Below are 55,294 nucleotides of genomic sequence, written 5' to 3'. Positions count from 1 at the left end.
AGATCGGGGTGCATCTCCAGATAACGCCGCAAACCGCTGCGTACCACCGGATGATCGTCCACGAGCAGAATGCGAACCGGCTTCATTCTCCCTCCGGCAACGGCAGTTCGACGACGACATGGGTTCCTCCCCCCGGACGGCCGCGGATGCGGAAACGGCCGCCCAGCACTTCCACCCGTTCCTGCATTCCCAAAATCCCCAACCCACCGCCCTGTGGCTGCCGAAATCCACAACCATCGTCACAAAGCAGCAGGTGAACCTGTTCCCGCTTCCAGCCCGAGGCGGCAAAGTATGCCTGACAGACGGGATGGGAACAGCGCTGGCGCCGGCACAGACACACCCGTACCGAATGCGCCCCTGCATGACGGATGACATTGGTGAGTCCCTCCTGCACCACCCGGTAGAGGGTGATGGCGTACTCGTCCGGCAGATTCTGGAGATCGCCGGCAATCTCCAGCGTTAAATTCACATCAGGATGGCGGTTCTGATACTCCGTCACCAGCTCCCGCAAAGTAGCTTCCAACCCCAATTGATCCAGCGGCTCGGGACGAAGGCGCTGCATGATTCGCCGCACCGTTTGTTGCAAATGGACCAGTTCTTCCGTAATGACTTCGATCTGACGTTCCAACCGCTGTTGCCCCCGCCCCAACTGCCGCAGGCAGCCCAGATCCGTCTGCAATGCGGACAGGTACTGTCCCATTTCGTCGTGAAGCTCACGGGCCAGATAACGGCGTTCCTGCTCCTGAACGGCGAACATCTGCCGCATAAGAGAACGGTTCTGCGCCAATAGACTATTATGGGAACGCAGCAACACCTCGAGAATCCTGGCTCGGGTGACCACGCCGAGAAAGCCGCCCAAATCGTCCAACACCGGAAAATACCAGTGTTCTGTCATATCCATGCAATCCAGGATTGCCTCCAGGGGTGTATCGGCGGCCACGACGCAGGGAAAGCGTCGGGACATCAGGTCGGCGAAGATACGATGAGGCCGCTCGGCGACCTGCTTGGCGCTGACCACTCCCAAGAAATGTTGCGGCTGATCAGAGCTGAACACCGCGTAGAGACCGGTGCACGGATCGCCATCGGCACAGGGGCGCGCTTCCGCACTGACCTGACGGATGCGGGGCAGCAGGGCGTCACGGGCGTACAACGGTATCATGAGGCTCGAGCGTTTGCAGCCGCCACTCGAAATCCAGCGTCAGCTGCAGGATCTCGTCGCCGCACATGCGCGGACGCACATACTGCAAGACCAGGCGCTCTAACCAGTCTGGAGCGAGCTGGGCCAGAAGCGTCTCGCGAACCAACAGGTCGCTGACCATCTCATCGTCCAGTTCAAGATGCACCAGGGAAACCGGCGCCAACAAATGGAGCGCCTTGCGCAAGGCGTGACAACCCACCGCCGCACGCCGTCCCAGCACCAGTACGTCGGGAACGGCGGGAAGGCGAAATTCCTTCACCCGGACGCTGCAACTGAGATCGGCCGGAATATCGACGAAGTCTCGGATGCTGTTCATGGCTGCCTTAAATGATCGAGAAGAGCCTCCAGTTCCCCGTCCAGCGGGGCTTCGAGACGTATCATAACGTCCCGGCGTGGATGACGGAACGCCACCTGCCAGGCGTGCAGAAACAAGCGCTTGAGGCCCAGGCGGCGCCAGCGGCGGTTGGCCGCCTTGTCACCGTAGCGCTCGTCCCCGGCGAGGGGGTGTCCCAGCCAGGCGGCGTGGACCCGGATCTGATGGGTGCGGCCGGTCAGCAGTTCGGCCTCCACCAGGGTGGCCTGGGGAAAAGCCTCAAGGCGGCGGAACAGCGTCTGCGACGGCTTGCCGTCTTCGGCCGCCTTCACCAGTCGCTCTCCGCCCTGCAGCACGAATTTGCGCAGCGGCACGTCCACCCGCTGGAATCGACCGCGCCACTCACCTTCCAGGAGGGCCAGATAGCGCTTTTCCACCCGGCCGGAACGCAATTGCGCGTGCAACGCCCGCAGCACGGAACGGCGTTTGGCGATCAGCAGACAGCCGGAGGTGTCGCGGTCGAGGCGGTGCACCAGTTCCAGGAAGCGGGCCTGGGGGCGGACCGCCCGCAGCGCCTCGATCACCCCGCCCGCTAATCCGCTGCCGCCGTGGACCGCCATCCCCGCCGGCTTGTCGAGCACCAGCAGGTCTTCGTCTTCGTACACGATCCGCGTTTCCAGTCGCCGCGGCCGGTTCCCCGGCGGCGCCGGGGGACCGGCCGCGGCGACCTGGACCGGCGGCAGCCGGACCATGTCCCCGGCCTGCAGGCGGTAAGGGGCCTTGACCCGCCCCCTGTTGACCCGCACCTCGCCGGTACGCAGCATCCGGTAGATGCGGCTCTTGGGCACTCCCTTGAGACGGGCGAAGAGGAAATTGTCGATGCGCTGACCGGCTTCGTCGGCGTCGATCTCGATCTGGCGCGGCGGTATTTTCCGCGCCGAATCAGAAACTTGTCCTTTCATGGATTTCATGGCATGGCCTGTTTATAATGCTCTGTCCGATGTTTGCTCCCCTCCTTTGCCTGACAGGCATCCAGCCGGGGACACGCCGGCCGGGAAACCGCCTACCTGCGCCTTCCCCGAACCAAGCGCCGGCCACGGAGTCTTAGAAGAAACAAAATCATCCACAAAAGACCCATTGTAAATCAATTGGTTTAAATCACAGGACGCGAATGCAGCAGCCCATTCACCGGGATCGTCCCCTGCCGCAGCAGGAACGCAGCTCCCGCTTCCCGGAGAGCGCCACCCTCAAGACCGACGTCACGTTCCGGTCCGGTCCCGCCGCGCGCGCATTCGCCCCATGCCAAAAGGACTATCGCAATGAAAAGAATGCTCATCAACGCCACGCAGCCGGAAGAGCTGCGGGTCGCCCTGGTGGAAGGGCAGAAACTTTACGACTTTGACATCGAGGTTCCCTCCCGCGAACAGAAAAAATCCAACATCTACAAGGGCATCATCACCCGCATCGAACCCAGCCTGGAAGCCGCCTTCGTCAACTACGGCGCCGAGCGCCACGGCTTTCTGCCGTTCAAGGAGATCGCCCCGACCTATTTCTCCCAGCCCCTCGGACCCCAGCAGAGCCGCTCCGACATCAAGGACCTGATCCGGGAGGGCCACGAGGTCGTGGTCCAGATCGAGAAGGAAGAGCGCGGCACCAAAGGTGCGGCCCTGACCACCTACATCGCCCTGGCCGGCAGCTATCTGGTGCTGATGCCCAACAATCCCCGCGCCGGCGGCATCTCCCGCCGCATCGAGGGCGAGGCCCGGGGCGATCTGAAGGAAATCCTCGCTTCCCTGGACATTCCGGAGGGCATGGGACTGATCGTCCGCACCGCCGCCGGCGGCAAAAGCGCTGAGGAACTGCAGTGGGACCTCAACTACCTGCTGCAGTTGTGGGAGGCCATCGAACGCTCCGCCACCCAGCGCAAGGCCCCGTTTCTGATCTTCCAGGAAAGCAACGTCATCATCCGCGCCCTGCGCGACCACCTGCGCGCCGACATCGACGAGATCCTCATCGACAACCCGGCCACCTACCGCATGGTGCGCAACTTCCTCCAGCAGGTGATGCCGCATTTCATCAACAAGGCCAAGCTGTACGAGGATTCCGTTCCCCTGTTCAGCCGTTTCCAGATCGAAAGCCAGATAGAGCTGGCCTACCGGCGCGAGGTGCCATTACCGTCCGGCGGGGCCATCGTCATCGACCACACCGAGGCCCTGACCACCATCGACATCAACTCGGCCCGGGCCACCAAGGGCGGCGACATTGAGGAAACCGCCTTCAACACCAATCTGGAGGCAGCCGAGGAAATTGCCCGCCAACTGCGGTTGCGCGACCTGGGGGGGTTGTTCGTCATCGACTTCATCGACATGACCTCCATGCGCCACCAGCGGGCGGTGGAAGCCAAACTGCGCGAGGCGGTCAAGAGCGACCGGGCCCGGATCCAGATCGGCCGCATCTCCCGCTTCGGCCTGCTGGAAATGTCCCGCCAGCGCCTGCGTCCCTCCCTGGGTGAATCCAGCCTGGTGCCCTGTCCCCGCTGCCAGGGCCAGGGCACCATCCGCAGCACCGAATCCCTGGCGCTGTCGGTTCTGCGCATCATCGAGGAGGAGGCGCTCAAGCCTCAGACCGGCAAGATCGTGGTGCAACTGCCCGTCGAGCCGGCCACCTACCTGCTCAACGAGAAACGCGAAGTGCTCGGGCAGATCGAAAAACGCCACCAGGTCGGCATCGTCATCGTCCCGGCGCGCCACCTGGAGACCCCCGCCTACGAGATCCAGCGCATCAAGGCCAGCGAGGGAGAAGAGGAAACCGTCAGTTACGAACGCATCGCGGAGGAAGAACGGAAACTGCCGGAATACGCCACCGCCGAGGGCCGCAGGGCAGAGGAACCGGCGGTCAAGGATTTCCTCCCCTCGACGCCGGCACCGATCCGCAGCAAGACCTCCTCCGCCGAGCTCATCAAACGCTTCTGGCAAAAGCTGGTCGGCGGCGCCCGCAGCGCAGAACCGCAGGAGCGCCCCTCTGAACCTGCCGAACCCCAGACTGCCGAAACCGCAGAAACCCAGCGGCCGCGCCGCCCGCGGCGGCGCCGCGGCACCGCAAACCGCAGCGCCACACCGGCAACCCCGACGCCGGTGGAAACCACGGCAGCGGAAAATCCGCCTGCGGAAGAAGAACCCACCCCGGCGCCGTCACGCCGCCGCAGCAACCGCCGCGGCGGCGGCCGGCGGCGTCGGGGACGCCGCGCCAGCGGTACCCCCCAAACCGCCAAACCCCAACAGCTGGAGGGCGGTGACACAGCGGCGGAAACAACCGAACAACCGGAACAGGGCACGGCATCCCAGCCAGTATCGGCCGATCACCTTCTGCCTGCGCCGGCCCCGGATTCCGGGAAGGCGGAAAAGCCGGAGAAACCGGTTACCAAAACGGAAGAACGGAACGACAGCGACGAGGCGAACTGACGTGCCTTCAGGCATAGAGACTGACGAGCCGGTTTCCTGATGCGGGTGACGCCGGCTCGTCCGCCGTCTGGCGCAGCAGATCAACGGCATCTCCCGCAGCTTCCCCCGAAGGGGCTTGGCGCTGATGACGGGAGGAATCCTGCTGCCTCTGCGACTGTCCCTGGCCCTGCCAGGCATCGGCGTTCACTTCCACCTGCCCCAAGGTCAGCTGCTGGGCGGCGAACACCTCCCGCAGGCGCGGCAGGGCCGCCTCGATGGCCTCGCGGACGACGCCATGTTGGGCGTTGAACTGAATGTGGGTCTGGTCATCCTGGATCCGAATCCTGACCTCCACCGGCCCCAGATGCTGGGGATGAACCCGAAGCTCAGCGACCTGCAGGGAACGGTCCGCCATCCATACCAGCCGCTCGCCCAGTTCGTCCCCCCAGCCTGTATGGCCCACCGGCCGTTCGACGGTGACGCTGGCCGCAGCGGCAGGTGGCCTGACGTGCGGCGGCAGGGGGCGAAACGGTGCCGTCTCCGGCATCGGACGAAGCGGCGCAGCGTCCACCTCCACCCCGTCCGGAAGCGGTGAAGCCTCGTGACTTCCGGCGTCCGCATCATTACCCGGCAAGGAAAAAGATGCCCTTTCTTCATTACCGGCCGGCAGGGGAGTGTCGTTTACCTTGGCTGCCGAAGGGACGACCTCGGTTTTCGGCTCGGCGGATGCTGCTGCGTTCCCCGATGCAGCGGCGCTTGCCACTAGGCCCGCCGTTTCCGTGTCTGCGGGGACTGGCGCATCCGCTTCATCACCCGGATGCAGCGGCGCGAACAACGGACCTGAAATCCCTTCCCCCAGCAAACCACCGACCTCCCGGTCTCGGGTCTCGTCCCCGCCTTCAGCCACCGCCTCCGCATCCCCCCCGAGTGGCGGAGCGATAGCGGGCGGACCCGAAACCGCTTCCACAACTTGCGCCAAAGATGCCAGATAGGCCCTGATTTCGTCGATCCGGGAAAGGAAATCCGCCTGCCCCGGGTTTTGGAGCGCATCGGAAGCGCCAATGCCGTCTCCCTCCCCCTGGGACTCCAGATAACCCTTCAGCGCATCGAGCCGGGAAAGAAAATCCGCCTGCCCCGAGCTCTGGAGCGCATCGGAAGCGCCAATGCCGTCTCCCTCCCCCTGGGACTCCAGATAACCCTTCAGCGCATCGAGCCGGGAAAGGAAATCATCCTGCGGCAATTTCCCGCCCAATTCCTGCCACCACGATTGCAGGGATTGCAGGTCCGGGCTGTCCAGCCCCGTGCGACCTTCCTGCACCGAAGCGATAACGCCTTCGAGACGGTCCAGCAGCAATTGCCGGAACCCGTCCGCCGGCGTCTCCGCTCCCCCGGCTGCAAGGTCACCCGTCTCCGGCTTCAGGCCGGAAACCAGGGAAGCCAGCAGACCGTTTGCGTCAAGCTGTAGCATAGGAGCCCCTCATCGAAAATACTGTCACTCAAAATCAAGCAACATACGCGCCATCATCATTTCGGCTTTGGTTTGCGAAACCGGCTGGCGCTCCGGTCATCCAATTCGTTCTGCAACCGCCGCTCCAGCGCGTGGATTTCCTGGCGTTCGAGTTTGTGCTGAAACTTCTCGACGCCCCGGTGGCGGCAATGCACCTGGCGCCAGTTGCGTTCCAGTTCGGCATGCTGTTGCCGCAGGCGGACCAGTTTTTCCTCCTGTTCCTGGATTGCGCGCCCGAGATTGGCCAGGAAGGCGCGGTACTCGTGCAACAGCGCTCCCCGCACGGCCCCACCCTGGCGGGGCAGCTCGCCGCTGTACTGGCGCCGGAACTGCTGCAACGCCTCCAGCTGGGCCTGGGCCTGACGCAGTTCCTCAGCCGCCCGGTTCATGGCCTTGGCCACTTCATCTTCCTGGCGGCGGATGAACTCCTTGACCGGTTGCAGGCGCTGGCTACGGCTCATGCTTCACCCATGAGGGCTTCCAGGCTCTGGACGCTGGTTTGGAGGTCCACCGCCTCGTTCATCCCCTGCTGGAGAAATTCGGCGATCTTCGGCTGCAGGGCGATGGCCTGGTCGATGCGGGGATCGGAACCGGCCTGGTAGGCACCCAGGGTAATCAAATCGCGATTGCGCTGATACAGGGAATAGATCTGCTTGAGGCGGCGGGCCAGTGCCAGCTGGCGCTCCGGCACGATGTCGGCCATCACTCGGCTGATGGAGCTTTCAATGTCGATGGCGGGATAATGGCCGGCCTCGGCCAGCTCCCGCGACAGGACGATATGGCCGTCGAGGACCCCCCGGGCGGCGTCGGCGACAGGATCGTTGGTGTCGTCGCCCTCGGCGAGTACGGTATAAAAGGCGGTAATGGAGCCGGTTCCCTGCTCGCCGCAACCGGCCCGTTCCACCAGCCGCGGCAGTTTGGCGAACACCGATGGCGGATACCCCTTGGTGGCCGGTGGTTCGTCGATGGCCAGGGCGATTTCCCGCTGGGCCTGAGCGTAGCGGGTCAACGAATCCATCAGCAGCAGCACGTTCATGCCCCGGTCGCGGAAATGCTCGGCGATGGTGGTCGCCAGCATCGCCCCGTGAAGCCGCGTCAGCGGCGGCTGGTCCGCCGGCGCCGCCACCACCACCGCCCGCGCCAGGCCGTCGGGTCCCAGGATCTTGTGGACGAAATCGTTGACCTCCCGGCCCCGTTCGCCGATCAGGCCGACCACCACCACGTCGGCGTTGGTGTAGCGGGTCATCATTCCCAAAAGCACGCTCTTGCCCACCCCGGTGCCGGCGAACAGCCCCATGCGCTGGCCGCAGCCGATGGTGAGCAGGGCGTTGATGGCCCGCACGCCGACATCGAGCGGCTCGACCACCGGCTGGCGCAGCAACGGATTGAGAGGACGCCCCTGCAGTGGCCGGGTAGTCTCGCAGGTGATCGGCCCCTTGCCGTCGATGGGCCGGCCGGCCCCGTCCAGAACCCGCCCCAGCAATCCCTCACCGACCCGGGCGGCGCTGACCCCGCCGGTGGGAATGACCCGGCAGCCGGGTTCCAGCCCGTAAACGTCCCCCACCGGCATCAGGTACAGATGTTCCTGGGCGAAGCCCACCACCTCGGCCTCGATCCGCTCGCGGCCGCTGGTTTCCACCCAGCATTTGCCCCCCACCGGCGCCTGGCAGCCGACTGCCTCCAGGGTCAGCCCCACCATGCGTGCCAGACGGCCTTCCACCTGCAACGGCGGCGGCTGCCCCAGACGCTGGCGATAGCGATTCAGGCCCTGCTGCCAAATACCGTTGCGATCGACGGTGAGGCGGCTCATTCCTGCTTCTCCTCGGCCTGATCCTCGGCCCGCTCCCCGCCCAGGGCGGTGGCGATGGCCGCCGCCAGGCGGGTTTCCACGGTGGCGTCGATGCGGGAAACATCCGTCTCCACCCGGCACCCGCCACGGGTAATCAGCGGGTCCTCGACGATCTCCCACGGTACTCGCACCTGGTCAAGACGCAGCGCCTGGCGCACCCGTTCGGCATCGTCGGGATGCATCGCCAGGGTGACGGTGCGCTGTGACAACGGCAACAGGGACAGCGCCTCGCGCACCACGGCGACGATCTGGCCCGGATCGGTCTTCAACTCGCGGCGCACCAGCTGTTTGGCTACCGCCATCGCCAGGGCGACCAGTTCCCGTTCCACCTCCTCGTCCAGTTGCGCCAGCGGCTGGCTCAGACAATCCATCACAGCTTTCAGGTGGCCGGCTTCCTCTGCCAGGATCTTTTCCATCTCGGCGCGGGCGGCCTCCCGGCCTTCGCGCTCTCCCTTCTCCCGCCCTTCCCGGTAACCTTGCTGAAACCCCTTGTCGTAGCCTTCCTTGTAGCCTTCCTGGCTGCCCTTGTCGAAACCTTCGCGGTAGCCGGCCTCGCGCCCGGCCGCGGCGGCCTCCTCGAACGCCTGGCGCTGCATCGATTCCAGTTCCTCGGCGGTCGGCAAGGGCGCCGCCGGATCGGCGCTTTCCTCGGGTTCGGCGGCCAAATCCTTGGCCAGCGCCTCGGCGAAATCGCCTTCGTTGTCCACCTCCGGCAGCCGCCAGGGGGATGCCCGCTTCAACTCTTCCGGAGAGAAGCCCTCGGTATTAGATGAGTTCATCACCGCCTCCGCCTAAAGCAATTTCACCCGCGTCGGCCAGGCGCCGGGCGATCTGCAGGATTTCCTTCTGGGCCGCCTCCACTTCGCTGAGCTTGGCCGGCGGCGCCGCTTCCAGATCGTCACGCAGCATTTCCGCCGCCCGCCGCGACATATTGGAGAAGATCTTTTCCTTGAGCGCCTCGTCGGCGCCGCGCAGGGCCAACAGCAGGGTGTCGGTGGAAACCTCACGCAACAGGGTCTGCATGCTGCGGTCGTCGAGTTTGTCGAGATCGTCGAAGACAAACATCTTGTCCTGAATCAGCTGGGCCAGATCCGGGGCCTTTTCTTCCATCTGATCGATGATCTGGGCCTCGACCGCGCTCTCGGTCATATTGAGGATTTCAGCGGCCCGCTCGATCCCGCCGATGTTGGAAGACTTCATGCTCTTGCCCGACAGTTGCCTTTCCATGATCGCATCCAGCTCTCTGAGCGCATCCGGCTGCACTGTCTCCAGCGAGGCGATGCGCATGACGATGTCGGGACGCATCATTTCCGGCAGAAACCCGAGCACCGCCGCCGCCAGGGGCGCATCGAGCAGCGACAGAATGATGGCGATAATCTGCGGATGCTCCAGACGGACCAGCTCAGCGATGGCGCGGGGTTCCATCCATTTGATCTGTTCGATACCGCGGCTGTTGCGACTGAGGAGAATCCGGTCGATGACGGCTGAAGCCCGGTCCTCGCCCAGCGCCTCGGTCATCACCTGGCGGATATAGGCATCGGAATTGAGACCCAGGGCGGTCTGGTCGCGGATCTGCTCCAGGAACTGCTCGACCACCACCTCGACCATCTCACTGCGGATGTTCTCCAGACTCGCCATGGACATCCCCAGCAATTGCACTTCCTTGGGCTCCAGGTGTTTGAATACCGCCGCAGCGTGCTTTTGTCCCACAGCCAGCAGCAGCAGACCGGCGCGATCGGTACCGCTAAGTTCGTCAATTTCCGCCATCTTCCGCGATCCAGTTTTTGATGACCTGCACCACCCGTTCCGGGTCCTCGTCAATCAGGCGGCGCACGAATTTGAGGCGTTTCTCATAGCTCTGGGGACCCTCCAACAGCAGCAGGGCCTCGCTTTCCGCTTCCAGGGACAGCGGCTCGTCATCCTGGCCGGAAGCGGTCTCCCCGTCACCTTCCGCTGCCTCCCCTTCCATGCCTTCCCCGGCTTTTTCCTCCTCCGGCTCGGGCGGCAACAGGGCCCGCAGCAGGGGACGCAGCACCGCGAACACCAGAATCAGGATCACCAGCAAGGCCAGCAGATACTTGCCCAACTGCCAGACCCAGGGCTGCTGCCACAAGGGCACCGGCGGCGGTGCGATTTCGGACTTGCCGTGGAAGGCGATATTGGTCACCGTCACCCGGTCGCCCCGGCTGGCGTCGTAACCCACCGCCTGTTTCACCAGTGCGGTGAGGCTGTTGAGCTCTTCCTGGGTGTAGGGCCGGTAGACCACACTGCCGTCCGGCTGGGTGACGGGGATGTTGTCCACCGCCACCGCCACCGTCAGGCGGCGGATTTCCCCCATCGCCTGCTGCACATGGCTGACGGTGCGGTCCAGCTCGTAGTTGCGCACCAGCTTGTCCTGAACCTCCACCGGCTGCTTTTCCTCCCCGTTCCCCGAGCCTTTGGCAACTTCCGGCGAGGTGCCGGCGGCCGGAGGCTGGTTGGTGAGCGCACCCGGCACCCCCTGAGCCGCATCGTAGCGCTCGCGCTTCTGTTCCCGCTGCTCGCTGCGCAGGGCCGGCAGATCGGGGTTGTAGAGTTCTTCGGTGCGTTCCACAGCGGTAAAGTCGATGTCAGCGGACACCTGGGCCCGCATCGCATCCCGGCCCACCAGGGGGATCAGCAGAGTTTCGAGGCGCTCGAGCAGGTGATCCTCGACCTTTTTCTTGTATTCGAACTGTTTCTCCGGCAGGGACAGGTCGTCCTTCTTCTTCTCCGGCGAGTTGAGCAGATGGCCGTACTGGTCCACCACCGTCACCCGCTGCGGATCCAGCCGCGGCACGCTGGAGGAAACCAGATGGACGATGGCCTTGATCTGCTCCGGCCCCACCTCGTGGTGGGGAGCCAGCTCCAGCAACACCGAGGCGCTCGGCGGCTTGCGCTGGCGCACGAACACCGATTCCTTGGGCAGGGCCAGGTGCACCCGCGCCGCCCGCACCCCATCCAGGGTCATGATGGAACGGGCGATCTCGTTCTCCAGCGCGTGCTGAAACCGGGCCCGTTCCAGCGCCCGGCTGACGCCGAATCCCGGATCCTTCTCCAGGATTTCGAAACCGCCCTCGTCCCGGTGCGGCAATCCCTGGGCCGCCAAACGCAGCCGCAGCTCGTGGACCTCTTCGGCCGGAACCATGATGGTGCCACGGCGGCGGTCGATGCGGTAATCGGCCTGGAGACGCTCGATGGCCTCGAGAACCTCACCGGCCTGGGCCTCGTCCAGATCCAGATAGAGGGGCTTGTACTCCGGCCGCTGGGTCCAGAGCAGTACCGCCACCCCGAGGGCGAATACCAACGCCAGCACGCTCAAGAGGCCGATGCGCCTTCCCCACGACAATTCCCGCCAGGTGCGGATGACCGGATTGGCTTCCTTAAGGCCCGTCTCCGTTTCCGCCGGTGCCAGATCCCGCCCGCCGGCGGGCGTCAACTCCCGATCCCGGGCCGGTTCCGGTACCCCGCCATCGCCTGTCTGTGCCAGTTCCATGGATTCTCGCCTTCAGCTCGTCCAGAGGATCACATCTGCATGTTCATGATGTCTTTGTAGGCCTCCACCAGCTTGTTGCGCACTTCCACCATCGCCTGGAAGGAAACGCTCGCCTTCTGCAACGACACCATCACCTCGGCCAGAGGCACATCGGTCTCCCCGGTTTCGAAGGCCCTGGCCAGTTCGCTGGCCTGCTGCTGGGTTTCGTTGACGGTGTCGATGGAATTCTTCAGCAAGGCGGCAAAATCGGTGGTCGTGGCCTCGTCTTCCTGCCGCTGGGTGGCCTGCCCCTGCTGCACCCGCAGCTGCGCCAGCACTTCGTTGACGTTCATCTGAGTCATTGCTCACTACCTCGTCGCTGCACTTGAATCGTTCTCCGTCTGCCGGGCGGCAATCGACGGATCACCCGCATGGGTTTATAGCAATATTCACGCCAGTTTTCAGCAAGGCAGTGCGATTCCCGCTTCACGCATCTTGGCCAGCTTGTACCGCAGCGTCCGGGGGCTGATCCCCAGGCGCCTGGCGGCGGAAGCCCGGCTGCCGTTTTCCTGCTTCAGGGTCTCGAGGATGATCTGCTCTTCCATCGAGCGCAGCCCTTCGTTCAGGCGTGCGGGACGGGAATCCGACACCGGCGGCAGCGGCGTCGGAACTTCGGCGTCGTCGAATACCAAGGCTTCCGGGCCGATTTCCTCGCCAGTCATCAAAATCAGCGCCCGCTGGATCACGTTCTCCAGCTCACGGACGTTGCCGGGCCAGTGATAATGCTGCAGCTTGGCCAGGGCTGCGGCGTTCAGCTGCGGCAGGGATTTGCCGCCAGCGTGGCGCGCCAGCAGCGTCTGTGCCAGCGCCGGGATGTCCTCACGGCGCTCCCGCAGCGGCGGCAGCGACAGAGGAAAGACGTTGATGCGGTAGAACAGATCCTCCCGGAAGCGGCCGGCGTTGACCTCCTCGCGCAGATTGCGGTTGCTGGTGGCGAGGATGCGCACGTCGAGCTTCAGGGTGCGGCGGCCGCCGAGACGCATCACCTCACGCTCCTGCAATACCCGCAGGAGCTTGGCCTGCAGCGCCGGGGCCATCTCGGAGATCTCGTCCAAAAGCAGGGTCCCGCCCTGGGCCAGCTCGAACTTGCCCGGGGTGGCCTGGACCGCGCCGGTGAAAGCGCCCTTCTCGTAACCGAACAGCTCCGCCTCCAGCATCTGCTCCGGAATCGCGGCGCAGTTGATGGCGACGAAAGGTCCGCGGCTGCGCCGGGAATGGCGGTGCAGATACCGGGCGATGACCTCCTTGCCGCTGCCGGATTCCCCGAGAATGAGGACGCTGGCGTCGGTGGGCGCGACCCGCTGGGCCAGTTCGTAGACCCGGCGCATGGCCGGCGATTTCACCGCCTCCTGATGGGCGTGGGTCGCCAGGGCCAGGTAACGTTTGACCTGCTCCACCAACACCGAGGCCTCGAACGGCTTGACCAGGTAATCGTTGGCCCCGGCGCGGATCACCTCCACCGCCTGCTCGATGGTGCCGTAGGCGGTCATCAGCAGCACCGGCAGGTCCGGCCAGCGGCGGCGGATGTTCTCCAGCAGGGCGCGGCCGTCCATGCGCGCCATTTTGATGTCGCTGATCACCAGACGCACCGGCCCGCGTTCCAGCCGCGCCAGAGCCTCGACGCCGTCCGCAGCGGTGGCGACCCGCCAGCCGGAGAGCGTCAGGGTTTCCCGCAGGGCTTCGCACAGCGCCCGGTCGTCTTCGACAATCAATACATCCCAGCTAGACATCTTGCCTTCTCCTGTCATCGTCACAGCATCGGCAGCGGCCGGCTTTGGAAATCCCCACCGCTGGCCAGCGGCACCGCCTGCGAGGCCAGCGGCAGATAAATGCGGAAGGTCGTGCCCCTGCCCGGTTCGCTGTCGCAGCTCACCCGCCCGCCATGGGCCTTGACGATGCCGTCGACCACCGCCAGCCCCAGACCGGTGCCGTTGGGGCGGGTGGTGTAGAATGGCTCGAAGATCCGCGTCCTGACCGCAGGTTCGATCCCGGGCCCGTCGTCACTGACGCTGAGACACCACCCGTCCACGCCGGCTGGTTCGGCTTTGATCTGGACCCGCCCCCGCCCCCTGAGCGCCTCCAGGGCGTTGGTGAGCAGGTTGAGGCAGGCGCCCGACAGCGCTTCGGCGTTGCCGAGGAACACTTCGTCGTCGCAGTCGCTGACGCTTTCCAGACGCGCGTCGGTGGTGGCGAAATGGGGTTCTGCGGCCTCACGCAGGCGGCACAAGAAATCCCCCACCCGGATCCGGTCGGTGACGAAGCGCCCCTCGCGGGCGAAGATCAGCATGTCGTTGACTTGGCGTTCCAGATGGCGCAGCCGTTCCAGAATCCGCTGACTGAAACGCTTACGCTGGTTTTCCTCCAGATGGGGACTGCCCAATTGCGAGGCGTACAGTATCGCCGCCGCCAGGGGGGTGCGGACCTGATGGGCCATGCTCGCCACCATTTCTCCCATCGCCGACAGCCGCTTGTGCTGATCCACCAGATCCTGGAGGGCGCGCATCTCGCTGATGTCGGCAAGCAGCAGGATCTGTCCCGGCGTCTCCCCCAGGGAACGCGCCGAGATGCTGACGATACGACCGTTGCGCAGACGGCGCTCGTGGGGATTGTCGCAGCCGGCGGCGAAGCTGCGGGCGACGATGTCGTCCCAGCGTTCCCCCAGCAACGGCTCCCCCAGCAACTGCACCGCGGCCGGGTTGCACTCGACCACCACGCCCTCGTCGTCGACCACCACCACTCCGCCGGGCAGGGCCTCCAGCAGACGCTGCAGCTTGTTGGCGAGCTGCTCCTTCTCGGTCAGGGTCTTGAGGCGCTCGCTACGGGCGGCGGCCAGCTCCCGGTTCAGGCGCGCGACCTGGTTCTCCAGTTCACGGTAGGAGTCCGTCAGGGTTTGGGACAGCTGGTTGAAGACCTCGAAGGCCTGTTTGAGCTTTTCCGGACTGTCCAGGGTGTCAAGATCGATCACGGCTCACTCACAGCGGTTCATCCGTTTCCACCGGGATGAATGCAGGAGTGATGCCAAAAAATAACTGCCTGTCGCATCAGGCGGTTACGGAAGGGGGCGTCAAATTTCCGCCGCATCCTCGCCGCGGAGGCCGTATTTGCGCAGCTTCTCCACCAGGGTGGTGCGACGCATTTTCAGGCGCTTGGCGGCGTGGGCGACGACACCGCCGGTCTCCTCCAGGGCCTGACGGATCAGTTCCTTCTCCAGACTGCTGATATGCTGCTTGAGATCGAGCCCTTCCTCCGGCAGCGTCGCTGCAGGTGCGGCGGACGGCAACGGGGCCTCCGTCGGCGGCTTCGGTGGCGGCGCAGCGTCGACTTTGCGCAGGATCTTCTCCGGCAGGTCGGAGACATCGACCACGCCGTAGGGATAGAGAACCGCCAGGCGCTCGATCAGATTGGCCAGTTCGCGGACGTTGCCGGGCCAGTCGTAGCGTTTGAGGACTTCCAGGGCCGCGGCGGTGAGGCGCACCGAACCGCGCTTTTCGTTTTCGATCCGGGCGATGAGATCGGCAACCAGCGCCGGAATGTCCTCGCCCCGCTCACGCAAGGCCGGCACCTCGATGGGGAAGACGTTGAGACGGTAATAAAGGTCCTCGCGGAAACGGCCGGCGCGGATTTCCTCCTCAAGATTGCGGTGGGTGGCGGCGATCACGCGCACGTCGCACTGGATGCTGCGGTTGCTGCCGACCCGTTCAAAACAGCGCTCCTGCAACACCCGCAACAGCTTGACCTGCATGTTGAGCGGCATGTCGCCGATCTCGTCTAGGAACAGGGTGCCGCCTTCGGCCATCTCGAAACGCCCCTGGCGGGCGCTGAGGGCGCCGGTGAAGGCCCCCTTCTCGTGACCGAACAACTCGCTTTCCAGCAGTTCCGCCGGGATGGCCCCGCAGTTGACGGGGACGAAGGGCTTGTTGCGCCGTGAGGAGTGATAGTGCAGGTTGCGCGCGACCACTTCCTTGCCGGTGCCCGACTCCCCCAAGATCAGCACCGTCACGTCGGTGTCGGCCACCTGCTCGATGAGACGCCGGGTCTGGCGGATGGCAGGACTGTCGCCGGAGAGGCTGCGGAACAGTTCCATCGGCCGGCGCGGTTTTTTCGTTTCCCGCTCGCGCAGCAGGCGCTGCAGCAGTTCGGTCAGGAGCGGATACGTGGTGGGCCAGTCCAGCGTCGCGGTCACGTCTGCCACCACCCCGGTCGGCAGACTCCCCCCCTCCCCGCGGCGGCGCAGCACCACCAGCGGGGTGGCGGGACTGTGGCGTTTCAGGGTCTGGACCGTCCTGGCCAGCCCCTGGGAGGCGGCGATGATGGCGGTACGGAAGTCCCCGGCCTCGGGCAGGATTTGCTCGAGCTCGTCGGGAGCCGCGGTGACCACCGGGTATTCGCAAAACTCAAGGACAGCCTGGATCTGGCGGCGGTCCTCCGTCTCGGGAGCCACCAGCAGTAGCGATTGCAAATTCATGGCTGGCTAACAGAATGACTCGTTCGCAGCGGGCAAAGTAAAGCATCCCGCGCCGGGAAAGTCAAAAATCCGTCACCCGCTCACACGGCAAAACTTGACATCACACCCCCCGGGCCTTAGAAAACAGATTCCCTTAGTTTTTTATTTTATGGAGTGATCCCGCCTTTGTTGAACGACCTCCCTTTGAGCCTATTGTTCAGCGCCCTGGGGGTTCTGATCCTGCTTTCTGCCTTCTTTTCCGGTTCGGAAACCGCCCTGATGGCCCTCAACCGCTACCGCCTGCAGCATCTGGCCAAGCAGAAGCATCCCAGCGCCCTGCGCGCCCAGAAACTGCTGCAACGCCCCGACCGTCTGATCGGGCTGATCCTGCTGGGCAACAATTTCGTCAACATTCTCGCCTCCTCGCTGACCACGGTGATCGCCCTACGTCTCTACGGCGAGGCCGGCATCGCCATCGCTGCCGGAATTTTGACCCTGGTGATCCTGATCTTCGCCGAGGTGGCCCCCAAGACCCTGGCCGCCACCCACCCGGAAAAAGTGGCCTTCACCGCGGTCTGGATCCTGCTGCCGCTGCTGCGGCTGTTGTATCCCCTGGTGTGGCTGGTCAACCTGATCACCAACCTCTTCCTGCGCCTGCTGGGGATCCGCCTGAAGCAATCCCCGGCCAACGTGCTGTCGGCGGAGGAGCTGCGCACCGTGGTCGCCGAGGCCGGCGCCCGCCTGCCGGAGCGCTATCACAACATGCTCCTGACCATCCTGGACCTGGAAAGCGCCACGGTGGAGGACGTGATGATACCGCGCCAGGAAATCTGCGGCATCGATCTCGACGACCCCATCGAAACCATCATCGAACAGATCAAAAACAGCCGCCACACCCGCCTGCCGGTCTTCAAAAAAAGCATCGACAACGTCATCGGCCTGCTTCATCTCCGCAAACTGCTGCCGAAGATTCCGGCCGACGCCTTCGACAAGGAAACCCTGCGCCAGAACCTGGACGAGATCCACTTCGTGCCGGAAAACACGCCCCTGCACCAGCTGCTGGTGGATTTCAAGAAGCACCACAAGCGCTTCGCCCTGGTGGTGGACGAGTACGGCGACGTCATCGGCCTGGTGACCCTGACCGACATCATCCAGGAGCTGGTGGGCGAGCTGACCGAGGATGAGAGTCTGGTGCAACCGCAGAAGGACGGCAGCTACATCGTCGATGCCGGCATCTCGATCCGGGAGCTCAACCGCGTCACCGGCTGGGAGCTGCCCACCGCCGGCCCCAAGACCCTCAACGGTCTGATCATGGAACATCTGGAAACCATCCCCAGCCCCGGCACCAGCCTGCGCCTGAACGGCTTCAAGGTCGAAATCCTGGAAATGGAAGGCAACGTGGTCGGCAAAGTGAGAATCTACCCGCAGAAATGAGCGGATAGCGGCCTGCGCCGCCGGCATGGTCTATACTTTTCAGAAAAACCCAACACCTGTCAGTCAAGGGGCGCGCATGGCGAAGCTGACCGTCAGTTTCCACGGCAATCCGCTCGAGATTCATCATTGCCACGAGGGCATCCTGACCGTCGGCCGGGATCCCGACAACACCATCCGCATCGACAGCCCGGCAGTGGCCGGCAAACAGATCATCATCGACCTGGAACACCCTTCCGGTCCGCGGCTGTTCTGCGAGGCGAGCCCTCAGCCAGTCACGGTCAACGGCCATGTCGTCGATCAGCACGCCCTCCGTGACGGCGACCGCATCCAGCTGGGCGAACACACACTGCTGTTCCACGACGACAGCCCAGCGGACACCCATGCCCCCAAACCGCCGGAGGCTACCCTGCAGTTTCTCAACGGCAAGAACATCGGCCGCATCGTCCCCCTGAAACGCGCCCTCACCCGTCTCGGCAAGGCCGGCGACAGCATCGCCGTGGTCGCCCGCCGCAAACAGGGCTTCTATCTCTCCAGCCTGGAGCAGGGCGATGCCATCCGCCTCAACGGCGAACCGCTGGGAGACCGGACCGTCTCCCTGAAACCGGGCGACATCATCGAGATCAACGGCAACCGGCTGCTGTTCGATGTCATCTGAGGACAAACGGCGTTATCACCGCATTCTGTTCCAGGCTCCCGCCCGCTTCCACGGCGACGGACGGGCGTTCACCTGCAGGATCGTCGATCTTTCCCTGCAGGGCTGCCTGCTGCAGGCCGACGCCCCCCTCCCTCCACGCGGGCGTCTGGAAATCGAGCTGACGCCCGGCCACTGCATCACCCTGCACCTGCGCCGGGTTCACCACCAGGGCGAGCGGGCCGGTTTCGCCTGCGAGCATATCAGCCTGGAGGATCTGAGCGAGCTGCGCCGCCTGGTGGAACTGAATCTCGGCGACAGCGCGCTGCTGGAGCGCGACTTCAAGGCGCTTTGTCCGGCACCTGGGTGAGCACATCATCCCGGCGGCTCGCCTGCAACCGCCGTTTTTCCGCCGCCACCGCCCGGATACGCGCCTGGCGCAGCTCGATTCCCAGCGCTTCCCCCCTGAGCCCCTTGGCCACCAGCTCGCCGGCCCGGACCGCCAGCGCCGCCCGCCGCAGCGCCCGCCACCAGTCGGCCTGGGGATAGGGCTTGTCCTCCCAGCCCTTGCGGCCGCGCACGTCTGCCTCGCAGGCCTTGAGAAACGGCTCGAAATCCCGGTCCTCGTGCAGGACGTCGAGCTGGTAGAGCACCTCGACGATGGTGGCAGGCTTGAGCTCGAAGACCCGGTGGCACAGCCCGTGATACTGCATGACCTTGCGGGCGAGACGGTGGTAGGCGCGCGGTGCCTTCAGGCGCTGGCACAGTTGTGCCAGCGGTTCGAGACCGCGCTGTTCGTGGCCGCGGTGACTGGGCCACATCTCCGGCGGGGTCAGCCCCTTGCCCAGATCGTGGGTCAGAGCGGCGAAACGGGTGACGGTGTCGGGTGTCAACCGCGCCGCCGCGGTCAAGGCCATCAGGGTATGGATGCCGGTGTCGATCTCCGGATGCCACTGCACTGGCTGCGGCACCCCGAAAAGCCGCTCGATCTCGGGAAACAGGCGGGCGTTGGCGCCGCACTCGCGCAGCACCTCGAAAAACCGGGCCGGTGTCCTTTCCGCCAGCGCCTTGACCAGCTCCTGCCAGACCCGCTCCGGGGTCAGGGCGTCGACCTCGCCGGCAGCCACCATTTGCCGCATCAGCGCCAGGGTTTCCGGCGCCACCTGGAATCCCAGATGGGCCAGCTTGGCGGCAAAGCGCGCCACCCGCAGCACCCGCAGAGGATCTTCCACGAACGCCTCGGACACGTGGCGCAATACCCGGTCCTTCAGGTCCCGAAGCCCGCCGTAAGGATCGATGAGGCGGCCGTCCGGCGTCATCGCCATGGCGTTGATGGTCAGATCGCGGCGCCTTAGATCCTCCTCCAGGGGCACCTCCGGCGAGGCGTGGACCACAAAGCCGCGGTGGCCCGGGGCCACCTTGCGCTCGGTCCGGGCCAGGGCGTACTCCTCGTGGGTTTCGGGATGGAGGAAGACGGGAAAATCCCGGCCGACCCGCTTGAAGCCGCGTCTTTCCATGCTTTCCGGGGTCTCGCCGACGACCACCCAGTCGCGTTCCTTCACCGGCAGCCCCAAAAGCTTGTCGCGCACCGCCCCCCCGACCAGATAGACCTGCATCATCCTGTTCCTGCTTGATAGAATGCATTATTTTAACCCACCCATCCGTGACCTCATGCAGCCCGTCTACGAGGCCGACGACATCCTCGACGCCCACATCGTCAAAGACTATCTGGAACAGCACGGCCTGACCGTCCATGTCAGCGGCTACTACCTTCAGGGTGGCATCGGTCAGCTGCCGGTCAGCGGTCTGGTGCGCCTGTGGGTCGAGGACGAGGAAAGCGAGCAGGCGCGCAGGTTGCTGGAAGCCTACCGAAACACCTGAAACGGATGCGACGGTTTTTGTTGCTGCTGGCCTTTGCCGCCTGCTGCGCCGCAAGCCCCCAGCCCCGGATCCACATCCAGGGCGGCACGGAAGCGCTGCGGGAAAACATCCGGGCCCATCTCAACCTTTCCGACCAACCCTGCAACCTGCCCCCGGCGGGGCGGCAGCGGCTGCGAAAGCGCATCGCCAAGGAGGTGGATGCCGCCGCCCGGGCCCTGGGCTACTACCACGCCCGCATCGAAAAGCTGGCATTCCAGCGCAGCGGCGAGTGCTGGGAACTACTGCTGCAGGTCGATCCCGGCCCCCGGGTCCACATCGCCGCCGTCGATCTCCAGATCGAAGGAGAGGCGGCCGAAGATCCGGAGTTCGAACGCCTACGCCGCAACCTGCCCCTGCGCCCCGGCGATCCGCTCCGCCACGACCGCTACGAAGCGCTGAAGCTGACTTTCCAGAACCTGGCGCTGCGGCGGGGCTATTTCGACGCCCGCTTCCGGGTACACCGGCTTGAGGTGGACCCCCGCAGCAACCGCGCCTTCATCCGTCTGGTTTTCGATTCGGGCCCCCGCTACCGCATCGGCGCCATCGAAATCCGGCAGGACATCCTCGACCCGGACTTCGTGCGCCGCTATCTCAACGTGAAACCAGGCGATCCCTACGAGGCAGAACGCCTGGCCCTGTTGCACCGTCGCCTGAGCGACAGCGGTTATTTCACCGCCGTGCGGGTCAAAACCCACCCCCGGCCGCAACCAAGGCCGGAGGTGCCGGTGACCGTCACCCTGGAACCGCAAAAGCGCCGCCAGTACCGCTTCGGCCTCGGCTTCGACACCAACACCGGCCCCCGCCTGACCTTCAGCTACCAGGACCGCTACCTCAATCGCCGCGGCCACAGATGGAACAGCGACCTGCGGCTCTCCTTCATCGACGCCAGCCTGCGCGCCGGCTACCGCATCCCCCTGGCCGATCCCCTGCGGGAACACCTGCAGCTGGACGCCGGCCTGCGGCGTCAGAATCTGGACACTTTCACCTCGCATCAGGCCGCCCTCAACGCCGCTTACGTCCATCCCCGCGACCGCTGGAACGAGACCTTGTCCCTGAAACTCAACTACGAACGTTCGCGGACCGGCGGCGAGGATCCGGTCCAGTCCCTGCTGCTGCTGCCCCAGGCCAGCTGGAGCCGAAGGCAGGCCAAGGAGGTGAACGGCCGCATCACCCGCGGCTTCAAATTCGATTTCACTGTCCAGGGAGGCGCCACGCTGAGCGGGAACGCGGTCCAGTTCGGCCGCCTGCGGTTGTGGGGCAAATACGTCTGGCCGCTGCCCTGGCGGGCGCGCCTGGTGCACCGCTGGGAGATGGGAGCGCTGAAGTCGACCCGCTTTGCCAACGTGCCCGCCAGCTTCCGCTTCTTCGCCGGGGGCGACGACAGCATCCGCGGCTACGGCTACCAGCGCCTGGGACCCAGGAATGCGGAAGGCAAGGTGGTCGGGGGGCGTTATCTGGGCGTCATCAGCTGGGAATACGAGCAAATGGTCTGGGGCAACTGGGGGGTGGCGGCCTTTTTCGACGCCGGCAACGCCTACGATGGTTTCAGCGGGCTGGGGCGCGCCACCCGCTTCGGCGCCGGGGTGGGGCTGCGCTGGTTCTCTCCGGTGGGGCTGCTGCGTCTGGATCTGGCCACGCCGGTGATCCATGATGAAGCGGACCTGCGTATCCACTTCACCTTCGGGGCGCTGCTGTGAGACGACTGCTATTCAGCCTGCTGTTGCTGGTTCTGGGGCTGCCGGCGGCATTCCTGGGCCTTGCGGCCACCGAAGGGGGCACCCGGGCGCTGCTGCGACTGGCGGACCGGCTGCTCCCGGCTGTGGAAATCGGGCGGATCGAAGGCATCCTGCTAAAGACCCTCACCCTGGAGGAAGTGACCTACCACACCCCGGAGATTCAGGCCCGCAGCCGGCGGCTGGCGCTTTCCTGGCGGCCCCTGGATCTGCGCCGGCGCTGCCTCACCATCGAGCGCCTGACCCTGACCGACCCGGAAATCGTGCTGCCGGAGAGCGGGGAAGCGGCCGCAATCACCCTGCCGGCGGTGACCCTGCCCCTGAGGATCGAGCTCCGCGCCCTGGATGTCACCGGATTTGTCGTGCAGCAGGGAGAAAGCCGCACCGTGCTGGAGCGGCTCTCCCTGGCCGCCACTTTGGAGGGCAGCCGCCTGGATCTGACCCGTCTCGAGGGACAAATGGGCGCACTGACCTTGGCGGGCGGCGGGCGGCTGCGCCTCGAGGACGACTACCCCCTAAATATGGTAGCGGACTGGACCTACGCTGGAGAACCCAGCTTCCAGGGCCGGGCCATCCTACGGGGAAACCTGCGGCGGCTGGAACTGGACCACCGCTTCCAGGCCCCCTTCGCCGTCACCACCGCAGGAAGCATTCAGAATCCGTTGGAAACGCCGCAGCTGGACCTTGCCGGCGGCTGGGAACAGCTCGCCTGGCCGCCTGATGGCGGGGAATGGCGCGCCGGCGCCGGCCGCTACCGGCTCACGGGCACCCTGGAGGACTACCGCCTGAGTCTGCAGACCCAGGTGCGCGGCAAACAGCTCCCCCCCACCCGCATCGACCTGAGCGGCCGCGGCAATCTGGAATCCCTGACCTTCGATCCCCTGACGGCGGAAGGAAAATCAGGACACCTGACCATCCGGGGAAAAGTGGCCTGGCAGCCGGCGCTTGCCTGGCAGCTGACCCTGGAAGGCCGGGACCTGGACCCGGGCGTCTGGCGCCAGGACTGGCCCGGCCGGCTGTCCCTGACCGCCGCCGTCCAGGGCGCCCTGGCCCCGGTTCTGGCCGTGGAGGCGGACATCGAAACCCTCAGGGGCACCCTGCGCCGCCAGCCCCTGGAGGCCAAAGGGCGGATCCGCTACCGGAAAGGCGACCTCGAGGCCAAGGCGTTCCAGCTCGAGTGGGGCGGCAACCGCCTGCACCTGGAGGGCCGGGCCGGCGACCGCTTGGACCTGGGCCTGCAACTGGACGCCCCCCGCCTCGATCGCCTCGACCCCCGCCTGCGCGGCCGGGTGAGCGGCCGAGGCCGTCTCGAGGGGGAGCGCCGCCGCCCCCGGCTGACGGCGCAACTGAAGGGGCAAAATCTGTCCTGGGACCGCAGCCTCCGCATCGCCGTCCTGAACCTGGAGGCTGCAGGCCACCCTGACGACCCGGCCGGCCACCTCCGCCTAGAAATGCAGCAGCTCAGGCTCGACAACCTGACCTGGCAAGCGATCTCACTCACCGGCAGCGGCAGCCCGGCCGCCCACCGGCTGCGGCTCGAGGCCCGAAATCCCCAGGGGTTTGCCGTCATCACCGCCCGGGGCGGCTGGCGTCCCGGCGCTGCCGCCTGGGACGGAACCATCGAGCATGTTCCCTTGAGTCTGCTCCAACCCCTGCTGCCGGAAACCAAAATCCGGGGCGCTCTGACCGGGCGGTTCAGCTTTCGTCAGAGCGGGGAAAAACGCCGCGCCACCCTAGCCTGGCAGCTGGAGGAGGCCGTCCTGGAAACCGCCACCAGCACCGGCGCCCCTCTGCGCCTGGATCTTTCCAGCGGCAAGGGCGAGGCGGCGCTTGAAGACCCGTTTCTGCAGGCTGACATGGTGCTGCCCCTGCCCCAAGGCGGCCTCGAAGCCCACATCGAAACCCGCCTCGACACCCACGATCTGGAAGGCCGGGTCGGGGTGCGAGTCGGCAGCCTGGCCCCGCTTCAGGCACTCGTTCCCCGGCTGGAATCCCTTGAGGGCCGCCTGCAGGGCGAAACCTGGATCGCCGGCACCTGGGAACACCCCCGGCTGCGCGGCCGGCTGGATCTCACCGACGCCGCCACCACCGTCGCCGATGCCGGCATCCGTCTGGAACAGGTGGAAATCCACGCCACCGGCACCGGAGAGCGCATCGCGATCCGGGGCGGCGCAACCTCCGGCGGCGGCAGCCTGCGGCTGACAGGCATCTGGAATCCGCAGGACAGCCTGGCGAATCTGAACCTGCAGGGGGAACGCTTTCTGGCCGCCGACCTCCCCCAGGCCAAGGTCCGGATCTCCCCGGATCTGCGCCTGCACGCCAAAGGCGGCAAGATGGAAATAACCGGCCTGGTGCGCGTCCCCGAGGCCCGGCTGGTGATGCAAAAGACCCTGCTGCCGGGCCAGGAACCGGAGATGGTGACGGTTTCCGGTGACGAGGTGATCCTCGGCCGCCCCCCGCCCGCCAAACGCCCGCCCCTGAACCTGACCGCCCGCGTCCGCCTGGTTCTGGGAGAGGCCGTGTTCTTCGAAGGGTATGGCATCGACAGCCGCCTTAGCGGGGAGCTGCTGCTCACCTACCGCCCTCCATTGCCCCGGGCCGAGGGCACGATCCGGCTGGTGGACGGGAAATTCGCCGCCTACGGCCAGAAGCTGGCCATCGACTCGGGCCGCATCATCTTTTCCGGACCCATCGACAACCCGGCCATCGACCTCCGCGTCCGCCGCCGGATCCGGCGTGAAGGCATCACCGTCACCCTGGAGGTGACAGGTTTCGCCCGCGAGCCCAGAATCCGCATCGCCAGCGATCCGCCCATTAAGGAGGAAGAGGCCCTGGCCTGGCTGCTCACCGGCAGATCCCTCAAAAGGCTCAGGCAGCAGAACGGCGGCAGCGGCCGCCAGGCCCTGGTCCAGGCGGCCGCCTCCCTGGGTCTTGGCTATCTCCAGGATCTGGGGCTGGGACAGATCGCCCAGGTGGAATTCGAAGAAGGATTTTTGACCCTGGGCCGATATCTGACACCGACCCTGTACCTGGGTTATGCTTTCGACGTGTTCTCCGGTGCCGGGGAAATGCTGGTGCGTTACCGCCTGTGGCGCAACCTGCTCCTGGAGGGACGCGCCGGCCAGACCCGGAGCGTCGATCTTTTCTACACCCTTGAAACCGACTGATCCGACCACAATCTATAGAGAGGTTCGCCATGCGTATCGCCATCCTTGCCTTCCTGCTGCTGACCTTGGCCGCCTGCAGCAAGGTGACGCCGGAAAATTACGACAAGCTCGAGCTGGGCATGACCTGGCAGGAAGTCGTACAGTTGCTCGGGGAACCGGACCGGTGCGAGGCGGTCCTCAACGCCAAAAGCTGCACCTGGCAGGAAGGCGAACGGAAGATCACGGTACGTTTCATCGGCGATCAGGTGGTGCTGTTTTCAAGCGAAGGGCTGTAAAAATTTATGGAATACAAGGACTATTACAAAATCCTGGGGGTTTCCCGGGATGCCTCCCAGGACGAGATCAAGCGCGCCTACCGCAAGCTGGCGCGCAAGTACCATCCGGACGTGAGCAAGGAGCCGGACGCCGAGGAGAAGTTCAAGGAAGTCAACGAAGCCTACGAAGTCCTCAAGGACCCGGAAAAACGCAAGGCTTACGACCAGTTCGGCGCCCACTGGAAGGAAGGTCAGGGGTTCCAGCCGCCGCCGGGCTGGGAGGAACAGTTCGGCTTCGGCGGCGGGGGCTACACCGAGGGGGGCCGGACCGCCGACTTCAGCGAATTCTTCGAGGCGCTCTTCGGGGGCGGTGGCTTTCGCCGCGGCCGGGCCCGGAGCGGATTCCGCATGCGGGGGGAAGACTTGCACGCCAAGGTTTACATCGATCTTGAGGATGCCTATCGCGGCGCCACCCAGACCCTGACCCTGAGCGTGCCGGAGGTCGATCCGGCCACCGGCCGCCTGGTGGACAAGCAGAAGCGTCTGCAGGTCAAAATCCCCAAAGGCATCCGCGAGGGCCAGAAGATCCGCCTCGCCGGCCAGGGCGCCCCGGGCATGGGCGGAGGACCTGCCGGGGATCTGTATCTGGAGGTCCACTTCAAGCCCCACCGCTGGTTCAAGGTGGAGGGCAAGGACATTTACCTGGACCTGCCCGTCACCCCCTGGGAGGCGGCGTTGGGCGCCAAGGTGCCGGTGCCGACCCTGGAAGGCAAAGTGGAATTGAGGATTCCGCCCGGTTCCCAGACCGACCGCAAACTGCGCCTCAAGGGCAAGGGGCTTCCGGGGACGCCTGCGGGGGATCAGTACGTGATCCTCAAGATCCACACCCCGCCGGCGGACACCGAGGACAAGAAGCGCTTCTACGAGGAGATGGCCCGCAAGATGCCGTTCAACCCGCGTCAAGGCATGGGGGTGTAAGCGATGCTGCAGGAAAAGGTTTTCACGGGCGTGATCCTGGACGAGAACTTCCGCATCACCCTGGTGGAGGTGTGCCGGATCTTCGAGGTCAGCGCCGAACGCGTGATCGAGCTGGTGGATCAGGGCGTGCTCGAACCCCAGGGCGGACCGGAACCGACCCAGTGGTGGTTCGACGCCGTCGCCTTCGAGCGCCTGCGCACCGCTCTGCGGCTGGCGCAGGACCTGGGGGTCAATCCTCCCGGCGCCGCCCTGGTGCTGGATCTGCTGGAGGAACTGCGCCGCACCCGGCGCTGACGAAAAAGGCCGGGGAACCCCCGGCCTTTCCGCTTCGGATCGTTCCGCGTCTCAGGTACGGAACTGATTGACCGCCTGATTGAGATTTTCGGCGTCTTCCCGCAGGGAAGCGACCGCCTGGCGGGTTTCCTCCATCCGGGCGCAGGTTTCCTCCACGCCTTCGCTGATGCCGGCGACGTTCCGGCTGACCTCAGCGCTCACCATGCTCTGCTCTTCGACGGCGCTGGCGATCTGGGTGTTCATCTCCCGCACATCGTTCATCATCCGGGTGATGCTTTCCAGCACGGTGTTGACACCGTGGGCTTCCTCCTTGCTGGCCTGGGCCTGTTCCTTGCTCTGGTCGATGACGCCCACCGCCTGACGGGCGCGGTTGCGCAGGCGTTCGATGGTGCTTTGGATCTCGGCGGTGGATTCTTGGGTCCGGCTCGCCAGGGTGCGGACCTCCTCGGCCACCACTGCAAAGCCCCGGCCCTGCTCCCCGGCCCGGGCCGCTTCGATGGCGGCGTTCAGCGCCAGCAGGTTGGTCTGATCGGCGATGTCGCCGATGATCTTCAGCACCTCGCCGATGCTGTCGCTGTCCTTCTCCAGCTCCTTGAGCACCTGGGCTGCCTTGTCCACCTCCACGGCCAGCCGGTCGATCTTCTCGATCGCCGCCAGCACCACCTGCCGGCCAGCCTGGGTTTCCTGGTCGGTCGCCTGCGCGTTTTCCGCCGCCTTCGCGGTATTCTCGGCGATCTCCTGAACCGCGGCCGACATCTGCTCCATCATCGTCACCAGGTGCTGGATCTCCCCGCGCTGGCAGGTTGCCCGCTCGCCGGTTTCGGCCGACACTTTATGAAGATTCTCGCTTTCCTGGGCCAGATTATGGGCCGAGTCCTGCACCGTCAACACTGTGTTGCGCAGCTTCTTGACGAACTGATTGAAGCTGTGTGCGATCCAGGCGAACTCGGTGTTGCCCTTGACCTCCAGGCGGGCGGTGAGATCGCCGCTGCCGCCGGCGATATCCTGAAGCTTCAGCCCCAGCTGGGTGAGAGGCTCGACAACCATGCGTTTGGCGGTGAAAAACAGGCTGCCGCCCACCAGCAGCGCCGCCAGCCCGATCAGGCCGATTGCCTTCCAGAGGTTGGCGGCGATGACGGCATCACTGTCGTCAAGGGGAGAGATGATCTCGAAAGCGCCGTGCAGATCGCCGGCCCTTTTGCCTTCCATCGGATAACCGAGAACGTCCTTGCCGTCGTCGCGCCCCCACAGCGCCAGGGAATTGCGCGGATCCCCGTGGCAGACCAGACATTGCTGTTGCAGCCGCACCGGGCGGAAATAATGCAGGGTGTTGGTTTTCTCGTCCACCACCTGATAAGCCTGAGCCTCCGGGTGCTGCTTGAAATAGGCCAGCGCCTCGGCCTCCAGGGCGTCAGGCGCGTTGGCGGGGTTGCGGGGGTTGTGGCGCGGGGTGCGCAGGCGGTAGCCGTTGGCAGCGGAGTTTTTGCGAATCATCTCCCAGGCGTTGACGATGGGCACAGTGGCAAGAATTTTCTGTTTGGCCTCGTCCCCGGGCAGGGCGGTAAACTGGCGCAGCATTTCCGGGCTGAAAATCCCCATTTCCCACTGCCTGGCGATCTGATCCGTGGCCGCCTCCGCCGTCTCGATCACGTTCTGGGCCATGCGCACCTCGGATGCGATGGCCGCCTCGCGCTGCTGTCTGGCATACATCCATAACAACACCACCGATACCGTGAGGATCAGTCCAAAGACCACGAACACCAGGCGCATGCCGACGGAATTCCAGTTCATCTTTTTTACCTCGTTGGGAAGTTCAATCTCGCTATGACAACAAGCATAGTCAAAACCCGGCAGATTTCCGGCCATACCGGTACAATCTCTCGGCCATCCATCAACGAACTTGAGGAGAATGACAGATGAGCACCCTGGAACAGCTGCGTCACGGCATCCAGCACGCCGTGGCATCCCTTGCCGAAGGCTGGCAGCAACTGAAGGAGCGCGCCGGCCACGCCCTGACCCGCTTTGCTCACCACCGCCGGGGCGACGGCCCCGAGCAGCAGCTGATGGCCGATGCTTCCCGCTGGGGCCTGATCCCTGCGGAGGTGAAGGAAGAAAAGGACAAATTGATCGTACGGATGGAAATCCCCGGCATGGAGCCGGATCAGTTCGACATTCAGATCGTCGGCGACACCCTGGTGGTGCGCGGCGAGAAACTGGCGGAACGGGAGGAAAGCGGCGGCCACTATTATCTGCTGGAACGCGCCTACGGCGCCTTCGAACGCGCCATCCCCCTGCCGGTGCCGGTGGACGAAAACCGCGCCGAGGCCCGCTACCGCAACGGGGTGCTGACCCTGGTGCTGCCCAAGGCCAGCGGCCATCTCAGCCGCCGAATTCCGATCCGGACGGCGTAAAGCGCAAAGATCCCGCCGCATAGCGGCGGGATCTTTTCAGCCGACCGAAGACAACGGCTCGACCTCGGCCTCGATCCGCCGTGCCGACTTGCGCCGCGCCACCCGCAGCTCGTAGTCTTTCTGCAGATTGAGCCAGAATTCCGCAGTCGTGCCGAAATACCGCCCCAGGCGCAGCGCGGTGTCGGCGGTGATCGAGCGGGTCCCTTTGAGAATGGCGGTGATCCGGTTGGGGGGAACCCGGATGGCGCGGGCCAGGGCATTGGCCGACAATCCCAACGGCTCCATGAATTCCCGACGCAATATGTCACCGGGCGTGCTGAGCGAAATCTCTTCCCCGGTCGTCACCTCGGAAAAGTCGGTCTTGGAAAGTTCCTCAAGCGAAATGCTCATCGTTGAACCTCAATGGTAATCGGTGATTTCCACATCCCAGGCATGACCTGCCTCCCACCGGAAACAGATGCGCCACTGACGATTAATCCGGATACTGTGCTGACCCGCGCGTTCGCCCTGTAACGCTTCCAGTCGGTTGCCAGGCGGAATCCGCAAGTCATCCAAGGATGCCGCGCTGTGAATCAGCCTCAATTTGTCCAAGGCTCGGGATTGTATCGATCGCGGCAGACCGGCGACGAAATATCCCTGAAAGATTGCTGCCGTCTTCTTGTCCCGGAAGCTGCGAATCATGTGCGGGCCATTTCATTATCCATTATGTAATGGATAATACGTATTACGACTGTTTACTGCAACCAGACTGAGCCTTGCATATTTCCATAACGGCTAATCCCCAACCGCCCGAATCCCCCGCAGCGTCTCGAACGACACCCGCCTGGCCGTCTCCAGAAATCCCTTCACATAGGCCAGTTCCCTCTCGCTTTCGCGCACCGCCGCGTACAGCGTTCCCCACAGCGGCTGCGGTCCCAGGGGCCGGGCGGCAACGTAGTCGCGCGCCAGGTATTCCGCCAGGGCCCAGTTGGGCAGTACGCAAACCCCGCGGCGACTGGCCACCAGCTGCAGCATCATCGCCGTCAGCTCGCAGGTGCGCTGGGCCGCCGGCTGCACCCCGGCCGGGTCGAGGAAATTGCGGAACACGTCGAGGCGCTGGCGTTCCACCGGATAGGTGATGAGGGTCTGGTACGCCAAGTCCTCGGGCGCGATCCAGTCCTTGCGGGCCAAAGGGTGGTCCTTGGCCACCGCCAGCAGGGCCTGGAAGGCGAACAGCGGCTCATAGGCGATGCCGGCCAGAGGCTGCGGGTCGGAGGTCACCACCCAGTCCACGTCGCCGCGCAGCAGCGCCGGCAGCGGCTCGAAGCTGAACCCCAGGGTCAGGTCCATCTCCACCTCCGGCCACTCGGTCCGGTAGGCATCCATGGTGGGCAGCAGCCATTCGAAACAGCTGTGACACTCGATGACGATGAACAGCCGTCCCGCCTGTCCGCCGCCCAGGCGCGCCAGGTCGCGCTCGGCCGCCTCGACCTGGGGCAACACCTGTTCGGCCAGATCCAGCAGGCGGCGGCCGGCCGGGGTGAAGGTCACGGGCCGGCTCTTGCGGATCACCAGCGCCACGCCGAAGCGCGCCTCCAGCACCCGGAGCTGATGGGACAGGGCCGACTGGGTCAGATGCAGGCGGCGGGCGGCGGCCACCAGGCTGCCGGTCTGCTGCAGGGTCTTGAGGGTGCGCAGGTGCTTGAGCTCCAGATACATGAATCCGTCTCACTTAAATCTGAGAAATCATCAATTGTACTCATAAACCGAAGGGGCGATACTGTTGGCCGGTTTCAATACGACTAGGATACACCCATGACCTGCGCCCACATTCTCGGTTTTCCCCGCATCGGCCTGCGTCGGGAGATGAAACAGGCGGTCGAGGCCTATTGGAATGGCGACATCGACCGCGCCGAACTGCAGCGCACCGGCACCGGGCTGCGCCGCCGCCACTGGCAGCTCCAGCAGGACACCGGCCTCGACTTTATCCCCGTAGGCGACTTCAGCTGGTACGACCACGTCCTCGACACCACCGCCCTGCTGGGAGCGGTGCCGCCTCGCTTCGAACATCCCGGCGGCGAGGTGGACCTGGACACCTACTTCCGCATGGCCCGTGGCCGCGCCCCCACAGGCAGTCCGCAGCCGGCCTGCGAAATGACCAAGTGGTTCGACACCAACTACCACTACCTGGTCCCGGAACTGCACCCGGACATGGCTTTCGCCGTCTCCTCGGCCAAACTGTTCGACGAACTGGCGGAAGCCCGCGCAATCGTCGGCGACAAGGCCCGGCCGGTGTTGCTCGGGCCGCTTTCGTGGCTGTGGCTGGGAAAGTGTCAGGGGGAAACATTCGACAAACTGACCCTTCTCGACCGGCTGCTGCCGGTCTACGGTGAGATCCTCCAGCGCCTCCAGACCCAGGGGGCCGCCTGGGTGCAGATCGACGAGCCGATTCTCGCCCTGGACCTGCCCACAGCCTGGCGCGCCGCCTTCTCCCGCGCCTACCACACCCTGCAAGTGCCGGGGCTGAAGTTGCTGCTGGCGAGCTACTTCGGCCCCCTGGCGGACAATCTCAGGACCGCCTGCGACCTGCCGGTGGCCGGCCTCCACGTGGATGCAGTGCGGGCGGCGGGGGAATTGAACCTGGTGGCCGACTGGCTGCCGGCCCACAAGGTGCTGTCGGTGGGGATCATCGACGGCCGCAACATCTGGCGCACCGATCTGGACCGGGCGCTGGAAATCCTCGAACCGCTGCGGCAACGTCGCGGCGATGCGCTGTGGGTCGCCCCCTCCTGTTCCCTGCTCCACGTGCCGGTGGACCTGGCGGTGGAATCCAAGCTGGACGGGGAACTGAAAAGCTGGCTTGCGTTTGCGGTGCAGAAGATCGAAGAAACCGTCACCCTCAAACGCGCCCTGAGCGAAGGCCGCGATGCCGTCGCCGAAGTCCTGGAAACCAGCCGCCGGGCGCTGGCCTCGCGCCGGAAATCCGCGCGGGTGACCCGGCCAGAGGTGCGCGAGCGGCTGCAGAACCTGCCCGCCGACCAGCGCGCCAACCCCTATCCGGTGCGGCGCCAGGCCCAGCGTGCCCGGTTGCAGCTGCCGCTTCTGCCCACCACCACCATCGGCTCCTTTCCCCAGACGCCGGAGATCCGCCGCACCCGCCGCGCCTTCAAAAACGGCGACATCGGGGAGGCCGAATACGTCGATTTCATGCGCCGCCAGATCGCCTTCGTGGTGGAGAAGCAGGAAGGCTACGGCCTGGACGTGCTGGTCCACGGCGAACCGGAGCGCAACGACATGGTGGAATACTTCGGCGAACAGCTCGACGGCTTCGCCTTCACCGAAAACGGCTGGGTCCAGTCCTACGGCTCGCGCTGTGTCAAGCCGCCGATCATCTACGGCGACGTCGCCCGTCCCAGGGCGATGACGGTGGACTGGATCACCTATGCCCAGTCGCTCACCACCAGGCCCATGAAGGGGATGCTAACCGGTCCTGTTACCATGCTGCAGTGGTCCTTCGTGCGCGACGACCAACCGCGCCGCGACACCTGCCTGCAGATCGCCTTGGCGCTTCGCGACGAGGTGCTGGATCTGGAACAGGCCGGCATCGGCGTGATCCAGATCGACGAGCCGGCCCTGCGCGAGGGGCTGCCCCTGCGCCGGGGGGACTGGGACGCCTATCTGGACTGGGCGGTGCGCAGCTTCCGCATCGCCGCCGCCGGCGTCCGCGACGAGACCCAGATCCACACCCACATGTGCTACGCCGAGTTCAACGACATCATCGAGCACATCGCCGCCCTGGATGCCGACGTCATCACCATCGAAACCTCGCGCTCGAAGATGGAGCTGCTCGACGCCTTCGCCGACTTCGAATACCCCAATGAGATCGGCCCGGGCGTCTATGACATCCATTCCCCCAACATCCCGACGGTCGAGGAGATGGTCGCGCTGCTGGAGAAGGCAGCGGAGAAGATTCCGGTCGCGCGCCTGTGGGTCAACCCCGACTGCGGCCTCAAAACCCGCCGCTGGCCCGAGGTGGATGAAGCCCTGACCCGGATGGTGGCAGCGGCCAGACTGCTGCGCGAGCGTTACGGGATCTGACCTCAGCACGCAGAGGCGCAGGGCGGCTTACAGGGCTGCCCTGCGCTCCCTTACTCCTCCCCCGTCATCTGCCGGTACCATTCCCAAAGATCCCTCATCGCCCGCCAGCCGGCGAAGATCACCACCGGGGTGATGAGCGCCTCCTGCCAGCCCACCCAGCCCGGTGTCTCGTCGGTGAGGACGATGAGGATCCAAGTGGCCACCAGCAACAGGATCGAGGTCAACACCCGCCCGAACATGGCATTCTCCGCAGTTTCTTCACCTACCCGTCTGGATAACAAACCTACACAACGGTTCCGGCCTGTCAAGAGCCGGATTGTCCCTGCAGCAAGGGCAACAATTCCCCCAAAAGCCTGCGCTCACCTTCCATGATGCGTTCACGCAGACTATATGGATAACGGGTGACGCAGGCGGCGGCAATGTCGATACAGTATTCCAAAATCCGCCCGGCCTTGTCTGCCATCTCCCCACTGGAGCGGCGCCGCACCCGGTGGCAGGCAATGGTGCGCAACTTCGCCAGCAACGCTTGGGGCGGTCTGCGGCGGGCAAATCGATCCATGAAATTCTCCAGATCCCGCTCAGTTACGGCCTGATAGCCCAGCAACCCGTTGAGTTCCTCCATGTGACGACGGGCGAACGCCTCAAGTATCCGCAGTTCCGCCTCTTGATTGTGGCCCTCGGCCCAGACCATCTCCACCAGCGGAATCAGATCAAGAAAATACAGGTCACCATCCTTTAGGCCATAGGCCGTGAACAGCCGCGACAACGCCTCAGCCTCATTCATCAAATCACCCCCCCATCAATCCAAACCCAGCAACGCTTTCACTTCCGACACACTCCCCACACGGTAAAGGGTGTCGCCGAAAACGCCTCCGAGCAAATAAACAGCCTTTTCATCCTCATTGATGCCGAGATAGACACCAGTCTCCGGATAGAAACGGTAGAGATACGGATCGAACCAGCGCGTGGTTTCGTGGGAGGGAAAATACTGCGGATACTGAGCTTCCCCGGCGTCCATGACCGCTTCCGCCTCCCGGACCCCGGCCCCGTCCAGTTTGCCCAGCAGGTCACTCACTGTCCGCACCTGCACGCCATAACGTTGCAGCAACTGGAACAGCGGCTCGATCTCAGCAAAATCCTCGCTGATGGTCTCGTCGTTGAAGACGATGCCCATGTACTGGGCTTCAGTCGCGCTTTGCAGGGCAGATTCGATGTCCGACAGGGTGACCGCCGCATCCCCCAGATGGCTGATCAGATAGCCGGTGTTGTAAATTTCCACCACCGGCTGGCCGTTGTGCCATTTCACCACCGGCGTGCTGAGCAGGTCGTCCCTGGAAGGCTCTAATCCCGAATCGGTAGCATAGAACAGCACCCCCTCGGGCCAGTCGGTGTCCTCGTCGGACATGCCGGCGGAGAGAATCCCGCGGCGAGTCAGTGGCGCCAGTTTTTCCATCAGGGCGTCCATCCCCCCCTGCCAAGCGACATTTTTGCCGTTACCGTACCAAGCATCGGTGCGGATGAGATCCGGCGCGTCGGTATAGCCGTCGAAAAATTTGTGGGTCGGACCGTGGTGATGGAGGGCTATCTCGTGACCCTCGGCCTCCCAGGCCAGCACCTTGTCCGTCAGACCGCTCTGGACCACATAATCCACCCAGGGGGCGGAAAACTGTAGGGTGATCTTGTGGCCGTACCGGTCCGCCAGAGCCATGAAGTCTTCCAGCCGGGGCCACAAGCTCCTGATCCCCGGTAGATCCTTGACCTCCAGATGGAAGGCGATGAAGGCGCCCCTCACCTGAGCGCTTGCCCCCTTGGAGGAGGACAAAGCCGCCGATCCCCGATTATCGCGCCGGTAGCGGGGCCAGATGGCGCTGCCGTAGCCTGCCACGCCGCTGCCTTCTATCCGGTTCAGGGTGCCATCCTCCTGAACCACATAGATGGTCCCCTCGTGAATGACAGGACTGGTCAACACCGGCGCCTGGGAAGCCAACGTATAATCGCGCACTTGTTCCCCGGTCAGCGTAAGCACCTGCAGCCGGCCGTCGGTAGCGAACAGCACGTAGCGGTCGTCCGCCAGGGTCGGCGAGGCATGGGCGAAGCTCCCGGGAACCTCGGCCAGCAGCGTGGCCTCGCACGCCGGGGTCACTTTCCACAGCTGCCCCCTGCGGGTATGGTCGGCATCGGGCACGCTGACCGGCACGTAGGCGTTGCCGTCGGCATCCACCGTCGGGGCGGCATAGAACCCGGCCGCCTGGGTCTGCGGCTCGAAATCGAACGTCAGCCGGCATTGCTCCTGCAGATTCAGGTCGAGACGATACAGGACGCTTTTGAACTGTCCACCAGCGCCTGCCGCCTCGTTGGGACGCACGTATTGCACCCACAGCCCGGTCCCGTCGGGAACCACCTCACCGCTGACCGAGTCCATGTTGGCACCGGTGAAAGGCAGCATGTAACAGGCCGGATCTCCCGGATCGAAGCTGGCAAGGACATTGAGCTCCTTGTCGGTCTTGACCACCGAACAGCCATAGGTGTAAGTGGTCTCGTCACCGCTCTTCTCCCCCACCGTCTGGGCTGCGGTGCTCCAATAGAGATACTGGCCGTCGCTGGTGGGACTGGTCCCGATCCAGGCCAGAAAGCCGCCATCCAGGTTCAGGGAATGGACCACGTTACCCTCGGCATCGATGGCGAACAGAGCGCCGCAATTGGGATTGGTGGGATTTTGGCAGGTATGGTCCGGACTGTTGATGGTGCAGAAATAGTAGAGGCCGTCGAGGACCACCCCGCCGCTGTCGCTGGTGGTCTGGACGCTGAGCTTCCTGCGGAGATCGAAGGTTCCGGGATCCAGGAGGAACACGGTCCCGCCGAATGTGGTGTTCCACAGCAGGAGGTCCTGATCCTGCCAATAATTCAGCGGCGCCTCCCCCGCCCCGTCGTCCCGCAGCTGATAGAGCCTGCCGTCACTCAACCGGTAACCGAACAAAGTATGCCGATAAGGTCCGGGCCCGGAACAATTGCTGGAATGCTCGTGCATGGGATAGACCAGCCAGTCACCGACGACAATCGGCGTGGCTGTCAGATTGGCGCAATCGGTGACCGGGATGGTGACATATTCGATTCCCGAATCTGTCTGCCCGTAAACCGCATCGGGCACCAGAGTTTCGGCACCGGCCATCCCCCAAAACAGGATTGCCAGTGCCAATACGCTTCGCATCACAAAGGTTTTCATAGCCACCTTCCTCCAAACAGGGGTTATTAATCCAGGGATGAATACTTCGGGCCGGCCCGCCCTGCGGTATCATTGAGGCCCAGCCGTTTGCACGAAGATTTCCACCCGACGGTTCTTCTGCCGTCCTGCGGGATTGTCGGAACCGTCCGGATGGGTGTTCGGCGCCACCGGCCGGCTTTCCCCGATGTGAGGCGACATGCAAAAATGACCCTATAACGACATGAAGAATTGACCCTCCCTTGAAGAGACAGAGGAGAGGTCAATGAAGAGAGAAAGTGATACGGTCCTGCCTTTTTGCCCGGTAGCAAAAAGGAGGGAAGAGATGAAGCTGCCAGAGGAGGTAGCGGCGGTGATGAGCTTACATGCCAAGGGATGGGGGAGCCGGCGGATAGCCAAAGAACTTGGCATGAGCCGCAACACGGTCAGGCGTTATGTACGCCAGGGGGGTTGGAAACCATCTGCCAAGCCCAAACGATCCTGCAAGTTGGAGGGGTTGGAGGCCTTTGTGGAGGAGCAGTTCCGCCGTCATCGCGGCAATGCCGAGGTGGTGCGCCAGGAATTGAAACGGGTGCATGGGGTTGGGGTTTCCTTGCGGACGGTGGAGCGGGCTGTGGCAGGTCTTCGCCGGAGCCTGGAAGCGGAGGGCAGGGCGACGGTGCGGTTCGAGACGCCGCCCGGCAAACAGATGCAGATCGACTTTGGTCAATGTGTGGTGGTGATTGCCGGGGAGAAGGTGCGAGTGCATCTGTTTGTGGCGACCTTGGGTTACAGCCGGCGGAGCTTTGTGATGGCCTTTACCCATCAACGCCAGTCTGCCTGGCTGGCGGGGATCGAGGCGGCCTTCCGGCATTTTGGCGGGGTCGTCGAGCAGCTTTTGCTCGACAATGCCCGGGCGTTGGTGGATCGGCATGATCCGGTGACCCGGGAAGTCAGCTTCAACGAGCGCTTCCACGCCTTCTGCCGTTACTGGGATGTGACGCCCAAGGCCTGCGCCCCCTACCGAGCCCGCACCAAGGGCAAATGCGAGAATGGTGTCGGCTATGTCAAGCGCAATGCCATTGCCGGACGTGAGTTTGGCTCGTTTGCCGAGCTCCAGGCCCATCTGGAACACTGGATGGCGGCCGTGGCCGACGTGCGCATCCATGGCACCACCGGTGAGCGTCCCATCGACCGCTTCCAGGCACAAGCGCGGCAGGCGCTTGGGTCCTTGAAAGACCGGGCGCCCTTCCAGCAGATCCGGGAGTTGAGCCGCAAGGTCCACGCCGATGCCTGCGTCGAAGCCGACACCAACCGCTACAGCGTTCCCTGGCGGCTGATCGGCCAGCAAACCCAGGTCCAGATCGAAACCGGCCAGGTGAAGATCTACCACGGCGGCGTGCTGGTCGCCTGCCATGCCGAAGCGGTCGGCAAACGTCAGCGCCGTCTCGATCCGGCCCACCTCAAGGGCGTGATCAGCTCCCCGCATCCGGCCCCATCCCCGTCGGTCGAGCCCGCCACTTCCGAGCTGTTACGCCCCCTGGCCGAGTATGAGCAGATCGCAGGAGGTGCCTGGTGAACAACGACCGCCTCGACGCCATGCTCACCCGGCTCAAGCTCACTGCCATTCGCGACGGCCTCGACACCCTGCTCGACGAGGCCGCCCGAAGAGACCTCAACCTGCGGGAGGCCCTCACCTTCCTGTGCGAAGCCGAAATCGCCAGGAAGGACCAGCGCCGGGTTCACATGGCCACCAGCATTGCCAAATTCCCCTACGTGCGCACCCTGGAGGGGTTCGACTTCCAGGCCCAGCCGTCGGTCGATCCCAAACCGATCCGGGAACTGGCCACAGGACGCTGGATCGCCAACGGCGACGCACTCCTGCTGCTCGGTCCCCCGGGAGTCGGCAAAACCCACCTGGCCGTCGCCTTAGGCCGTGAGGCCATCCACAAAGGTTATTCGGTGCTGTTTACCACCGCCACAGCCCTGATGACCACCCTCACCCAGGCACAAGCCCAGGGCAGGCTGGAGGAACGTCTCACGCACTACAGCAAACCCAAGCTGCTCATTGTCGATGAACTGGGGTATCTGCCTTTCGAATCCCAGGCAGCCCACCTGTTCTTCCAACTGGTCTCGAGGCGCTATGAGCGGGGCAGCCTGCTGATTACGAGCAACCGCAGTGTCGGCGAAGGGGGAGAAGTCTTCGGAGACGCGGTGGTCGCCACCGCCATCCTGGACCGGCTGTTACATCACAGCCATGTCATCACCATCCGCGGCGAAAGCTATCGCCTGCGGGAGAAACGGCGGGCCGGCCTTATCAGGCCCGCTTCCCACCTCCCCGGGACTGAGCAAGCCGGGAAATCCAACGCAACAACCTTGTAAACCAGGGGGGGCCAGTTCCAAGTGTCGCAAGAGGGTCAATTTCTGGTGTCGCTTGACAGCCTCGACTCCACCAAACGCCGCGGGGGTATCAAGGCAAGACGGCTCCTGGCCGCCTCCAGTGACCATTATCGGGCTCAGTTGCTTGGATGGACGTAGCGTTCATGCGATTGCCCTGGGCACAAGCCGGATGCTTGCCCCGCTCCTCCCTTAAATTGTAGACTCAATTCCTGATCTCCCTCGCAAAAACCGAGCACTTTACTTGGAGATACATTCAGGACTAAAATAGTCCCATTCAAGTGGAACCGCCATGCTACGCCTCAGCAAACTGACCGACTACGCCATCGTCATCGCCTGCCACAGCGCCCGGCGGCCGCACGAAATGCACAGCGCCACCGAGATCGCGGACGCCGTCGGCATCGCGCTGCCCACGGTGCAGAAGGTGCTCAAGCGCCTGAGCCAGGCGGGCATTTTTCATTCCGAACGCGGCGCCCGCGGCGGTTACCGGCTGGCGCGAACGCCGGAACGGATCAACGTGGCCGAACTCATCGCCGCGATGGAAGGCCCCATCGGCCTGACCGAATGCAGCCTGGCGGAGAACCAGTGCCGGCAGGCGGACGGCTGCGACATCCGCGGCAACTGGGCGCTGATCAACCGGGCGATCCAGGCCGCCCTGGAGACGGTCACCCTGGCGGACATGGTCCGGCCCGTTTCCCGAGAACATCCCATTTCCCTGACCCGCCTGCACGAGACGGCGGGCTGACAGCGCGGAGAAAACCCATGGCAGCAAGCAGCAAAGATCTGGAAAGACTCATAGGCCGCGAATACGAAGAGGGCTTCGTCACCGAGGTGGAGGAGGAACGCCTCCCGCCGGGGCTGAACGAGGACATCATCCGCGCCCTGTCGGCCAAGAAGAACGAGCCGCAGTGGCTGCTGGCGTGGCGCCTGGAAGCCTTTCGCCAGTGGCAGAAGATGAAAGAGCCCCGCTGGACCCACGTCAAATACCAGGCCATCGACTACCAGGCGCTGAGTTATTACGCCGCCCCCAAATCCCGCAAGGACGCCCCCAGGAGCCTGGACGAGGTCGATCCCAAGCTGCTGGAGACCTTCGAGAAACTGGGCATTCCCCTGCACGAGCGCGAGCGGCTGGCCGGGGTGGCGGTGGACGCGGTGTTCGACAGCGTCTCGGTGGCCACCACCTTCAGGGAAACCCTGGAGAAAGCCGGGGTGATCTTCTGCCCCATCTCGGAGGCGGTGCAGAAATACCCGGATCTGGTGCGCGAATATCTGGGCAGCGTGGTGCCGCCCGGGGACAACTTCTTCGCCGCCCTGAACTCGGCGGTGTTCTCCGACGGCTCCTTCGTCTATGTCCCCAAGGGGGTACGCTGCCCCATGGAGCTGTCCACCTACTTCCGCATCAACGCCGCCAACACCGGCCAGTTCGAACGCACCCTCATCATCGTCGAGGACGGCGGCTACGTCTCCTATCTGGAAGGCTGCACCGCCCCCATGCGATCCGAGCACCAGCTCCACGCCGCGGTGGTGGAGCTGATCGCCATGAAGGACGCCCAGATCAAGTACTCCACGGTGCAGAACTGGTATCCCGGCGACGAGGAGGGCCGCGGCGGCATCTATAACTTCGTCACCAAGCGCGGCGACTGCCGCGGGGAGCGGGCCAAGATCTCCTGGACCCAGGTGGAGACCGGCTCGGCCATCACCTGGAAGTATCCCAGCTGCATCCTGCGCGGCGACGGCTCGGTGGGCGAGTTCTACTCGGTGGCGGTCACCAATCACTTCCAGCAGGCCGACACCGGCACCAAGATGATCCACATCGGCAAAAACACCCGGAGCACCATCATCTCCAAGGGCATCTCCGCCGGGAAGGCGCAGAACAGCTACCGCGGCCTGGTGAAGGTGCTCAAAAGCGCCGAGGGGGCGCGCAACTACACCCAGTGCGACTCGCTCCTCATCGGCGACCGCTGCGGCGCCCACACTTTCCCTTACATCGAGGTCAAGCGCGCCGACGCCCAGGTGGAACACGAGGCCACCACTTCGCGCATCAGTGAGGACCAGCTGTTCTACTGCCAGCAGCGCGGCATCTCGCCGGAGGACGCGGTGTCGATGATCGTCAACGGCTTCTGCAAGGAAGTGTTCAAGGAACTGCCGATGGAGTTCGCGGTGGAGGCGCAGAATCTGCTGGGCGTCAGTCTGGAAGGAAGCGTGGGATGAAATCAAAGACCTGCTGGCACGACAAATCTGCAAAGACTTGAGGATAGATCAACCGTCATGACCGAACCCCTGCTCAAAATCGAAAACCTCCACGCCAGGGTGGAGGACAAACCCATCCTCTTTGGGGTGGATCTGACCCTCGACTACGGCCAGGTCCACGCCATCATGGGCCCCAACGGCTCCGGCAAGAGCACCCTGGCCAACGTGCTGGCCGGCCGCGAAGGCTACGAGGTCACCGAAGGCAAAGTCTGGTATCGGGGTCAGGACCTGCTGGCGCTGAAGCCGGAGGAACGCGCCCGCGCAGGGGTGTTTCTGGCCTTCCAGTATCCGGTGGAAATCCCCGGCGTCAGCAACATCTATTTCCTCAAGGCAGCCCTCAACGCCATCCGCAAGTCCCGGGGCGAGCCGGAAGTGGACGCCATGGACTTCATCGCCCTGGTCAAGGACAAGATGAAACTGATGGAAATGGACGAGCAGTTCCTCTACCGCGCCATCAACGAGGGCTTCTCCGGAGGCGAGAAGAAACGCAACGAGATCCTGCAGATGCTGGTGCTGGAACCGACCCTGTGCATCCTCGACGAGATCGACTCGGGGCTGGACATCGACGCCCTCAAGATAGTCGCCAAGGGCATCAACGCCCTGCGCGGCCCACAGCGCGGTTTCCTGATGGTGACCCACTACCAGCGCCTGCTCGACTACGTGGTGCCGGACGTGGTCCACGTGTTCGCCGGCGGTCGCATCGTCAAGTCCGGCGGCCCGGAATTGGCCAAGGAGCTGGAAGCCAAAGGCTACGGCTGGATCGAAGCCCACCTGGAGGCCCAGGCCCGATGACGCTCCCTGCCGAAGTGATCGAACCGCTGCGCCGGCACACCGACGTGCTGGCGGAAAACGCCCCGGCCTGGCTCGCCGGCCTGCGCCGCAAGGCCCTGGAACGTTTCGTTGCCTGCGGTTTCCCCTCCCCCCGCGAGGAGGAATGGCGCTACACCAACGTCACCCCGATCGCGCGCAAACGCTTTCCCGTCGCCGCCGAATCCGGCCAGGTGGACGTGGCCTGGGTTCAGCAGCGCCTGTTGGCCGACTGCTGGCACCTGGTCTTCATCGACGGTCATTTCCACCGTGACCTGTCCCATCCGGCCCTGGCCGGCGACGTAATCCTGTGTGATCTGGACAGCGCCCTGCGCCGCCATCCCGATCAGGTGAGCCGGATTCTCGGCCAGGCGGTGGACGAAGACCACGGTTTCATCGCCTACAACACCGCCCTGTTCCACGGCGGGATGCTGCTGTGGCTGCAAAGCGGCGTCGAACTGGAACACCCGGTCCAGATCCTTCACATCCAGACCCAGCCCGCCGCCGCCCTCACCCGCCATCTGATCCGCCTGGAAGCGGGCGCCAGGGCGACGGTGATCGAGTCCTACGCCGGCGTCGAGGCCGGCCTGACCGCCCACGTCACCGAAGTGGTGCTGGCGGAGAACGCGGCGCTGGATCACGTCAAGATTCAGGAGGAACACGATCGCGCCTTCCACTTCGGCGGCTTCTACGTCGATCAGGCCGACGGCGCCCGCTGCCGCCAGACCCACTTCGCCCTCGGTGCCCTCTTGGCCCGCAGCGACATCCACGCCCGCCTGGGGCAGGGCTGTGAGACCCGCTTCGACGGCCTCCACTGGGCCGACGGCCGCCGTCATCTGGACAGCCACACCCGGCTGATCCACGCCCGCCCGGACAGCGTCAGCCGCGAAGCCTACAAGGCCATCGCCGAGCAGCGCGGCCGCAGCGTGTTCCAGGGCCGCATCGTCGTCGAACCCGGCGCCCAGCGCACCGATGCGGAAATGAACAACCGCAACCTGCTGCTGTCGGACGACGCCGAGATCGACACCAAGCCGCAGCTGGAGATCTACGCCGACGACGTCAAGTGCGCCCACGGCGTCACCGTCGGCCAGCTCGATCCCGACGCCCTGTTCTACCTGGAAACCCGCGGCATCGATCAGGCGGCCGCGCGCCAGCTGCTGCTCTACGGCTTCGTCAACGAACTGATCGAGCAGGTCGGGATCGTCCCGCTGCGGGCCTATCTGCACCGGCGACTGGACGATCGCTTCGACGCCATCGAACTGGACGAGGAATCATGAGCGCTTACCCCATCGATCGCATCCGTGCCGATTTCCCCATCCTGGCGCAGCAGGTGCGCGGCAAGCCGCTGGTGTACCTGGACAACGCCGCCAGCGCCCAGAAGCCCAATGCCGTCATCGACACCCTGGCGGACTTCTACCGCCGCGACTTTGCCAACATCCACCGCAGCGTCCACACCCTGGGCGAGCGCGCCACCGCCAGGTACGAGGCCGCCCGCGAGACTGTGCGCCAGTTCCTGAATGCCGAGGCGGTGGAGGAAATCGTCTTCGTCCGCGGCACCACCGAAGCCATCAATCTGGTGGCCCAGAGCTGGGGGCACTCCAACCTCAAGGAAGGCGACGAAATCCTCATCACCGCCATGGAGCACCACTCCAACATCGTTCCCTGGCAGCTGGTATGCCAGCAGACCGGGGCGGTGCTGAAGGTGGCCCCCATCGACACCCATGGCGAACTGCTGCTGGAAGCATTCGAACGGCTGCTGACGGCCCGCACCAAGCTGGTGGCGGTGACCCATATGTCCAACGCTCTCGGCACCATCAATCCGGTCGAACGGCTGATCGACATGGCCCACGCCCACGGGGCCAAAGTGCTGGTGGACGGCGCCCAGGCGGTCCCTCACCTGGCGGTGGACGTGCAGGCGCTCGGCTGCGACTTCTACGCCTTCTCCGGCCACAAGGTTTACGGCCCCACCGGCATCGGCGCCCTCTACGGCCGGCGCGGGCTGCTCGAGGCGATGCCGCCGTGGCAGGGGGGCGGGGAAATGATCCGCACCGTCACCTTCGAGAAGACCGAATACGCCGATCCGCCCTACAAATTCGAAGCCGGCACCCCGGCCATCGCCGAGGCGGTCGGGCTGGCGGCGGCCATCGAGTACGTGCAGGGAATCGGCCTGGAGGCCATCGCCGCCCACGAGCACGACCTCATTCAATACGCCACCGAGCGCGCCGCTGAAGTGCCGGGTCTGCGCCTGATCGGCACCGCCCGGCACAAGGGGGCGATTCTGTCGTTCGTGGTAGACCGGGTCCATCCCCACGACTTGGGCACCTTCCTCGATCATTACGGCATCGCGGTCCGGGCTGGCCACCATTGTGCCATGCCGGTGATGGACTTCTTCCGGGTGCCCGCCACCGCCCGCGCCTCCTTCGGGATGTACAACACCCGCGAGGAGGTGGATCTGCTCATCTATGCACTCAAGGAAATCATCAAGGTGTTCAGCTGATGCTCGACGATCTCAGAGATCTGTACCAGGAGGTGGTCTTCGACCACAATCGCAATCCCCGCAATTTCCGCCCCATGGAGGACGCCGACCGGATCATCGAGGGCCACAACCCCCTCTGCGGCGACCGCATCACCCTGTACCTGAAGCTCGACGGCGACCGTATCGCCGACGTCAGCTTCCAGGGCCAGGGCTGCGCCATCTCCACCGCCTCGGCCTCGCTGATGACCGAAATCGTCAAAGGCAAGACCCTGGCGGAGGCGGAAAAACTGTTCGATGTTTTCCACAAGATCGTCACCGGTCAGGACGATGACCTGAAGCGGGAGGAACTGGGCAAGCTGGCGGTGCTGGCCGGAGTGCGCCAGTATCCGTCCCGGATCAAGTGCGCCACCCTGCCCTGGCATTCGCTGGAGGCGGCGATCAAGGGCGAACAGGAGGCGGTGAGCACCGAATAGGCAAATGCCAGCTTGGGGATCGCCGCAGGGAACGGGTTCCAGGGACGCCGTAAACCCTTCCCTGGGGGCTCGAAACCCGCCCGTCCGGGCCGGGTACGCCCTTCCACCCGTCCCCTGCGACGCCTGAATTCACAACTTCACGAGGGATTCAACCCATGTCCGACTGGATCGAAGTCTGTAAGGTCGAGGATCTGAAGCCGGGCCAGCACGTGGTCGTCGAGGTCGACGGCACCGAGGTGGCGGTGTTCAATCTCGACGGCGGATTCTACGCCATCGAGGACGTCTGCACCCACGATGGGGCGGAAATCGCCAGCGGCGAGGTGGAAGGCGACGTGATCGTCTGTCCCCGCCACGGCGCCCGCTTCTGCATCAAGACCGGCGAGGTCCTCAGCCCTCCGGCCTACGAGGATTTGCACGTGTTCCCGGTGCGGGTGAAGGACGGGATGGTTCAGGTGCGCGACGACCGCTAGGACTAGTCGCCCCAACGCCCGGACAGCCTGGACAGTTTGCGCAGCGCCCGCGCCTGACACCGCTGGCGCTCTGCCAGCAGCCAACCGATGACGGCTGCGGTGTGGCGGGACAGGCGCGGCGCTTCGGTCAATATCCGCCCCAGCCAGGCAGACTGGACCGCTGCATCGTGATGGGCGCCGAGCCAGTCCTGCAATTCCTTGAGACGGGCGATGGCCTGCTTCGCACCTGCGATTTCCCCGCTGGCGGCGGCGAACTCCAGCAGGTAACGCAGCTTCTTCACCGCAATCCGCAGGCGGTGCACCGCTTCCGGCGCCGCATCGCGCGCCAGCGTCCGCAGCCGCTTTTTGACCTTCTTACGCCGCCTTGCAATGTGGCGCTGCAGAATCTCCGCCGGCGGTTCGGTCTGCTCCGCCGCCAGCCACGCCCCCGGCGGGGCCGTCAGCCAGGCGTGCCAGTCGTTCTTCAGCTTCCTGTATTCCTCGCTTCCGAGCAGCGCGAGCACCTGCCGGTGGGCTTCCTCGCGCTGCCGCCTCAGCGGCCGTTCCAGCCCCTCGATGCCGTCGGCGAGAAAATCCAGCACCTGCCCGCGCCACGTCGGCAGCAGCGCCAGGAAGACGTCGGCATCGCGGCGGGCGTTGGTCCGGCGCATGACGGCGGCCATCTGCCGGCGCAGGCCGGCCAGTTTCGGCACCACCTCCGCCTGCATCTCCCCCAGCACGGCGCGGCTGCGGCGCAGGGCGACCCGGAAACGGTGCAGCGGCTCCGGATCGGTGTCCTGAACGATCCCGGCTTCCTCCGCCTCCACCACCCGAAGCTGTTGGGCCAGATAATCCCGGAGCGCGGTTTCCAGTGTCATGGCATCCTCCCGGTCTAAGGGCGGTCAACTTAACGCGGCGACAAACGTCAATTAAGGTAAAATTATCCGATTTCTATCCAACGCGAGGAGACGATGGAAGCATTGGAACTCAATCAGTTGAGCCGCAAGATCGAAGACCTCCAGAGCCGCGTCGAGGCTCTGAGGGGGTATCTTTGACTACGATAACAAGAAAGAGCGCTTAGAAGAAATCCTGCGCGAACTGGAAGATCCGGCGGTCTGGAACGACCCGGACCGGGCCCAGGCGCTGGGCAAGGAACGAGCCCATCTGGAGGAGACCGTCCAGACCCTGGACAACCTCTCCCAGGGCCTGGCCGATGCCGCCGAGCTGCTGGAGATGGCCCAGGAGGAAGGCGACGAGGACACCATCGCCAGCATTGCCGCCGATCTGGAAAACTTCGAGAAGACGGTGGCCGATCTGGAATTCCGCCGCATGTTCGCCGGCGAGATGGACGCCAGCAACGCCTTCCTCGACATCCAGGCCGGCTCCGGCGGTACCGAGGCCCAGGACTGGGCCGACATGCTGCTGCGCATGTACCTGCGCTGGGCCGAGAATAAGGGCTTCAAGACCGAGATCATCGAGCTGTCGCCCGGGGAAGTGGCAGGCATCAAAAGCGCCACCATCAAGGTGGAGGGCCCCTACGCCTACGGCTGGCTGCGGACCGAAACCGGCGTCCACCGGCTGGTGCGCAAGTCCCCCTTCGATGCCGGCAACCGCCGCCATACCTCGTTCGCGGCGGTGTTCGTCTCCCCCGAGGTGGAGGACGACATCGACATCGACATCAATCCGGCGGACCTGCGCATCGACGTCTATCGCGCCTCCGGCGCCGGCGGCCAGCACGTCAACCGGACCGAGTCGGCGGTGCGCATCACCCATCTGCCCACCGGCATCGTGGTCCAGTGCCAGAACGACCGCTCCCAGCACAAAAACAAGGCCACGGCGATGAAACAGCTCAAGGCCAAGCTCTACGAGCTGGAGATGCAGAAGCGCCGCGCCGAACAGCAGCAGCTGGAGGCGTCCAAGTCCGACATCGGCTGGGGCAATCAGATCCGCTCCTACGTCCTCGACCAGTCGCGGATCAAGGATCTGCGCACCGGCGTCGAGGTGGGCAACACCCAGGCGGTGCTCGACGGCGATCTCGATCCCTTCATCGAGGCCAGCCTGAAACAGGGACTGTAATCTTTCAACCCACACCAGACATCAATGAACACGAAAACCAATACCGAACAAGACCTCATCGCCCAGCGCAGGGCCAAGCTCGCGGCCCTGCGCGAGGCCGGCTTCTCCTATCCCACCGATTTCCGCCGCGACAGCGTCGCCGCCGAGCTCCACGCCCGCTATGACGACAAACCGGCCGAGTTCTTCGAGCAAACCCCGCTGCGGGTGCGGGTCGCCGGGCGGATGATGACCCGGCGGATCATGGGCAAGGCCAGCTTCTGCCACATCCAGGACTATTCCGGGCGCATCCAGCTGTTCGTCACCCGCGACAATTTGCCCGACGGCCTGTATCAGGAATTCAAGAAATGGGATGTGGGCGACATCCTCGGCGCCGAGGGCGTGCTGTTCAAGACCAAGACCGGCGAGCTGTCGGTGAAGGTGGACGAAATCCGCCTGCTGGCCAAGTGCCTGCGCCCCCTGCCGGAGAAATATCACGGCCTCACCGACCGCGAGGCCCGCTACCGCCAGCGCTACCTCGACCTGATCATGAACGAGGTCAGCCGCCGCACCTTCATCATCCGCTCCCAGATGGTGCAGCGCATCCGCCAGTTCCTCATCGACCGCGACTTCCTCGAAGTCGAAACCCCGATGATGCAGGTGATCCCCGGCGGCGCCGCCGCCCGCCCCTTCATCACCTACCACAACGCCCTCGACATGCAGCTGTACCTGCGCATCGCCCCGGAGCTGTATCTTAAACGCCTGGTGGTGGGCGGCTTCGAGCGGGTCTTCGAAATCAACCGCAACTTCCGCAACGAGGGCCTCTCGACCCAGCACAATCCGGAATTCACCATGCTGGAGTTCTACCAGGCCTACGCCGAATACCCGGAGCTGATGGACCTGACCGAAACCCTGCTGCGGGAGCTGGCCGAATCGGTCCTCGGCAGCGCGACCGTCACCTACCAGGGACGCGAGTACGACTTCGGCCGGCCGTTCCAGCGCTACACCCTGTTCGAGTCGCTGCTGAAGTTCAACCCGGGGCTGGCGGCCGAGGACGTGGACAACCTGGAAAGCGCCCGCCGGGTGGCGGAAAGGCTGGAGATTCCGGTGCTGCCTACCTGGGGGCTGGGAAAGGTGCAGACCGAGATCTTCGAAAAGAGCGTCGAACCCAAGCTGCTCGACCCCACCTTCATCACCGAATATCCGGTGGAAGTCTCCCCCCTGGCGCGGCGCAACGACCAAAACCCGGAGGTCACCGACCGCTTCGAGCTCTTCATCGCCGGGCGCGAGATCGCCAACGGCTTCACCGAGCTCAACGACCCTGAGGACCAGGCCGAACGCTTCCGCAAACAGGTGGAAGCCAAGGATGCCGGCGACGAGGAGGCGATGCACTTCGACGAGGACTACATCATCGCCCTGGAACACGGCATGCCGCCAACCGCCGGCGAAGGCATCGGCATCGACCGGCTGGTAATGCTGCTGACCGATTCGCCGTCGATCCGCGACGTGCTGCTGTTCCCCCATCTGCGGCCGCGGCGGGACAAGGCGGACAATGCCGGCCCATCGGAGTGAACCGGCAGGGCGGTGGTTTCCCGCACCACCGCCCTGCCGTTTGTTGCGAAAACGGCTAGACTTGATGAGGACAACGCCGACAAAAACACCCGCTTATGCCCGCGCCCTCCCAGACCGAGACTGATACTCCCGAAGCGCTGGAACACGCCGGTCCCTTCTTCCGGGAGTGCTGCCGGGCCCTGAAGGAAAACAAGCTCTCCCTCCCCACCATTCCCGACATTTCCCTCAAGATTCGCCGCGCCATCAACGATCCCAAGGCCAGCAACACCAAAATCGCCAAGGTGGTGCAGATGGACCCGGTCATCACCGCCCGCCTGATCCAGATCGCCAACAGCCCCCTGTACCGGGGGCGACGCCGCATCGAAAGCTGCCCCCAGGCCCTCACCCGCCTGGGCCTCAAGGCGGCACAGCACATCATCACCACCCTGGCGCTCAAGGCGGTGTTCCAGGCCAAGTCCCACCGGATCCGGAAACGCATGAACGCCCTCTGGCGGCACAGCAGCTACGTGGCCGCCATCTGCGCCGTGCTGGCCCACAAGACCCCCGGCTTCGATCCGGACCGGGCCATGCTCATCGGTCTGATCCACGACATCGGCGCGGTGCCGGTACTGACCTTCGCCGATGCCCACATGGACCTGCTCAGCGATCCTGCGGAACTGGAGCACACCATCGCCAGACTGCGGGGGCCGGTGGGGGCGGCCATCATGCGGCGCTGGGACTTCCCCGAGGACTTCGCCGTCATCGCCCGCAAAGCCGAGGACTGGTTCCACGACGCAGGCCCGGAACCGGACTATCTCGACATCGTCCTGGTGTCGCAGCTGCACAGTTTCATCGGTTCCCCGGAGATCCGCCAGGTTCCCCGGATCGACACCGTGCCCGCCTACCGCAAACTGCTCGCCGGACGGCTGGACGCCGACACCAGCATGAACGTGCTGGAAACCGCGCGGGAGGAAATCTGGCAGATTCAGAAGATGCTGGCCTTCTGAACATGGAAATCCGCCGGGCCCTGCAAGCGCTGATTCCGGTGCTCGGGCGCAGCAGCGCCCCTTCCCAACCGGTTCCCCCGTTGCAGGTATTGCAGCCGGGACAGCGCATCCAGGCCCGGGTGCTGGCCCAGACCGGTCCCAACCAGGTGATGCTGGAAATGCTCGGCAGCCGGGTGATCGCCGACACGCAGGTTTCCCTGCCCGCCGGGGGACAGGTCCGGCTGGAGGTCGTCCAGGGCGGCCCGCAACCCCAGCTGCGGGTGCTGCAACCGGCTTCCAGTGGCGACGCCCCCGCCCAACTGCTCCGCAATGTCCTGCCGCAGCAACAGCCGCTGACCCAGAGCCTGCCGGCCCTGCTGCAACTGGCCGGCGACCCCCGAATACCCGAACCGGTACGCCGTCAGCTCGAACAATTGCGGCAGGCACTGCCACGGCAGACCGAGCTGGTTTCCCCCGACCGTCTGCGCCAGGCCGTCCGCCGCAGCGGGCTGTTTGCCGATATCCCGGCGGAGGCGTCCGCCGCCTCCCGGCCGCCGGATCTCAAACACCAGCTCCGGCAATTGGCGGACGCCCTTCGCGAGCGCCCAGCCCTGCCGCTGCATCCGTCTCCAGAGCACGCATCCTCCCCATCCGATACACTCCCGTCAAGGGAGGCCCACTCCCGGACGCTGGAAACCCTGCTCGATTCCCTGAGCCGGAAAGTCACCGCGGCGCTGGCCCGGATCACCGTCGACCAGCTGGCCTCACTGCCGCAACCGGACCGCCCCGAAACCGTCTGGCATCTAGAGATCCCCTATCACGATGACCAAAGCCTGGAGGTGCTGACCCTGGTCATCAAAAGGGAACAGGAAAGAAACGGCGCTGATGCGGAAGCTTCCCGGCCGCTGTGGTCGGTGGACCTGGAACTGCAGCCGGCATCCCTGGGCACGATCCGGGCCCGCATCGTCCTGAGCGGGCGGCAGATCAGCAGTTACTTCTGGGGGGAGCGGCCGGACACCCGGCGCCTGTTCGCGCAGCATCTGGAACAACTGGAACGACGCCTGTCCCTGGCGGGGCTGACGCCGGCCCGCTTGCAGGTGACGGAACGGCCGCTGCCGCCCCCGACCCCGGAACCGGCCGCCGCAGGACCCTTGCTGAACGAGGAAGCATGAGCCGCAAACCCGACACCACGACCGTCAATCCGCCGGACTTGGCCGTGGCCCTCAAATACGACGGCACCTCGGCTCCCCGCATCGTCGCCAAAGGCCACGGGGAAACCGCCGGGCGCATCATCGCCACCGGGGAAGACCACCAGGTGCCAGTGCACCACGATCCACAGCTGGCCAAGGTCTTATCGCGGGTGCCGCTAGGCGAGGAGATTCCAAGGGAGCTGTACGTGGCCGTCGCCGAGGTGATCGCCTTCGCTTACTGGCTCAGCGGCAAGTCAGGCCCGGAGGCGGACTGAGGCGGGCGTCAGGAGAAACCGGCGCCGGTTTCGTCGCGGTGCAGGCGGATCAGCAGGTTGGCCTCCTCGCGGGTGAAACCGCACTCGCTCACCAGTTCCTCAACGCCGGCCCCTTCCCGGATCCGCTCAATCGCGGTCTGATAGGCGACCGCCCCGCCGGTTCCCTCCGCCGGACCGGCGGCCTGCAGCCATTCGCGGGTTTCCGCCAGCATCCGTTCCAAACGGGCCAGACGGGCATCGACCTGCAGACCTGCGGCACACAGCCCGGCGATATCCTGATGCTGCCGGCGCTGCCTTGCCTCCCACTCGCGCAGAGACTGCTCCAGCCGCCAGTGCCGCCGCCACAACCAGGCCACAAGGATCGCCTCGACAAGGACGACCGCCAGCAAAACGGCGATCAACAGGACAAACGGCGGCGACAACCCGAACATCGGCAAACGTAGGCGTGGAAAACAAAGCATTCATTGTCGCGCGCCATCCGTTCTCCATCAAGCCGGCGGTGGTCACAGCCCTCCGACTTCGGCCATTTCCTCCTCGGTCAACAGCTTGTTGAGGTCCACCAGAATCAGCAACTCGCCCTTGCGGCTGCTCACCCCCTGGATGTAGCGGGCACTCTCCTCGTTGCCCATGTTGGGGGCCACCTCGATCTCGTCGCCGCGCAGCTCGACCACCTCGGCGACGCTGTCCACCAGAATGCCGATCACCTGATTGTTGGATTCAATGATGACGATCCGGGACAGGTCGTCCGGTTCCTTCGACGGCAGGCCAAAGCGCGCCCGGGTGTCGATGACGGTGACCACGTTGCCGCGCAGGTTGATGATGCCGATGACGTAGTCCGGCGCGCCGGGAACAGGCGCGATCTCGCTGACCCGGAGCACCTCCTGCACCTGCATCACGTTGATGCCGTAGGTTTCCTCCCCGAGCCGGAAGGTCACCCATTGAATCAGTTCATCTTTCAGTTTTTTCGCTGCTTCCGCCATATGCATTCCTCCAAAACATTATTTCTGCGACCGGGCCTGCCAGTCGGCCACCAGGATTTCGATATCGAGCAAAGGACATTTTTCCGTTCCGCCCACCATGCCCAACAACCAGGGACGGCGGCTTTGATCCTCACGCCAGCGGACCTGGGACGCCGCCACGTCGATTTCCCGCTCCACCGCCTCGCAGGCAAGCGCGAACGTCCCCAGTGCGGTGGGCAGAGCCCAGCGGTAATCCACCTCCAGCCTGCCTCCGGAAACGATCAGGGCGGCGGTGTCCAGCACGATCCAGTCTTCGCCCAGCTGCGCCATCTCACCCACCAGGCCCGGGCCGGACAACGGCCGCAGGGCATCGGCGTTGATCTCCCAGGCACCGCGGAGATGGGCCAGCGGGGCGGCGAAACGCAGATTTCCCAGTCTGAAGCGCAGAACCGGAAACCGCGCCCCCAATCCGTCCGGGCAGCCCGGCGGCAGCGGCGGGCCGGAAGACGCCTCCAAACCGTCCGCAGCCGGCTTTTTCCCAGAAGGCGGGCAGCGTACCGGCTCCGGTGTCGGAGAGCGCTGCGCCGGTTCCGGAGGCAGAGTCAACAGCGCCTCCAGATAAGCCTGCAGTTCCGTGTCGGGGGAGGTCAGGGAATCCGTCATGCCGATGCCGCCTGAAGGGTTGGCTGGTCTTCCTGCTCGAGCAGGTAATCCAGCAGGGTTTCATAGGCGAGTGCCGCCCGGGATCTGGGATGGTAGTGACACAACGGCAGATGGGCCCGGCTGGCTTCACGCACCTTGGTGTCCTGGGGGATGACGCTGGGCCAGAGGTGCTCGCCGTAACGATCCTCCAGCACCCTGAGGGTGTCGGCGGAAATCCGCGGCCGGCGGTCGTAGAGGGTGGGCACGATCAGATAGGGCAACGGCTGGCGGCGCGAGCGGTCGATCATCGCCAGGGTTCGCAGCATCCGCTCCAGCCCGCCCAGGGAGAGAAAATCGGCGATGACCGGAATTAACAGGCGCTCGCAGGCCGCCAGGGCGTTGACCATCAATACCCCGAGCATCGGCGGACTGTCGATCAACACCCGCTCGTAATCCGGCGCGATTTCGCCCAGGGCGCGCCGGATCACCAGCCCCAGCCCCTCCACCGCGCCGGCCTGGCGTTCGATGGTCGCCAGCGCCATAGCGGCGGGCAGGATGTCGATATTCTCCACCGGAGTCGGCTGGATACGGCTTTTGGGCGCAAGGGGCTGGCGCTGCATGGCTGCGCGGAACAGGTCGTAAACCCCGCTTTCCACCTGCTCGGGATCGAAACCGAAGTAGACGCTCAAGGAGCTGTGGGGGTCGAGGTCGATCACCAGCACCCGCTCGCCGCCCCGGGCCAGCAGGCCGGCCAGATTGGCGACGGTGGTGGTCTTGCCGACGCCTCCCTTCTGATTGGATACCGCCCAAACCCGCATGTCACTCACTCCCGGGGCTGCGCCAGCAGGCGCTGCCTTTCGCCGCCCGTCACCGGATAACGCGCCAGGGTCTTGGACTGCAGCACCATCACCACACGGCGGTTGCGATAACGTCCCTCGGCGGTGCCGTTGTCCGCCACCGGGTGCTCGGCACCGTAACCCACCGCAGCCAGCCTGGGGGGCGCCACGCCGTAATGGATGAGGCGGCGGACGACGCTGGCGGCCCGGGCCGCCGACAGCTCCCAGTTGGAAGGAAAAAGCCGGTTGTGGATCGGCACGTTGTCGGTATGGCCCTCGACGTAGACCGGGTTCGCCGGCATCTGCCGCACCACCTCCGCCAGCTTGGCGATCACCGGATCCACTTCCGGGTTCAGCTCGGCGCTGCCGCTGGGAAACAGCATGCCGCTTTTCATCTCCACCGCGACCCAATAGGGATTTCGCTCCACCGCGATCAGATCCTGATCGATGTAAGGCGCCAGCACCTCCTCCAATTGCTCGGAAATCCGCGCCAGGCGCACCTGCTCTCCGGCCAGGCCGGTATCCACCTGGATGGGAGCCGGGGAGCGCGGCGTCTCACCGATCTGGATCGGATCGCTCACCTTGGCCGCCGGGGTTTCCTTCTTTTCCTTGAAGGCTTTCTCCAGAGATCTAGCCATGACCCGGTACTTGCCGGCATTGAGATTGGAAATGGCGTACATCACCACGAAAAAAGCGAACAGGAGGGTGATGAAATCCGCATAGGAAACCAGCCAGCGTTCGTGGTTTTCCGTTTCCGGTTCCGGGGCGGCCGGACGGCGATTGCGAATCCTCATACCAAAAATCCCCGCAGTTTGAGTTCAACGTTGTGGGGGTTTTCCCCCTCGGCGATGGCGAGGATGCCCTCCAGCATCAGCTCCTGGGCCATGCTCTGATGATGGAGCAGGGCTTTTAGCTTGTTGGCGATGGGGAGAAACACGAGATTGGCCAGACCCACCCCGTAGATGGTGGCGACGAAGGCGATGGCGATCCCGCTGCCGAGTTTTTCCGGATCGGTCAGGTTCTGCATCACCTGGATCAGCCCCAGCACCGCCCCCAGGATCCCCAGAGTCGGCGCATAGCCCCCCATCGCCTCGAAGATCCTGGCAGCGGCGTGATAGCGGCGTTCGCGGATGTTCATCTCCAGCTCCAGGGCGTCACGGATGATTTCGGTTTCGTTGCCGTCGACCAGCAACTGCAGGCCCTTGCGCACGAAAGCGTCCGGTTCCCGGTCGATTTCGTTCTCCAGTCCCAGCAATCCTTCCTTGCGCGCCAGTTGGCTCCAGCGCACCGCCTTGCGGATCGAGGACTCCAGATCGAGCTTCGGGGGGATCACGATCCAGGGCAGCAGTTTCAACCCCCGCAGGAACTGGGCCGGCGGCGTCTGCAACAGCACCGCCCCCAGGCTCCCTCCCAGAACGATCAGCAGCGCCGGCCCGTTGACCAGGAAGGCCGGGCTGCCGCCCTCGAGCAGATTGCCGCCGACGATGGCTACCAGAGCAATGACCAGACCGACGAGGCTGAGGGGGTCCATCGCCGCTCACCCGCCTCC

The 55,294-nt window shown here is 64.8% G+C and carries 56 protein-coding genes (2 of these 56 running past the window's edge); 26 read left to right on the top strand and 30 right to left on the bottom strand.

Annotated features, from left to right (window positions below; translation table 11 throughout):
• The 4 genes in view from MCIT9_RS06365 to rluC are tightly spaced (each overlapping or abutting the next) and all read right to left on the bottom strand, a layout consistent with a single transcriptional unit that may run on beyond the window.
• Positions 1 to 86, bottom strand: the start of a protein-coding gene (locus tag MCIT9_RS06365) for a response regulator (RefSeq protein WP_317706567.1). It extends 541 nt beyond the left edge of the window; 86 of the gene's 627 nt are visible here — the first part of the coding sequence; the start codon lies at positions 84 to 86; the stop codon falls past the left edge of the window.
• The gene (locus MCIT9_RS06360; protein WP_317706566.1) at positions 83 to 1,159 is read right to left on the bottom strand and encodes a histidine kinase; all 1,077 of its coding nucleotides are present in this window, start codon (positions 1,157 to 1,159) and stop codon (positions 83 to 85) included. The genes MCIT9_RS06365 and MCIT9_RS06360 overlap by 4 nt, the downstream gene beginning before the upstream one ends.
• Positions 1,137 to 1,514: a hypothetical protein gene (locus MCIT9_RS06355; RefSeq protein WP_317706565.1), complete on the bottom strand. Its 378-nt coding sequence runs from the start codon at positions 1,512 to 1,514 to the stop codon at positions 1,137 to 1,139. Before MCIT9_RS06355 ends, MCIT9_RS06360 begins: the two co-directional genes overlap by 23 nt.
• Complete coding sequence (gene rluC, locus MCIT9_RS06350; protein WP_317706564.1) at positions 1,511 to 2,473, bottom strand: 23S rRNA pseudouridine(955/2504/2580) synthase RluC; 963 nt, start codon at positions 2,471 to 2,473, stop codon at positions 1,511 to 1,513. The genes MCIT9_RS06355 and rluC overlap by 4 nt, the downstream gene beginning before the upstream one ends.
• Positions 2,474 to 2,830: 357 nt before the next feature.
• Between rluC and MCIT9_RS06345 the strand changes: the two genes are divergently transcribed.
• Positions 2,831 to 4,972, top strand: coding sequence for an Rne/Rng family ribonuclease (locus MCIT9_RS06345; protein WP_317706563.1), 2,142 nt, complete (start codon positions 2,831 to 2,833; stop codon positions 4,970 to 4,972).
• 7 nt (positions 4,973 to 4,979) lie between these two features.
• Here MCIT9_RS06345 and MCIT9_RS06340 read toward each other — a convergent pair whose 3' ends face one another.
• The 10 genes from MCIT9_RS06340 to MCIT9_RS06295 all read right to left on the bottom strand — a co-directional run bounded on the left by MCIT9_RS06340 (position 4,980) and on the right by MCIT9_RS06295 (position 16,325).
• Positions 4,980 to 6,419: a flagellar hook-length control protein FliK gene (locus MCIT9_RS06340; RefSeq protein ID WP_317706562.1), complete on the bottom strand. Its 1,440-nt coding sequence runs from the start codon at positions 6,417 to 6,419 to the stop codon at positions 4,980 to 4,982.
• Positions 6,420 to 6,475: 56 nt separating this feature from the next.
• A complete protein-coding gene (gene fliJ, locus MCIT9_RS06335) occupies positions 6,476 to 6,919 on the bottom strand; it encodes a flagellar export protein FliJ (protein WP_317706561.1) in 444 nt (147 codons plus the stop codon).
• Positions 6,916 to 8,268, bottom strand: coding sequence for a flagellar protein export ATPase FliI (gene fliI / locus MCIT9_RS06330; protein ID WP_317706560.1), 1,353 nt, complete (start codon positions 8,266 to 8,268; stop codon positions 6,916 to 6,918). Before fliI ends, fliJ begins: the two co-directional genes overlap by 4 nt.
• The gene (gene fliH, locus MCIT9_RS06325) at positions 8,265 to 9,086 is read right to left on the bottom strand and encodes a flagellar assembly protein FliH (protein WP_317706559.1); all 822 of its coding nucleotides are present in this window, start codon (positions 9,084 to 9,086) and stop codon (positions 8,265 to 8,267) included. Before fliH ends, fliI begins: the two co-directional genes overlap by 4 nt.
• A complete protein-coding gene (gene fliG / locus MCIT9_RS06320; RefSeq protein ID WP_317706558.1) occupies positions 9,073 to 10,074 on the bottom strand; it encodes a flagellar motor switch protein FliG in 1,002 nt (333 codons plus the stop codon). Before fliG ends, fliH begins: the two co-directional genes overlap by 14 nt.
• On the bottom strand, positions 10,061 to 11,821 hold the full coding sequence (gene fliF, locus MCIT9_RS06315; RefSeq protein ID WP_317706557.1) for a flagellar basal-body MS-ring/collar protein FliF: 1,761 nt from the start codon (positions 11,819 to 11,821) through the stop codon (positions 10,061 to 10,063). Before fliF ends, fliG begins: the two co-directional genes overlap by 14 nt.
• A gap of 29 nt (positions 11,822 to 11,850) precedes the next feature.
• On the bottom strand, positions 11,851 to 12,162 hold the full coding sequence (gene fliE, locus MCIT9_RS06310) for a flagellar hook-basal body complex protein FliE (protein WP_317706556.1): 312 nt from the start codon (positions 12,160 to 12,162) through the stop codon (positions 11,851 to 11,853).
• Positions 12,163 to 12,261: 99 nt separating this feature from the next.
• On the bottom strand, positions 12,262 to 13,590 hold the full coding sequence (locus tag MCIT9_RS06305) for a sigma-54-dependent transcriptional regulator (protein WP_317706555.1): 1,329 nt from the start codon (positions 13,588 to 13,590) through the stop codon (positions 12,262 to 12,264).
• A 20-nt stretch (positions 13,591 to 13,610) separates the two neighbouring features.
• The gene (locus tag MCIT9_RS06300; protein ID WP_317706554.1) at positions 13,611 to 14,825 is read right to left on the bottom strand and encodes a sensor histidine kinase; all 1,215 of its coding nucleotides are present in this window, start codon (positions 14,823 to 14,825) and stop codon (positions 13,611 to 13,613) included.
• Between the two features lie 99 nt (positions 14,826 to 14,924).
• Positions 14,925 to 16,325, bottom strand: a complete 1,401-nt coding sequence (locus MCIT9_RS06295; protein WP_317706553.1) for a sigma-54 dependent transcriptional regulator — start codon at positions 16,323 to 16,325, stop codon at positions 14,925 to 14,927.
• A 183-nt stretch (positions 16,326 to 16,508) separates the two neighbouring features.
• Here MCIT9_RS06295 and MCIT9_RS06290 point away from each other — a divergent pair, with 183 nt between their 5' ends.
• From MCIT9_RS06290 to MCIT9_RS06280, 3 genes are all read left to right on the top strand, one after another.
• Positions 16,509 to 17,738 (top strand): HlyC/CorC family transporter, encoded by a 1,230-nt coding sequence (locus MCIT9_RS06290; protein WP_317706552.1) that lies wholly within the window; start codon positions 16,509 to 16,511, stop codon positions 17,736 to 17,738.
• Positions 17,739 to 17,814: 76 nt separating this feature from the next.
• Positions 17,815 to 18,393: an FHA domain-containing protein gene (locus MCIT9_RS06285; RefSeq protein WP_317706551.1), complete on the top strand. Its 579-nt coding sequence runs from the start codon at positions 17,815 to 17,817 to the stop codon at positions 18,391 to 18,393.
• The gene (locus MCIT9_RS06280; RefSeq protein ID WP_317706550.1) at positions 18,383 to 18,739 is read left to right on the top strand and encodes a PilZ domain-containing protein; all 357 of its coding nucleotides are present in this window, start codon (positions 18,383 to 18,385) and stop codon (positions 18,737 to 18,739) included. Before MCIT9_RS06285 ends, MCIT9_RS06280 begins: the two co-directional genes overlap by 11 nt.
• Here the strand turns inward: MCIT9_RS06280 and MCIT9_RS06275 are convergent.
• Positions 18,711 to 19,985, bottom strand: coding sequence for a multifunctional CCA addition/repair protein (locus MCIT9_RS06275; RefSeq protein ID WP_317706705.1), 1,275 nt, complete (start codon positions 19,983 to 19,985; stop codon positions 18,711 to 18,713). The genes MCIT9_RS06280 and MCIT9_RS06275 overlap by 29 nt on opposite strands.
• 55 nt (positions 19,986 to 20,040) lie before the next feature.
• On the opposite strand from MCIT9_RS06275, the gene MCIT9_RS06270 reads away from it, so the two are divergent.
• The 6 genes from MCIT9_RS06270 to MCIT9_RS06245 are packed head-to-tail and all read left to right on the top strand — an operon-like array spanning position 20,041 to position 26,715.
• Positions 20,041 to 20,250, top strand: a complete 210-nt coding sequence (locus MCIT9_RS06270; RefSeq protein ID WP_317706549.1) for a putative signal transducing protein — start codon at positions 20,041 to 20,043, stop codon at positions 20,248 to 20,250.
• Positions 20,251 to 20,255: 5 nt separating this feature from the next.
• Positions 20,256 to 21,986, top strand: a complete 1,731-nt coding sequence (locus MCIT9_RS06265) for an autotransporter assembly complex protein TamA (RefSeq protein ID WP_317706548.1) — start codon at positions 20,256 to 20,258, stop codon at positions 21,984 to 21,986.
• Positions 21,983 to 25,189, top strand: coding sequence for a translocation/assembly module TamB domain-containing protein (locus MCIT9_RS06260; RefSeq protein ID WP_317706547.1), 3,207 nt, complete (start codon positions 21,983 to 21,985; stop codon positions 25,187 to 25,189). The genes MCIT9_RS06265 and MCIT9_RS06260 overlap by 4 nt, the downstream gene beginning before the upstream one ends.
• A gap of 29 nt (positions 25,190 to 25,218) precedes the next feature.
• A complete protein-coding gene (locus tag MCIT9_RS06255; protein WP_317706546.1) occupies positions 25,219 to 25,464 on the top strand; it encodes a hypothetical protein in 246 nt (81 codons plus the stop codon).
• 6 nt (positions 25,465 to 25,470) lie between these two features.
• The gene (locus MCIT9_RS06250) at positions 25,471 to 26,421 is read left to right on the top strand and encodes a DnaJ C-terminal domain-containing protein (RefSeq protein ID WP_317706545.1); all 951 of its coding nucleotides are present in this window, start codon (positions 25,471 to 25,473) and stop codon (positions 26,419 to 26,421) included.
• Between the two features lie 3 nt (positions 26,422 to 26,424).
• Entirely contained in the window at positions 26,425 to 26,715 is a 291-nt protein-coding gene (locus tag MCIT9_RS06245) for a chaperone modulator CbpM (RefSeq protein WP_317706544.1), read from the top strand.
• A gap of 51 nt (positions 26,716 to 26,766) precedes the next feature.
• On the opposite strand, the gene MCIT9_RS06240 is transcribed toward MCIT9_RS06245, so the two are convergent.
• Positions 26,767 to 28,506 carry a methyl-accepting chemotaxis protein gene (locus MCIT9_RS06240; RefSeq protein ID WP_317706543.1) on the bottom strand — a complete coding sequence of 580 codons (1,740 nt, stop codon included), beginning with the start codon at positions 28,504 to 28,506 and terminating at the stop codon, positions 26,767 to 26,769.
• A gap of 125 nt (positions 28,507 to 28,631) precedes the next feature.
• Between MCIT9_RS06240 and MCIT9_RS06235 the strand changes: the two genes are divergently transcribed.
• Positions 28,632 to 29,126, top strand: a complete 495-nt coding sequence (locus MCIT9_RS06235) for an Hsp20/alpha crystallin family protein (protein ID WP_317706542.1) — start codon at positions 28,632 to 28,634, stop codon at positions 29,124 to 29,126.
• Positions 29,127 to 29,162: 36 nt separating this feature from the next.
• On the opposite strand, the gene MCIT9_RS06230 is transcribed toward MCIT9_RS06235, so the two are convergent.
• The 3 genes from MCIT9_RS06230 to MCIT9_RS06220 all read right to left on the bottom strand — a co-directional run bounded on the left by MCIT9_RS06230 (position 29,163) and on the right by MCIT9_RS06220 (position 30,824).
• A complete protein-coding gene (locus MCIT9_RS06230; protein ID WP_317706541.1) occupies positions 29,163 to 29,516 on the bottom strand; it encodes a HigA family addiction module antitoxin in 354 nt (117 codons plus the stop codon).
• Positions 29,517 to 29,525: 9 nt separating this feature from the next.
• Positions 29,526 to 29,807, bottom strand: a complete 282-nt coding sequence (locus MCIT9_RS06225) for a type II toxin-antitoxin system RelE/ParE family toxin (protein WP_317706540.1) — start codon at positions 29,805 to 29,807, stop codon at positions 29,526 to 29,528.
• A 93-nt stretch (positions 29,808 to 29,900) separates the two neighbouring features.
• Positions 29,901 to 30,824 carry a LysR family transcriptional regulator gene (locus MCIT9_RS06220; RefSeq protein WP_317706539.1) on the bottom strand — a complete coding sequence of 308 codons (924 nt, stop codon included), beginning with the start codon at positions 30,822 to 30,824 and terminating at the stop codon, positions 29,901 to 29,903.
• Positions 30,825 to 30,920: 96 nt separating this feature from the next.
• Between MCIT9_RS06220 and metE the strand changes: the two genes are divergently transcribed.
• Positions 30,921 to 33,203: a 5-methyltetrahydropteroyltriglutamate--homocysteine S-methyltransferase gene (gene metE / locus MCIT9_RS06215; RefSeq protein ID WP_317706538.1), complete on the top strand. Its 2,283-nt coding sequence runs from the start codon at positions 30,921 to 30,923 to the stop codon at positions 33,201 to 33,203.
• Between the two features lie 50 nt (positions 33,204 to 33,253).
• Here the strand turns inward: metE and MCIT9_RS06210 are convergent, their stop codons facing one another.
• The 3 genes from MCIT9_RS06210 to MCIT9_RS06200 all read right to left on the bottom strand — a co-directional run bounded on the left by MCIT9_RS06210 (position 33,254) and on the right by MCIT9_RS06200 (position 36,426).
• On the bottom strand, positions 33,254 to 33,442 hold the full coding sequence (locus MCIT9_RS06210; RefSeq protein ID WP_317706537.1) for a hypothetical protein: 189 nt from the start codon (positions 33,440 to 33,442) through the stop codon (positions 33,254 to 33,256).
• A gap of 65 nt (positions 33,443 to 33,507) precedes the next feature.
• Positions 33,508 to 33,969, bottom strand: coding sequence for a hypothetical protein (locus MCIT9_RS06205; protein ID WP_317706536.1), 462 nt, complete (start codon positions 33,967 to 33,969; stop codon positions 33,508 to 33,510).
• Positions 33,970 to 34,002: 33 nt separating this feature from the next.
• Positions 34,003 to 36,426 carry a PQQ-binding-like beta-propeller repeat protein gene (locus MCIT9_RS06200; RefSeq protein ID WP_317706535.1) on the bottom strand — a complete coding sequence of 808 codons (2,424 nt, stop codon included), beginning with the start codon at positions 36,424 to 36,426 and terminating at the stop codon, positions 34,003 to 34,005.
• 262 nt (positions 36,427 to 36,688) lie between these two features.
• Here MCIT9_RS06200 and istA point away from each other — a divergent pair, with 262 nt between their 5' ends.
• The 9 genes from istA (at position 36,689) to MCIT9_RS06155 (ending at position 45,275) form a co-directional block, all read left to right on the top strand.
• Positions 36,689 to 37,981 carry an IS21 family transposase gene (gene istA / locus MCIT9_RS06195; protein WP_422880200.1) on the top strand — a complete coding sequence of 431 codons (1,293 nt, stop codon included), beginning with the start codon at positions 36,689 to 36,691 and terminating at the stop codon, positions 37,979 to 37,981.
• Positions 37,978 to 38,784, top strand: coding sequence for an IS21-like element helper ATPase IstB (gene istB / locus MCIT9_RS06190; RefSeq protein ID WP_317706533.1), 807 nt, complete (start codon positions 37,978 to 37,980; stop codon positions 38,782 to 38,784). Before istA ends, istB begins: the two co-directional genes overlap by 4 nt.
• A gap of 307 nt (positions 38,785 to 39,091) precedes the next feature.
• Complete coding sequence (locus MCIT9_RS06185) at positions 39,092 to 39,544, top strand: SUF system Fe-S cluster assembly regulator (protein ID WP_317706532.1); 453 nt, start codon at positions 39,092 to 39,094, stop codon at positions 39,542 to 39,544.
• A 17-nt stretch (positions 39,545 to 39,561) separates the two neighbouring features.
• The gene (gene sufB, locus MCIT9_RS06180; protein WP_317706531.1) at positions 39,562 to 41,010 is read left to right on the top strand and encodes a Fe-S cluster assembly protein SufB; all 1,449 of its coding nucleotides are present in this window, start codon (positions 39,562 to 39,564) and stop codon (positions 41,008 to 41,010) included.
• Positions 41,011 to 41,079: 69 nt separating this feature from the next.
• Positions 41,080 to 41,841 (top strand): Fe-S cluster assembly ATPase SufC, encoded by a 762-nt coding sequence (gene sufC / locus MCIT9_RS06175; protein WP_317706704.1) that lies wholly within the window; start codon positions 41,080 to 41,082, stop codon positions 41,839 to 41,841.
• A complete protein-coding gene (sufD, locus tag MCIT9_RS06170; RefSeq protein WP_317706530.1) occupies positions 41,838 to 43,133 on the top strand; it encodes a Fe-S cluster assembly protein SufD in 1,296 nt (431 codons plus the stop codon). Before sufC ends, sufD begins: the two co-directional genes overlap by 4 nt.
• Positions 43,130 to 44,353 (top strand): SufS family cysteine desulfurase, encoded by a 1,224-nt coding sequence (locus MCIT9_RS06165; RefSeq protein ID WP_317706529.1) that lies wholly within the window; start codon positions 43,130 to 43,132, stop codon positions 44,351 to 44,353. Before sufD ends, MCIT9_RS06165 begins: the two co-directional genes overlap by 4 nt.
• Positions 44,353 to 44,805, top strand: coding sequence for a Fe-S cluster assembly sulfur transfer protein SufU (gene sufU, locus MCIT9_RS06160; RefSeq protein WP_317706528.1), 453 nt, complete (start codon positions 44,353 to 44,355; stop codon positions 44,803 to 44,805). Before MCIT9_RS06165 ends, sufU begins: the two co-directional genes overlap by 1 nt.
• 155 nt (positions 44,806 to 44,960) lie before the next feature.
• Complete coding sequence (locus tag MCIT9_RS06155) at positions 44,961 to 45,275, top strand: non-heme iron oxygenase ferredoxin subunit (RefSeq protein WP_317706527.1); 315 nt, start codon at positions 44,961 to 44,963, stop codon at positions 45,273 to 45,275.
• Positions 45,276 to 45,277: 2 nt separating this feature from the next.
• On the opposite strand, the gene MCIT9_RS06150 is transcribed toward MCIT9_RS06155, so the two are convergent.
• Positions 45,278 to 46,132, bottom strand: coding sequence for a CHAD domain-containing protein (locus tag MCIT9_RS06150; protein WP_317706526.1), 855 nt, complete (start codon positions 46,130 to 46,132; stop codon positions 45,278 to 45,280).
• A 93-nt stretch (positions 46,133 to 46,225) separates the two neighbouring features.
• Here MCIT9_RS06150 and prfB point away from each other — a divergent pair.
• From prfB to MCIT9_RS06125, 5 genes are all read left to right on the top strand, one after another.
• A protein-coding gene (prfB, locus tag MCIT9_RS06145) for a peptide chain release factor 2 (protein ID WP_317706525.1) occupies positions 46,226 to 47,330 on the top strand; the annotation gives its coding sequence in 2 pieces (ribosomal slippage) (positions 46,226 to 46,306 and positions 46,308 to 47,330; 1,104 coding nt in all).
• Between the two features lie 24 nt (positions 47,331 to 47,354).
• On the top strand, positions 47,355 to 48,878 hold the full coding sequence (lysS, locus tag MCIT9_RS06140) for a lysine--tRNA ligase (RefSeq protein WP_317706524.1): 1,524 nt from the start codon (positions 47,355 to 47,357) through the stop codon (positions 48,876 to 48,878).
• A 95-nt stretch (positions 48,879 to 48,973) separates the two neighbouring features.
• The gene (locus MCIT9_RS06135; protein WP_317706523.1) at positions 48,974 to 49,864 is read left to right on the top strand and encodes an HDOD domain-containing protein; all 891 of its coding nucleotides are present in this window, start codon (positions 48,974 to 48,976) and stop codon (positions 49,862 to 49,864) included.
• A gap of 2 nt (positions 49,865 to 49,866) precedes the next feature.
• Positions 49,867 to 51,015, top strand: a complete 1,149-nt coding sequence (gene fliK, locus MCIT9_RS06130) for a flagellar hook-length control protein FliK (protein WP_317706522.1) — start codon at positions 49,867 to 49,869, stop codon at positions 51,013 to 51,015.
• A complete protein-coding gene (locus tag MCIT9_RS06125) occupies positions 51,012 to 51,308 on the top strand; it encodes an EscU/YscU/HrcU family type III secretion system export apparatus switch protein (protein ID WP_317706521.1) in 297 nt (98 codons plus the stop codon). Before fliK ends, MCIT9_RS06125 begins: the two co-directional genes overlap by 4 nt.
• A gap of 8 nt (positions 51,309 to 51,316) precedes the next feature.
• Here the strand turns inward: MCIT9_RS06125 and MCIT9_RS06120 are convergent, their stop codons facing one another.
• The 7 genes from MCIT9_RS06120 to MCIT9_RS06090 all read right to left on the bottom strand — a co-directional run.
• Positions 51,317 to 51,739: a DUF2802 domain-containing protein gene (locus tag MCIT9_RS06120; RefSeq protein ID WP_317706520.1), complete on the bottom strand. Its 423-nt coding sequence runs from the start codon at positions 51,737 to 51,739 to the stop codon at positions 51,317 to 51,319.
• A 72-nt stretch (positions 51,740 to 51,811) separates the two neighbouring features.
• The gene (locus tag MCIT9_RS06115; RefSeq protein ID WP_340681283.1) at positions 51,812 to 52,288 is read right to left on the bottom strand and encodes a chemotaxis protein CheW; all 477 of its coding nucleotides are present in this window, start codon (positions 52,286 to 52,288) and stop codon (positions 51,812 to 51,814) included.
• A gap of 18 nt (positions 52,289 to 52,306) precedes the next feature.
• A complete protein-coding gene (locus MCIT9_RS06110; RefSeq protein ID WP_317706518.1) occupies positions 52,307 to 52,930 on the bottom strand; it encodes a hypothetical protein in 624 nt (207 codons plus the stop codon).
• Complete coding sequence (locus MCIT9_RS06105; protein ID WP_317706517.1) at positions 52,927 to 53,727, bottom strand: ParA family protein; 801 nt, start codon at positions 53,725 to 53,727, stop codon at positions 52,927 to 52,929. The genes MCIT9_RS06110 and MCIT9_RS06105 overlap by 4 nt, the downstream gene beginning before the upstream one ends.
• Positions 53,728 to 53,732: 5 nt before the next feature.
• Positions 53,733 to 54,539 carry a flagellar motor protein MotD gene (gene motD, locus MCIT9_RS06100; protein WP_317706516.1) on the bottom strand — a complete coding sequence of 269 codons (807 nt, stop codon included), beginning with the start codon at positions 54,537 to 54,539 and terminating at the stop codon, positions 53,733 to 53,735.
• Entirely contained in the window at positions 54,536 to 55,276 is a 741-nt protein-coding gene (locus tag MCIT9_RS06095; protein ID WP_317706515.1) for a flagellar motor protein, read from the bottom strand. The genes motD and MCIT9_RS06095 overlap by 4 nt, the downstream gene beginning before the upstream one ends.
• 6 nt (positions 55,277 to 55,282) lie before the next feature.
• Positions 55,283 to 55,294 carry the 3' end of a protein-glutamate methylesterase/protein-glutamine glutaminase gene (locus tag MCIT9_RS06090; protein ID WP_317706514.1) on the bottom strand. 1,041 nt of this gene lie beyond the right edge of the window, so 12 of the gene's 1,053 nt are visible here — the last part of the coding sequence; its start codon lies beyond the right edge, outside the window; it ends in the stop codon at positions 55,283 to 55,285.

Source organism: Methylomarinovum caldicuralii, assembly GCF_033126985.1.
Classification (GTDB): Bacteria; Pseudomonadota; Gammaproteobacteria; order Methylococcales; family Methylothermaceae; genus Methylohalobius; species Methylohalobius caldicuralii.
The sequence above is the reverse complement of the archived record's forward strand: the minus strand, read 5'-3'. Positions and strand labels throughout refer to the sequence as shown.

Excerpts from the sequence above, each read along its gene's own strand:
- MCIT9_RS06150 (WP_317706526.1), bottom strand. The coding sequence starts at position 46,132 with ATGACACTGGAAACCGCGCTCCGGGATTATCTGGCCCAACAGCTTCGG.
- MCIT9_RS06095 (WP_317706515.1), bottom strand. The coding sequence starts at position 55,276 with ATGGACCCCCTCAGCCTCGTCGGTCTGGTCATTGCTCTGGTAGCCATC.
- sufB (WP_317706531.1), top strand. The coding sequence starts at position 39,562 with ATGGCAGCAAGCAGCAAAGATCTGGAAAGACTCATAGGCCGCGAATAC.
- MCIT9_RS06285 (WP_317706551.1), top strand. The coding sequence starts at position 17,815 with ATGGCGAAGCTGACCGTCAGTTTCCACGGCAATCCGCTCGAGATTCAT.
- MCIT9_RS06245 (WP_317706544.1), top strand. The coding sequence starts at position 26,425 with ATGCTGCAGGAAAAGGTTTTCACGGGCGTGATCCTGGACGAGAACTTC.
- MCIT9_RS06230 (WP_317706541.1), bottom strand. The coding sequence starts at position 29,516 with ATGAGCATTTCGCTTGAGGAACTTTCCAAGACCGACTTTTCCGAGGTG.
- MCIT9_RS06110 (WP_317706518.1), bottom strand. The coding sequence starts at position 52,930 with ATGACGGATTCCCTGACCTCCCCCGACACGGAACTGCAGGCTTATCTG.
- metE (WP_317706538.1), top strand. The coding sequence starts at position 30,921 with ATGACCTGCGCCCACATTCTCGGTTTTCCCCGCATCGGCCTGCGTCGG.
- MCIT9_RS06305 (WP_317706555.1), bottom strand. The coding sequence starts at position 13,590 with ATGTCTAGCTGGGATGTATTGATTGTCGAAGACGACCGGGCGCTGTGC.
- MCIT9_RS06340 (WP_317706562.1), bottom strand. The coding sequence starts at position 6,419 with ATGCTACAGCTTGACGCAAACGGTCTGCTGGCTTCCCTGGTTTCCGGC.
- MCIT9_RS06135 (WP_317706523.1), top strand. The coding sequence starts at position 48,974 with ATGCCCGCGCCCTCCCAGACCGAGACTGATACTCCCGAAGCGCTGGAA.
- MCIT9_RS06295 (WP_317706553.1), bottom strand. The coding sequence starts at position 16,325 with ATGAATTTGCAATCGCTACTGCTGGTGGCTCCCGAGACGGAGGACCGC.
- MCIT9_RS06165 (WP_317706529.1), top strand. The coding sequence starts at position 43,130 with ATGAGCGCTTACCCCATCGATCGCATCCGTGCCGATTTCCCCATCCTG.
- MCIT9_RS06120 (WP_317706520.1), bottom strand. The coding sequence starts at position 51,739 with ATGTTCGGGTTGTCGCCGCCGTTTGTCCTGTTGATCGCCGTTTTGCTG.
- MCIT9_RS06280 (WP_317706550.1), top strand. The coding sequence starts at position 18,383 with ATGTCATCTGAGGACAAACGGCGTTATCACCGCATTCTGTTCCAGGCT.
- MCIT9_RS06200 (WP_317706535.1), bottom strand. The coding sequence starts at position 36,426 with ATGAAAACCTTTGTGATGCGAAGCGTATTGGCACTGGCAATCCTGTTT.
- MCIT9_RS06250 (WP_317706545.1), top strand. The coding sequence starts at position 25,471 with ATGGAATACAAGGACTATTACAAAATCCTGGGGGTTTCCCGGGATGCC.
- motD (WP_317706516.1), bottom strand. The coding sequence starts at position 54,539 with ATGAGGATTCGCAATCGCCGTCCGGCCGCCCCGGAACCGGAAACGGAA.
- MCIT9_RS06105 (WP_317706517.1), bottom strand. The coding sequence starts at position 53,727 with ATGCGGGTTTGGGCGGTATCCAATCAGAAGGGAGGCGTCGGCAAGACC.
- MCIT9_RS06275 (WP_317706705.1), bottom strand. The coding sequence starts at position 19,985 with ATGCAGGTCTATCTGGTCGGGGGGGCGGTGCGCGACAAGCTTTTGGGG.
- MCIT9_RS06360 (WP_317706566.1), bottom strand. The coding sequence starts at position 1,159 with ATGATACCGTTGTACGCCCGTGACGCCCTGCTGCCCCGCATCCGTCAG.
- MCIT9_RS06270 (WP_317706549.1), top strand. The coding sequence starts at position 20,041 with ATGCAGCCCGTCTACGAGGCCGACGACATCCTCGACGCCCACATCGTC.
- lysS (WP_317706524.1), top strand. The coding sequence starts at position 47,355 with ATGAACACGAAAACCAATACCGAACAAGACCTCATCGCCCAGCGCAGG.
- MCIT9_RS06235 (WP_317706542.1), top strand. The coding sequence starts at position 28,632 with ATGAGCACCCTGGAACAGCTGCGTCACGGCATCCAGCACGCCGTGGCA.
- MCIT9_RS06345 (WP_317706563.1), top strand. The coding sequence starts at position 2,831 with ATGAAAAGAATGCTCATCAACGCCACGCAGCCGGAAGAGCTGCGGGTC.
- sufD (WP_317706530.1), top strand. The coding sequence starts at position 41,838 with ATGACGCTCCCTGCCGAAGTGATCGAACCGCTGCGCCGGCACACCGAC.
- fliI (WP_317706560.1), bottom strand. The coding sequence starts at position 8,268 with ATGAGCCGCCTCACCGTCGATCGCAACGGTATTTGGCAGCAGGGCCTG.
- MCIT9_RS06265 (WP_317706548.1), top strand. The coding sequence starts at position 20,256 with ATGCGACGGTTTTTGTTGCTGCTGGCCTTTGCCGCCTGCTGCGCCGCA.
- MCIT9_RS06355 (WP_317706565.1), bottom strand. The coding sequence starts at position 1,514 with ATGAACAGCATCCGAGACTTCGTCGATATTCCGGCCGATCTCAGTTGC.
- rluC (WP_317706564.1), bottom strand. The coding sequence starts at position 2,473 with ATGAAAGGACAAGTTTCTGATTCGGCGCGGAAAATACCGCCGCGCCAG.
- fliG (WP_317706558.1), bottom strand. The coding sequence starts at position 10,074 with ATGGCGGAAATTGACGAACTTAGCGGTACCGATCGCGCCGGTCTGCTG.
- MCIT9_RS06185 (WP_317706532.1), top strand. The coding sequence starts at position 39,092 with ATGCTACGCCTCAGCAAACTGACCGACTACGCCATCGTCATCGCCTGC.
- MCIT9_RS06255 (WP_317706546.1), top strand. The coding sequence starts at position 25,219 with ATGCGTATCGCCATCCTTGCCTTCCTGCTGCTGACCTTGGCCGCCTGC.
- fliJ (WP_317706561.1), bottom strand. The coding sequence starts at position 6,919 with ATGAGCCGTAGCCAGCGCCTGCAACCGGTCAAGGAGTTCATCCGCCGC.
- istA (WP_422880200.1), top strand. The coding sequence starts at position 36,689 with ATGAAGAGAGAAAGTGATACGGTCCTGCCTTTTTGCCCGGTAGCAAAA.
- sufU (WP_317706528.1), top strand. The coding sequence starts at position 44,353 with ATGCTCGACGATCTCAGAGATCTGTACCAGGAGGTGGTCTTCGACCAC.
- fliE (WP_317706556.1), bottom strand. The coding sequence starts at position 12,162 with ATGACTCAGATGAACGTCAACGAAGTGCTGGCGCAGCTGCGGGTGCAG.
- MCIT9_RS06210 (WP_317706537.1), bottom strand. The coding sequence starts at position 33,442 with ATGTTCGGGCGGGTGTTGACCTCGATCCTGTTGCTGGTGGCCACTTGG.
- fliK (WP_317706522.1), top strand. The coding sequence starts at position 49,867 with ATGGAAATCCGCCGGGCCCTGCAAGCGCTGATTCCGGTGCTCGGGCGC.
- MCIT9_RS06225 (WP_317706540.1), bottom strand. The coding sequence starts at position 29,807 with ATGATTCGCAGCTTCCGGGACAAGAAGACGGCAGCAATCTTTCAGGGA.
- MCIT9_RS06220 (WP_317706539.1), bottom strand. The coding sequence starts at position 30,824 with ATGTATCTGGAGCTCAAGCACCTGCGCACCCTCAAGACCCTGCAGCAG.
- fliF (WP_317706557.1), bottom strand. The coding sequence starts at position 11,821 with ATGGAACTGGCACAGACAGGCGATGGCGGGGTACCGGAACCGGCCCGG.
- MCIT9_RS06240 (WP_317706543.1), bottom strand. The coding sequence starts at position 28,506 with ATGAACTGGAATTCCGTCGGCATGCGCCTGGTGTTCGTGGTCTTTGGA.
- MCIT9_RS06155 (WP_317706527.1), top strand. The coding sequence starts at position 44,961 with ATGTCCGACTGGATCGAAGTCTGTAAGGTCGAGGATCTGAAGCCGGGC.
- fliH (WP_317706559.1), bottom strand. The coding sequence starts at position 9,086 with ATGAACTCATCTAATACCGAGGGCTTCTCTCCGGAAGAGTTGAAGCGG.
- MCIT9_RS06125 (WP_317706521.1), top strand. The coding sequence starts at position 51,012 with ATGAGCCGCAAACCCGACACCACGACCGTCAATCCGCCGGACTTGGCC.
- MCIT9_RS06115 (WP_340681283.1), bottom strand. The coding sequence starts at position 52,288 with ATGGCGGAAGCAGCGAAAAAACTGAAAGATGAACTGATTCAATGGGTG.